The sequence below is a fragment of the Rhodanobacter sp. BL-MT-08 genome, assembly GCF_054161255.1.
On the sequence record NZ_CP167872.1, the window covers coordinates 3,354,828 to 3,412,498 of the forward strand.

The following is a 57,671-nucleotide window of genomic DNA, read 5'->3' on the forward strand; positions in this document are numbered from 1 at the left end:
AGCCCGATGCGAAGGGCGATCGAATCTACAACGGCGCTGTCGACAATGCCACCGGAACAGCCGCGCTGATCGAACTGGGCCGTGCCTTCGCCAAGGCACCGCGGCCGGAGCGGTCGATGGTGTTTCTCAACGTCACCGCCGAAGAGAAAGGCCTGCTGGGCTCGGAGTACTATGCGGCCCAGCCGCTGTATCCGCTTGCCACCACGGTCGGCGTGATCAATATGGACGCGCTCGATCCGCACGGCCCGACGCGCAATTTCACCATCTCGGGCAGTGCCAAACTCGGCCTGCTCGACGATCTGATCGCCGATGCCAAGACCTACGGCATGGCATACAGCCCGGACCCGAAGCCGGAAGCGGGACACTTCTTCCGTTCCGATCACTTCTCGTTTGCCAAGCGCGGCGTGCCGGCGATCTCGTTCGGCTCGGGTAACGACTGGGTGGACGGCGGCTTGGCCGCGGGCAAGGCCGCCGAGGACGATTACACCGCCAAGCGCTATCACCAGCCCGGCGACGAGTGGCAGGCCGACTGGCCGTTCACCGGCATGGCGCGCGACCTGCAGGTGCTCTACGTGCTGGGCAGCCAGCTGGCCAACTCCGACGAGTGGCCGGACTGGAGCAAGGATTCCGAATTCCGCGCCACCCGCGACAAGACCGACGCCGACCGCAAGTAGCCGCCAACATTAGCCAAGTCCAAAAGCCACTCCCTGACCGGAGTGGCTTTTTTCTCACGTGTTTTCGCAACCAGCTAAGCCGTATCCCCTGGCGTCGAATGCGCGCCGCCGGAGCGCAGCGACGCAAACCACACGCCGCAGGCGGGCAGATGCAGCTGCCGGTTTCGTAGTTCGCCGCGTGCAAGACCGTAACCAGGCATCGCCACCGCTTCAGTCGCCAGCGGCAGATCGAGCTCAACCGGCTTATCGGCGAGATTGAATACCGCCAACACCGTCTTGCCCTCAAAGCTGCGGGTGAAGGCCAGCACCGGTTCAGCCGTCTCGATAAAACGAATATCGCCCCAGCGCAGCGCAGGCTGCGACTGCCGCCAGTGCATGAAGGCGCGAAAACCGTGGAGTACCGAATGCGGATCGCCCTCCTGCCGGATCACGGCCAATTCGCGGTGGTCCTGCGGCACCGGCAGCCACGGCGTGCTGCGACTGAAGCCGGCGTGCTCGCCCTCGCTCCAGGGCATGGGCGTGCGGCAGCCATCGCGACCTTTGAACTGCGGCCAGAAGGCAATGCCGTAAGGATCCTGCAGCGATTCGAACGGCAACTCGGCCTCGGTCAGACCCAGCTCTTCGCCCTGATACACGCAGACCGAACCACGCAACGAACAAACCATCGCGGTAAGCAGATTGGCCAGCGGCACCGCCGGCCTGCCTTTGCCCCATCGCGACAACACGCGCTCCACGTCGTGATTGGAAATGGCCCAGCACGGCCAGCCTTCGGCCATCTGCGCCTCAAGCCGCTCGACCGTATCGCGGATATAGGTGGCGCTGAAATCGTCGGTCAGCAATTCGAAGCTGTAACCCATATGCAGGCGGCCGGGCTCGGTGTATTCCGCCATGGTCGCCAGCGAGTCCTCCGAGGAAATTTCGCCCAGTGCAGCCACATCCGTATAGCCGTCCATCAGCGCGCGCAGTTCGCCGAGAAAGGCCAGATTTTCCGGCTGCGTGTTGTTGTAATAGTGGTACTGAAACGCGTACGGGTTGTCCGGGCTGAAGCCCCGACCGATGCGCCGGTCCTTAGGCTTTGGCGGGTTGTCGCGCAGCTGCCGATCGTGGAAGCAGAAGTTGATCGCATCCAGGCGCACGCCGTCCACGCCCTTGTCCAGCCAGAACTTCACGCTGTCCAATATCGCTTCGCGCACCTGCGGGTTGTGGAAGTTCAGATCCGGCTGCGCCGCCAGAAAGTTGTGCAGGTAATACTGGCCGCGCCGCGGCTCCCATTGCCAGGCCGAGCCGCCGAACAGCGACAGCCAGTTGTTCGGCGGGCTGCCGTCGTCGCGTGCGTCGGCCCACACGTACCAGTCCGCCATTGCGTTGTCGCGGCTCTCGCGGCTTTCCCGAAACCACGCATGCTCGACCGAGGTGTGGCTGAGCACCTGATCGATCATCACCTTCAGCCCAAGCGCGTGTGCTTTCGCCAGCAGCTGATCGAAATCCGCCAGCGTGCCGAACAAGGGATCGACGTCGCGGTAGTCGGCAATGTCGTAGCCGAAGTCGGCCATCGGCGATTTGAAGAACGGCGAAATCCAGATGGCGTCCACGCCGAGGCTGGCCACATAGTCGAGCCGCTCGATGATGCCCGGGAGATCACCCACGCCATCGCCGTCGGTATCCAGAAAACTGCGCGGGTAGATCTGATAGATGACGGCACCACGCCACCAGCTTGCGTCGGACATTGAACCAAACCCCATGACATGAACCGGCCGTGCCGTGCAGGCGCCCGTCGGTGAATGGCAGCAGCTTAGCGGCAGCTCCGTGGCATGACGCAGGGTTCTGCATACGTATTCATTCGTGCTGCGGCTGCGTCACGGCAGGCGATCGACACGGTAGCAAGACGTCGATCGAATCTCATCGGACGCACCAAAAGCTGCGTATTCGCAGGGCTTTGCGCTGGCGTAGCGCTTCAATGCCTGTCGAAGCAACTGTTCATGCTGCGGTGCGATTGGCTTCCTGATGCCGCCGTCATGAATACGTATGCAGAACCTGGTGACTGCTGGAACGTCGGCCCTACCATGCCGGCACGCCGCTGGGGATCACTGACCAGCGCAGCCTGCCACCACCGCCAACAAGGCGTGGGGCAGCAAGCGTCCAAGCACCAACACATTTTCGTGGGGAGACGAGAACATGCTACTGAAACGCAACGTAATGGCTGTGGCGCTGATTTCGGCCGGGCTGTTCATCACTGCGACGGCGTACGCCGGGCCGGGCGACGGCGCGGTCAATCCAGGCACAGCGCCCGGCACGTCTACTGCGCCAACGTCGCCAGCAGCGACGCCGCAGGACGACACGACCGACACCAAGGCCAGTGCGACCAAGAAGGCCAAAGACGACAGCGACGCGGCCAGTCCAAGCGAAAAGAAGAAGCTCGCCAAGAGCCTGTCGGCGATCACCGTGACCGGCTTCAGCAGCAGTATCGAAAAGTCGATCGACTACCAGCGCTACGCCGACAACATCCAGAACGTGGTGACCGCCGCAGATATCGGCGGCCTGCCCGACCAATCGATTGCCGACGCACTGACCCGCCTGCCCGGCGTCGCCGCCGAGCGTATCTCCGGACAGGATTCGCAGATCAACGTGCGCGGCCTCGACGGCAACTTTGTGCTGACCACCTTGAACGGTCGCGTGCAGCCGTCGACCAGCGGCAGCAATTACACGGACTTCGATCAGTACCCGTCCGAGTTGATCAATATGGCGACGGTTTACAAGTCGTCGCAGGCGTCGCTGATCGAAGGCGGCGTTGGCGCCACCATCGACATGGGCACGGCCAATCCGCTGGAAAATCCCAAGGAGCAATCGCTCAATATCGATGCCCGCGGAAGCTACGACGGCCAGGCGCACGACGTTACCGGCGCCAACGCGCTCGGTTATCGCTTCAGCGCCGCGTGGCAAGGCAAGTTTCTCGACGACACGCTCGGCGTCGGGCTCGGCATGGCGCAGCTGTATCAACCCCATGTGTCGGAGCAGTTTGTCGGCGAGTCCTATGCGTCTTCGCCACAGGCCGTCGGCACGGCCGGCCAGCAGGCCTACGTGCCTGACGGTATCCAGCTGCAGCAGAATGGCGGCGAAGAAAAGCGTACCGGCTATCTGGCGACCGTAGTGTGGAAACCCATCGATCAGCTGCAGATCAGCGGTGACAGCTTCTTTTCCAAGTTCAACAACAGCTCGTTCGGTTACGGCTTCCGCTCGCAGGACTTCGATTACGGCAACACGGTGATCACCAACCCGATCATTGCATCGAACGGTGCACTGATCGGCGGCACCGTCAGCAGCAATGCCGCCGGTGCGCAGGGCAACCAGTTCTCCAATGAAACCACGCTGGACAACTACACCAAGATCACCAACGTGTTCTCGGGCGGCCTCAACGCCAAGTGGAACGATGGCCCGTGGCACGTCGAGATGGACGCCTCGCTGTCGCACGCGTCCAGCAACCAGGTCAATATCGACGCCACCGCCGACCCTTACAACAACCTGGGAACCGCGAGCCCGACGCTGGCCACCCAGTCGGTCACCTACGCGCTGCACGGCGGTCAGGTGGGCACGGCCAGCTTCGCCAACCCGGGCATGTATACCAACCTCAACGACATGGCGCTGTCGCGTTACGGCGTGTATCCGTACGTGTACCACGACCGCGAAAAAGCGTTCCGCACCAGCGTGAAATACGACTTCCTCGACAACCCGATCATTTCCGCACTCGAAGCGGGCGTGTATGTCGACAACCACACCTATCAAGCCGATCGCAGCACGTTCGTGTACGGCTCGGAGTGGAACATCGCCAACGTGCCGGGCACGCCGTACAAACAACCGCCGCTGATGCTCAACGGCAACGACGCCACCACCACATGCTGGCAAGGCAAGTTCGCCGCGTTCCCGTGCTTCCTGAAACTCAACGGTCCTGGCGTGCTGGCCGCCAACGGCATCACGCAGACCCTGCCGGTGAAGGACTGGAACAACAGCTTCACGGAAATCCAGAGCGGCTCCGTCAACGAAAAATCACGCGACCTGTTCGTGATGGCCGATATCGATGCCCAGCTGTTCGATCACCAGCTGACCGGCAACGTAGGCGTTCGAGTAGCGCGCTTCTCACAGTACAGCCACGGCATCCAGCCGGTGGCAGTCGCCGGTACCGGCGATGCGATCACCGACGGCTATGGCGTGGTCAATCGCGATTACCACTACGTCGACGTCGGCCAGACCTACACCGACTACCTGCCCTCATTGAACCTGGCCTACCACCTTACCGACAGCGATCAGATGCGTTTCTCGGCGGCCAAGGTGCTGTCGCATCCGCCCATTGAAATGATGCTGGCGGGCGCTGGCTCGTACCTGTCGAACAACAACACCACGTACAACATCTATGGTGGTACCAGCCCGTATCTGAACCCGCTGCGCGCCAAGCAGTACGACCTCACCTACGAGCACTACTTCGACGATTCCACCGGCGTCTTTACCGCTGATGCGTTCTTCAAGCACATCGACTCGTTCGCACAGAGCATCACCTACAACAACTTCAACTTCGCCTCCATCGGCATCGCCGTACCGACGAATCCTGCCACCGGCCAGCCGTATATCAACGGCGACTATCAGTCGTCCTACAACGCACCGGGCGGGGATCTGCGCGGCGTGGAGCTGGATTATCAGAAGACGCATATCCTGCCGGGCGTGCTCTCCGGCCTCGGCGTGCAGCTGAATTATGCGTACACGCAGAACCAGAACCGCGCCATTTCCACCTTGGGCGGTCCGCCTCAGCAGCAGAGCCTGCCGGGCTATTCGCGCAAGGTGGCCAGTGCCGCCGTGTTCTACGATCTGGGACCCTTTTCGGCGCGCGTCTCCGGCAACTACCGCTCGTCGTTCGTCTCCAACTCGCAGATCGCGGTGACCAATCAGGTGGTGTACTTCGCACCGGAAACCGTTTTCGATTTCCAGGCCTCGTACCAGGTCAACAAGGACTTCAGCCTGGTCTATCAGATGCTCAACCTGACCAATCAGCCGACGCGTACCTACTTCGGCAATCCGCAGGAAACCGGCACGATCCAGTACTTTGGGCGCACGTCGTACTTCGGCTTCAACCTCACGTTCTAACGTCAGGCGCGCCGGCCATCGCCCTCACGATGGTCGACTATGGTTTCTCCGCCGATCCCGAGGCATGACTTCGGGGTCGGCTTTTTCTTTCTCGCGGCAAACGACCCGCGACATTTTTCGGGATACGGTATGTCGATAACACGCTCCTTTTTGAACCGCGCCATCGCCTTCGGACTGCTGGGCTCACTGCTGAGCCTGCCCGTCGGCGCGCAGGCACCGTCCGCCGCGCCGCGTGCGTCGGACTCGGCCACGGCGCCTTCGGGCGTCTACTACGAAATTTTTGTGCGCGCCTTTGCCGACAGCAACGGCGACGGCATCGGCGATCTCAACGGCATCACGGCCAAACTCGATTATCTGAAGTCGCTCGGCGTCAGCGGGCTGTGGCTGACGCCGATCAACCCGTCGCCGAGCTATCACGGCTACGACATTACCGACTACTACGGCATCAACGCGCAGTTCGGTACGGCGGCGGATTTTCAGAAGCTGCTCGACGAGGCGCACAAGCGCGGCATGGCGGTGATCATCGACCTGGTGATCAACCACACCAGCGATCAGCATCCGTGGTTCCAGTCCGCTGCCGATCCGAAGAGTGCCAAACACGACTGGTACAGCTGGTCGAACGCACACACCGATCTGAAAGCTATCAGCGCCACGGACACACCGGCGTGGCACGCGCTGGGAAATCAGCATTATCTGGGCACGTTCACCCGCTCCATGCCCGACCTCAACTACGACACGCCGGCCGTGCGTCAGGAGATGATCAAACTTGGACGCTACTGGCTGGCCAAAGGCGTCGACGGTTTCCGGCTGGATGCCGCGCAGCACATCTACTTCGATCTGAAATCGCAGAAAAATGACCCGAACATTCTGGCCAGGAACATCGCGTGGTGGTCGGACTTTCGGCGAGGTATCGACAGCGTCAAACCCGCTGCCTACGTGGTCGGCGAAGTGACGCGCGATGGTCCGGAACAGATCGCGCCGTACTTCAAGCCGCTCAGTGCCGCCTTCGATTTTCCGCTGGCCACGCAGCTGATCAAGAGCGCCAAAGACGAACGCGCGGGCGATCTCGGCGCGCTGCTCGATCGCACCGAAGCCGCGTATCGCAAGGTCACCGGCAAGTCCGGCGTCGACGCGCCGTTTCTGTCCAACCACGATCAGGATCGGGTGATGAGCCAGCTTGATGGCAACGCGCAGCACATGCGCGTCGCCGGGGCGATGCTGCTGACCCTGCCCGGCCATCCCTTCATCTACTACGGTGAAGAGCTCGGCATGCGCGGGCAGAAGCCCGACGAGAACATCCGCGAGCCGATGCGCTGGCATCGCGACGATAATGGCGCTGATGAAACGCACTGGAAAGCCTTCAGCGCCGGCGACGGCCCCGACGTTTCAGTCGACGCCGAACAGGCCGATGACCATTCGCTGCTGCACTACTACACCACGTTGATCGGCTGGCGCCGCCAGATCAGCGCGCTGCGCGACGGCACGCTAAGCGCGTGGTCGCAGGCCAATCCGCAAATCGCCGCCTGGCAGCTCAACGATGCGCAAAGCCGCGTGCTCGTCGTGCACAACCTCTCGGGCACAGCGCAGACGATTGATGTATCGAACGCCGAAGGGCACCGCTTCGATGCGCTGCAGGAGCAGAGCGAGCCGGGCATCACCCTCGCTGGGGGAAAACTGCAGCTGCCGCCGTACAGCAGCGCGATCGTGCGCTGAGTTCGTTCATGCAGCGATGCAAGGACTTTTCCCAAGCCGGAAGAGGTCTTTACGGCAAATCTCTTGTGCCTATGACGCATGCCGCCACTCGCAAAGTCGCACCGCAAAAAGCGTAAATCCTGGTGCCGAACAACTAGGTAAACGTCGTAGGCACCGGAGCAGCGCCTATTCACCATACAGATGGGGAGTTGGAAACGTCACCCGCTCGGCAAAAGTTTCGCGCGCGCCAGCCGCGGGCTCACCATCGGCACCGTAAGCATGGTGCTGGCCACCGCCATCAGCAGCAGCGCTGTGAAGGTGGCGCTGGTGATCAGATGGCGATCGAGCAGGATATTGACGAAGATGATCATGATCAGCGCCTTGGTCTGCAGCAGCCAGCCGATGATCCACGCCTCGCTCTTCGGCCAGCCCAGCCAGCGGCCCGCCAGATGGATGCCAGTGAGTTTGCCGGCGACCGCCGCGACCAGCAGCACGGCCGCAGCGATAAATACCGCGCCGCCGCCGACGGTCCAGTTGGTGCGCAGCCCGGTCGAGAGAAAAAACACCGGCATCACCACCAGCAGCACGTGCTTTCGCAGCAGATCCATGTGTTCCTGATTGAACCACTCGCGATCGATGACCGCGCCGGAGAGAAACGCGCCAACCATGAAGTGCAGGCCCGCGCGATCGGCAGCAAAGCCGCAGGCGGCCAGCCAGATCAGGCCGACGTACCAGCGATCAGACTCGGGTATTCGCTGCATCAGCTGGCGAAACAGCCACGCGGCCGGCGCGAACAGCAGCAAAAACAGCAGCTGCAGCCCGACCCGATGCCAGTCGAGCAGGATCAGCGCCAGCACGCCCCAGATCGCCAGATCGTCAAGACTCGCGTAGCGCAGCACGCGCTGGCCCAGCGGCGCGCGCATGATCTGCAGCTTCTCCATCAACAGCAGCAGGATCGGCAGCGCCGTGACCGCGCAGGCCATGCCAACGCCGAGTAGGAACTGCCACGGCGCCGCGGCCTCGCCCATCCACCCCTCACGCCACGCCAGCAGCCCCGCGGCCGCCAGGCTGCCGAAAATCAGCGGTACGCCCAGCGCCAGGCCCGCCGTGATGCCGCACTCGCGCCGCTGCACCCAAACCTGCTTCAGATCCAGCTCGATGCCGGCAATCCACACAAACACCATCACCGCCCACCAGGCGATGCCGTTGAGCGCCTGGATCACCGGCGGGCTGAACACGGTGGTGTAGTAATCGGGAAACGCCGCGCCAAGAATGCCCGGGCCCAGCACGATGCCCGTAACGATCTGCACCACGACCAGCGGTGCGTAGTAATCGGTGCGGCCCAGCCGCCAGATCAGGTACGGCACGCTGAAGATGATCGTCATGGCGATCAGGAAAATATCGGTGCTGGTCATTCGCTCTTCCGGCTTGCCGTGGCTGGCGCGCTATCGCGGTGATCGTAGCGGATTTTCCTGCGTTATCTGGTGGCATGCGCACATGCCAACACGGGCGCGCGCAACGAGACATCACAATGGTCTACTCACACGAGGCCCGTTAAGGTAGACACATCACGCCGACTCTCAGCAATTTATCGGCGCCGATCAACGCCCCAACCGACTGACTGAGACGCGAAGAAAATTCTCACCCATGGCCGGCCTCACAGGCCCGCCAACAAGCCTATAGAGATGCCATGTCGATCCATGTTGCCCTGACCCATATCACGCATTACCGCTACGACCGGCTGGTAAAGCTCGGCCCGCAGGTGGTGCGTTTGCGCCCTGCGCCGCACAGCCGCACGCCGATCCTCAGTTACTCGCTGAAGGTCGAGCCGGCCGGCCATTTCGTCAATTGGCAGCAGGATCCGCAAGCCAACTGGCTGGCGCGGCTGGTGTTCCCCGAGCCCACGCGCGAGCTGCGCATCGAGGTCGACCTGGTCGCCGAGCTGTCGGTGATCAACCCGTTCGACTTTTTTCTCGAGCCGTATGCCGAAACCATTCCCTTCGAATACGACGCGGAACAGGCCGAGGAGCTGGCACCGTATCTGAAGAAGCTGCCGATGACGCCGCTGTTCGAGCGCTACCTGGCCAAGATTCCGCGCGAACCGCTGCGCAGCGTCGATTTTCTGGTGCTGATCAACCAGCTGGTGCAGGGCGACGTCAGCTACCTGATCCGCATGGAGCCCGGCGTGCAGACGCCGGAAGAAACCCTGGCCAACGGCTCGGGCTCGTGCCGCGATTCGGCCTGGCTGCTGGTGCAGCTGCTGCGCCATCTCGGGCTTGCCGCGCGTTTCGTCTCCGGCTATCTGATCCAGCTGGTGCCGGACGTCAAATCGCTGGACGGCCCGTCCGGCACCACGGTCGACTTCACCGATCTGCACGCGTGGTGCGAGGTCTATCTGCCGGGCGCGGGCTGGATCGGGCTGGACCCAACTTCGGGCCTGTTCGCCGGCGAAGGGCATATTCCGCTGGCCGCGACCCCTGAGCCCTCCTCGGCCGCGCCGATCAGCGGCGGCGTCGATGAGAGCGAGGTCGAGTTCGAACACGTCATGCGGATCGAGCGCGTGTGGGAAGCGCCGCGCGTCACCAAACCGTATACCGAGGAACAGTGGCAGACGATCGAAGCGCTCGGCCATCGCATCGACGAGGATCTGGACAAGCTCGACGTGCGCCTGACCATGGGCGGCGAACCGACCTTCGTGGCGATGGACGACCCCGACGGCGCCGAATGGAACATCGCCGCGCTGGGCCCGACCAAGCGCAAGCTGGCCGGCGAACTGTTCCACAAGCTGCGCGACAAGTACGCGCCGCACGGCCTGGTGCATTTCGGCCAGGGCAAGTGGTATCCGGGCGAGCAGCTGCCGCGCTGGTCGCTCAACTGCTTCTGGCGCCGCGACGGCGAGCCGCTGTGGAGCGACCCGTCGCTGCACGCCGATGAGCGCAAGCCGGGCAAGGCCGATGCCGCACTGGCCGAACGCTTTCTGCACGGCGTGGCAAAAACGCTGGGTGTGCAGGCCGGCCACGTATTTCCCGCCTACGAAGACGCGTTCTACTACCTGTGGCGCGAGCGCCAGCTGCCGGTCAACGTCGATCCGCACGATGCCAAGCTGGACGATGCGCTGGAGCGCAAGCGGCTGGCCAAGGTGTTCGGCCAGGGCCTGGATAAAGTTGTGGGCCACGTGCTGCCCGTGTCGCGCAACAGCGATGGCACGTGGAAAAGCGGCCAGTGGTATCTGCGCAGCGAGCATTGCTATCTGGTGCCCGGCGATTCGCCGCTCGGTTATCGCCTGCCGCTGGAGTCGCAGCCGTGGGTACGCAAGGTCGATTTCCCCTTCGTTATTCCACCCGATCCGTCGCGCCCGGTGATGCAGCTGCCCAGCGCCGACGCGCTGAAAAAACAGCTGCTGCCGATCGACGGCGGTGTGGCGCTGAACGGACATGTCACCACGACCGAAGACGCCCCGCCGGCGCCCGGCGAGTCGGCCGACAACATCGCCCGCCGCGCGCTGTGCGCCGAAGCGCGCGACGGCATCCTGTACCTGTTCATGCCGCCGACCGACGAAGTGGACGACTACATCGCGCTCGTCGCTGCGATCGAAGCGACGGCGTCCGCTTTGAAAACCCCGGTCATTCTGGAAGGCTACGAGCCGCCGCGCGATCCGCGCATCAACCAGTTCCGCGTCACGCCGGACCCGGGCGTGATCGAGGTGAACATCCATCCCGCCACCGGCTGGGACGATCTGGTTGAACGCACCACCCACCTGTACGACACCGCGCGCGAAACGCGCTTGATCACCGAGAAGTACATGGTCGACGGTCGCCACACCGGCACCGGCGGCGGCAACCACTTCACCCTGGGCGCGGCGCAGACGCTGGACTCGCCCTTCCTGCGCCGGCCGGATCTGCTGCGCAGCCTGATTTCGTACTGGAACAACCATCCGTCGCTGTCGTTCCTGTTTTCCGGCCTGTTCATCGGCCCGACCAGCCAGGCGCCGCGCATCGACGAGGCGCGCAACGACTCGATCTACGAGCTGGAAATCGCCTTCCGCCAGATGCCCTCGCCCGGCGGCGATATCGAACCGTGGGTGGTCGATCGACTGCTGCGCAATCTGCTGATCGACGTCACCGGCAATACGCACCGCGCCGAGTTCTGCATCGACAAGCTGTACTCGCCCGACAGCGCCACCGGCCGGCTCGGCCTGCTGGAAATGCGCGCCTTCGAAATGCCGCCGCACGCGCGCATGTCGCTCGCCCAGCAGCTGCTGATCCGCGCGCTGATCGCGCGCTTCTGGAAGGAACCGTACGCGCCGCCGCGACTGATGCGCTGGGGCACCGAGTTGCACGACCGCTTCATGCTGCCGCATTTCGTGAAGCAAGACCTGGCCGACGTGCTCGAGGAAACGCGCAACGCCGGTTATCCCATCGACCTGGCGTGGTTCGAGCCACACTTCGAATTCCGCTTCCCCAAGGTCGGCGATTTCGCCAGCCTCGGCGTGGACGTCGAACTGCGTCACGCGCTGGAACCGTGGCACGTGCTCGGCGAGGAAGGCTCGGCCGGCGGCAACGTGCGCTACGTCGATGCCTCGGTCGAACGCATGCAGGTCAAGGTGCGCGGCATGGCAGGCGATCGCTACGCCATTACCTGCAACGGCCGCACCCTGCCGCTGGCGCCCACCGGCGACATTGGCGAATTCGTTGCCGGCGTGCGCTACAAGGCGTGGCAGCCGCCAAGCAGCCTGCATCCCACCATCCCCGCTCACGCACCGCTGGTGTTCGACCTGGTCGATACGTGGATGGATCGCAGCATGGGCGGCTGTCAGTACCACGTCTCCCATCCCGGCGGCCGCGGTTACGAGGATTTCCCCGTCAACGCCTACGCCGCCGAAAGCCGCCGCCTCAGCCGCTTCTTCCGCATCGGCCACACGCCAGGCACCGTCGGCGCACAGCCGGTGGAGCGCAATCCGAATTTCCCGTTTACGCTGGATCTGCGGCGGTAGTTTTGCTGGCGACAACGTTCGTCAATAACGCTGCGGTGACGTTGTTGAAATATTGAATCTTTCGTCACCGCGGCGCGTACCTGATACACGAGCGAAAGGTCCAGACCATCAATGGCTGGGCGGTTCAGGCGGCTTGTTGGCAGGTGTTGTTCCAAGGAAGCCGCCGCTTTCCCCGGCGGCTGTGGTGTTTGGCGCTGCCGTGTGGCAATTCGGCGGGAGCTTTTCAGAGGCGACGCGTGCGTCCCCACAATCCGCCTTGTTCGCCGACCTGCCGGGCGCTGAGGCAGAATTCGGTGGCTCACTTGCAGTTGCCAGCGTCTGAATATCAATCAGGGATTTCGCAGCAACCGGTGCTGATGGCGAAGAGCCGTGACAGCGCGTCGACGCAATCGCCAACACGGCGATCGAAGTACGCAGAGGTTCGGGGCTGCTCGGGCCGCCGGCACAATCGAGTTGTACCCCAGCGGCAAGTTTAACCATAGCGTGGAACGTCGCTCGATCAATCGCATGCGCGATCGCATTCTGCCGGTCAGGAGCCCATGACGAATCGAAGCGGGTCGCCTTGTACGTCACGCCACCCGTGCTGTGCTTCATGAGGTTTGCGTCGCCTTGTAGCGGCGCTTGCACATAGCCATCGGGGCCAGCGTTCCGCTGGTCCGCCGGCTGAGCATTCCAATCGTCCGAACGTGGAGGAGCATTGCTTACTTCCGTTACCGCTGGTGTGGCGACCACGTCCGTCTTCGCGGAAACAGAAGGCACGTTTGTGACTTTCATGGCTGGCACGACCGGCGCCATGACGATCGCCGAGTGCTTCTGCATGGTCGTGGGCAACGTCGACGTCGACGCGTGCGCGCGTGAGTCGGCATCCAAACGAATCTTGATGAAGCGAACCTGCAAAGCAGTGACAGGCGTTTGGCCGCGCGCTGCGCCATCCGTTTCGCGCGTTGGCGACACACACAGGCCAAACAGCAATCCAAGATGGATCGCGATGGAACAGGCCAGCGCCATAACCCCCAGCCATCGACCGCGACGTTGTGACTGTAGGCTTCGCCGACTCTCTACCATTCCAAACGCCGCGTCGCGCGGCGAGGGCCACGACGAGAACGCATCGTCCCGACTCCCGCCCGACCTGCGTAAATCGGACATCGGCAACGTGGCATCCTCCATGAAACCCTGAGGTTTGTTTGAGGTAACGACCGTGGTTTAGTTCCATTCGACTCAGACGCATCCCCGGTCTGAATCAGCCGCGACCCCGTCAACGAACTTGATTTTTCACCGCGCTGGATCGCCGCAAGACCTGCGGCACCGTACATGGATCGCCGTCGACCAGCGCGTTGATTTGAGCGGCAGTGCTTTCAACCCTCGAACGACGATGGCCACGTCGCTTATGCTTCATGCCATGACACCCATCACTCTCGGACTGCTTTTTATCGCCGGCCTCTGGGCCGGCACCCAGAATGCGCTGGCGGGCGGCGGGTCGTTCATCACGATTCCCGCGTTGATGCTTGCGGGTCTCGATGCCAGGTCCGCGAATATCACCTCGTCGGTAGCGCTCTATCCGGGACAGGTGGTCACGGGGTTGGCCGGTCGGCGGCTGATCGAGGATGCCGAAACCCTGTCGTTCAAGATGATGTGCGTGCTGGGGGCCAGCGGTGGCCTGATCGGTGCGCTGCTGCTGCTGTGGACGCCAAGCGACCTGTTCAAATCCATGCTGCCGTGGCTGATCCTGTTCGCCACCTGCCTGTTTGCGTGGTCCGCCTTCGGCCGCCGCACGACGGAAAAACGCAAGCCGATACCCACCGCTGCCGCCGTTTTTCTGCAGAGTGCGATATCGATCTACGGCGGCTATTTCGGCGGCGGCATCGGCTTTATGACGGTGGCCTCGCTCGGACTGATGGGTCTCTCGGCGCGACCGGCATCGGCGACGAAAAACGCGCTGGCCGCGGTGATCAACACGACCTCGCTGCTGGTCTTCCTGTTTTCCCCGTCGCTGATATGGATACCGGCCCTGCTTTTGGGCACCGGTGCCATTCTGGGAGGGCTGGTGGGCGCGTGGGTGCTGCGCCGCGTGCCGGAAAAGGCGCTGCGGATTCTTATTGTGATCATCGGCGTCGTGCTGACCGTGGCTTTGTTTGTCACCCGGTAGCGGCACTCGATAAGCCGCAAGCGGAAATCGGGGCGATGACGAGGGGGCGATGTTGGGATTCGCTGGCGCTCATCCCAACCTACGAGGAGTGGCGGCTGCTCGGCGTTCGTTGAATTTGGGGTGCCACAGTGGTTTGTGTTTCTTTAGACTGGAGCCTACGTTTCCTTCACGGCTCCGATGAATACCGACGCTTACCAGCCGCATCGCGATCGCTATGACGAGATGCTCGATGCCAACGGTGCATCGAGGCCGCACTGGCGGCCGCTGTTGACGCACTTGCGCGAGACGTCGCCGGCGCAGATGCGCCAGCGGCAGGAGTTTGTGCGCAGTCAGGTGCTGGAAAACGGCGTGACGTACAACATGTACGCGTCGACCCAGGGCGCGGCGCGACCGTGGGATCTGGATCCGCTGCCGCTGCTGCTGCCGGCCAGCGAATGGTCGGGGCTTGCCACCGCCGTGGCGCAGCGGGCACGCCTGCTCGATGCAGTGCTGGCCGATCTGTACGGCCCACAGGCGCTGCTGGCCGAGGGGCTGATTCCGCCGGCGACGGTATACGGCCATCCCGATTTTCTGTGGCCGTGCCGAGGACTGCAGCCGCCGGGCGGTCGCTTTCTGCATCTGTACGCGGTGGATCTGGCGCGTTCGGCCGATGGCCAGTGGTGGGTGATCGGCGATCGGGCGCAGGCGCCGTCGGGCGCGGGCTACGCGCTGGAAAACCGGCTGATCGTGTCGCGCGCGTTTCCTGAGCTGTTTCGCGATCTGAAGGTGCAGCACCTGGCCGAGTTTTTCCGCACGCTGCGCTATAACCTGACCCAGCACGCGCCGCACGACGCCGGCGAAACGCCGCTGACCGTGCTGCTAACGCCCGGCCCGTACAACGAAACGTATTTCGAACACGCCTACCTCGCGCGCTACCTCGGCTTTCCGCTGGTGGAAGGCCAGGATCTCACCGTGCGCGGCGAGACGGTGTATCTGAAGACCCTGACCGGCCTGCAGCGCGTGCACGCGATTCTGCGCCGGCTCGACGACGACTACTGCGACCCGCTGGAGCTGCGCGGCGACTCCGCCCTTGGAGTGCCCGGCCTGCTGCAGGTGGCGCGTGCGGGACGCGTGCTGATCGCCAATGGACTGGGCAGCGGCCTGGTGGAATCGGGTGCGATCGCCGCGTTTCTGCCGCGCGTGTGCGAACGCCTACTGGGCGAATCGCTGGCAATGCCGGCGGTGGCGAGCTGGTGGTGCGGCGAACCGGCCGCGCTGGAGTACGTGATCGCGCACCTGGACGAACTGGTGATCAAGCCGGCCTATCCGTCCACCACGCATCGACCGATGCTCGGCCGCGATATGCGCGGCAAGGCGCGCGCTGCGCTGATTCTGCGCCTGCGCAAACAGCCGCGTGCGTGGGTGGCGCAGGAGATGGTGCGGCTATCGCAGGTGCCGGTGATTTCGCACGAGCATCATCTGGCGGCGCGGCCGGTCGGCCTGCGCATGTACGCCACGGCGAATACCGAAGGCGGTTACACGGTGATGCCGGGCGGACTGGCTCGGGTAGCCGGCACGCCGGTGGCGCAGATGATCAGCATGCAGCGCGGCGGCGGCAGCAAGGACACCTGGGTACTTTCCGACGTGCCGGTAAGCCGCTTCAGCCTGCTGGCCAACACCATCACCGCAAAAGAGCTGGTACGCAGCCCGTCCAATCTTTCGTCGCGACTGGTGGAAAATCTTTTCTGGTTCGGCCGCTACACCAGCCGCTGCGACGACAGCGCGCGATTGCTGCGCATCACGCTCACGCGCTATGCCGACACCAGCGCCATGCCGGCGCGCGAATCGGCGCTGATGCTGTGCAAGGGACTAAACCTGTTTGCGCCGGTGGAGAAAGACGAGCCCGAGCCCACACCGGACGACGCGATATGGACGGCCATTTGCGACGCCAAGCGCGCGGAGAGCCTGACCGCCAACCTGCGTCACCTGGCCTGGACCGGCACCCAGATTCGCGAGCATCTGTCGCTGGACAACTGGCTGATGCTCAACCAGCTGCCGCTTCCGCCGACGGCAGAGGCGCGCAAGAAAGCGGGCCTCATCGCCGCGCTGGAGTATCTGGACAGCAGCCTGATTCTCGGCGTAGGCCTGTCGGGTTTCGCGATGGATGGCATGACGCGCGACAACGGCTGGCGTTTTCTGATGATCGGCCGTCACCTGGAGCGGCTGGCCTTTATGGCGTCGGCCAGCGCCTGCTTTCTGCATCACGGCGTCGATCAGGGCTGGCACAGCCTGGACTGGCTGCTCGAGGTGGCCGACAGCTCCATTACCTATCGCAGCCGCTATCGCGCGCAGCCCGAGCTGCTGCCGGTGCTCGACCTGGTGGTGTTCGACGATACCAACCCGCACGGCGTGGTATTCCAGCTGCGCCAGCTGCTGGTGCATCTGGGCGAGCTGTCGGCCGACCTTGGCGGCAATCATCACGCGCTGGCGGACGAGCTGCTGTCGGTGTTGAACGAATACACCGGCTTCGACTTGGCCACGCTGGAACAACCCGACGAGTCGGTTTTGCTGGCGCTGGCGACCCTGCTCGGCAACACCGCCCGCGCGGCGCGCGCGCTTTCCGATGTGCTGGCCGCCCGCCACTTCACCCATGTCGGCGAGCGCAGCCGGCAGACGCTGGCCGCCTGAGGGCGCAGCCCTGCTATCGTTCACGCATGGCACGTTACCGCGTTACCCACGACACGCATTACCAGTACGACGCGCCGGTGGCCTTGTCGCGTCAGCTGCTGCATCTGACGCCGCGCGAGCTGCCGCGCCAGCAGTGCCTGGATCATCGGCGCCAGATCATCCCCGAGCCGAGCTTTCAGCGCGAACACGACGACGCCTTCGGCAATGCCGCGGCGATGCTTGCGTTCGAGGCGCCGCACGATGAGCTGTGGGTGCGCACCGAAAGCGTGGTCGAGGTGTTTCCGCCGGACCCGGCCAGCTTCGCCGATACGCCGGCGTGGGAAACCGTGCGCAACCGCCTGCAGTATCACGCCGGCAAATCGCCCTCGCCGATCACGCTGGCCGCGCTGCAGTACCGCTTCGGCTCGCCGTACGGGCGGATCAAGCGCCGCTTCGCCAACTATGCGGCGGACTGTTTTCCGCCCGGTCGCTCGCTGCTGGACGGCGTGGTTGCGTTGAACGGGAAAATTCATCGCGACTTCGCCTTCGACCCGGAAGCCACTACAGTCGCCACGCCCGTAGCGGACGTGCTGACGCGCCGGCGCGGCGTGTGCCAGGACTTCGCCCACGTGATGGTGTCGTGCCTGCGCTCGATCGGCCTGGCCGCGCGCTACGTCAGCGGCTACATCCTCACCACGCCGCCGCCCGGCCAGGAGCGACTGGTCGGCGCCGACGCGTCGCACGCCTGGGTCTCGGTATGGTGCCCGGGCGAAGACGACGATCGCTGGATCGACGCCGACCCTACCAACAACCTGCTGCCCGGCAGCCAGCACGTGACGCTGGCCTGGGGCCGCGACTTCGGCGACGTGTCGCCGCTGCGCGGCGTGATTCTCGGCGGCGGAGAGCAGGAGCTGAAGGTGAGCGTCACCATGCTGCCGCTGGACGAGCTGCCGCTGGATAACGCCACCAGCAATGCGCTGACACAGTGGCAATCGCAGTCGTGACGGCAGGCGCTTCACGGGCTTTTCGCAGGCGTGCGCAGCCTCTCTCGCTCACCGACCGCGAGGCTATTGGCCGTACTTATCGATGTTGAACAAGTCCTGATGGAGCCCATGCTGCGATTCACTTCCAGCATGCGCGCGCATCGACACAATGGGGAATGAAAGGCTTGCGAAGGCGCGGCCAAAGGGGTTATCAAAGGTCATGAAAACGTTCCACTGCAATAGCTGCAATCAGCAGGTATTTTTCGAAAACGTGCTGTGCGAGCGCTGCGGCCACATGCTGGGCTACGTCTACGATCTGGACGACGTCACCGCCTTCGAGCCGGACAACAACGGCTTCTGGCGTAGCCTGGATGCACGCAGCAACGGCCGCAGCTACAAGCAGTGCCAGAACTACATCGCCGAGCACGTGTGCAACCGGATGATCCCCGTGGATGATCCCGAGTCGCTGTGCAAATCGTGCCGGCTCACGCTGACCATTCCCACGCTGTCGTCCGATGAAAATCGCGAGTACTGGTACAAGCTCGAGCGCGCCAAACGTCGCCTGCTGTACACGCTGACGCACCTCGATCTGCCGATCGAATCTCGCGAGGAAAATCCGGAAACCGGGCTCGGCTTTGAATTCCTGGAAAACCAGCAGGGCGAGCCACCGGTGCATACCGGCCATTCCGATGGGCTGATCACGCTCAATATCGCCGAAGCGGACGACGGCTACCGCGAAAAAGTCCGCACCCGCCTGCACGAACCGTATCGCACCCTGCTCGGCCATTTTCGCCACGAGATCGGCCACTACTACTTCATGCGCCTGATGCAGGAGGGCCCGCTGATGGACGAGTGCCGTGCGGTATTCGGCGACGAGCGCGTGGACTATGGCGAGGAGATCGAGCGTCACTACAAGGAGGGCCCGCCGGCGAACTGGGAGTCGTCCTACATCAGCGCCTACGCCACCATGCATCCGTTCGAAGACTGGGCGGAAACCTGGGCGCATTACATGCACATGATCGACACGCTGGAAACCGCCAGCGCCTGCGGCCTGATGCTGGCACCATCGAACCCCAGCGAACCGTCGCTGCAGGTTGAACCGGTCGACACTGTGACACGCTCCTTCAGCGAGATGATCGAACGCTGGTTCCCGCTGACCTACGTGCTCAACAGCCTCAACCGCAGCATGGGTACCCCGGACGGTTACCCGTTTGCGCTGGCGCCGCCGGTAATCGACAAGCTGCGCTTCATCCACAAGGTGATACGCACGCAGGGCAATGTGCCGGCGACGGTGCAGCCCAGCGTCGAAGCCAACGCGGCGTAATGCACCTTCCAACGTGCCGCGTCGATAAAGGCGCGGCACGCTGAGTCATAAGGCCGCATCGTTGCATCGGTGCATTGGCACTGCTGCATGCTTCGACGCCTGGACCACTCGGGGAGTCGCGCATGTCACACGTCATCTGGATCACCGGCGCCACGGGCGCCATCGGTAGCGCGCTGGCACGACGGCTGGATGCGCGCGGCTGCAAGCTGGTGCTGACAGCACGCGACGCCGACCGTCTCGCCGCGCTGGCGGAAACGTTGAGCGGCGAAGCGCTGTTGCTCCCCGGCGATCTGGTCGAACCGGGCACGGCAGCCGCCCTGCTGAAGCAGGCCGAGGAGACGTTGGGACCGGTGACCGGCTTCAGCCACTGCGTGGGATCGACCCTGATCCGCCCGCTGCACCTCACCTCGGAAACCGATCTGAACGCGATCTTCCAGCTCAACTACTTCAGCGCGTTTCATGCGCTGAAGGCCTTCGTGGCTGCGGCGCTGAAGCACAAGCAGGCGTCTAGCGCGGTGCTGGTCGGCACGCTGGTGGCGCAGGCCGGCTTTCCCAATCACGAGGCGATCGCCAGCGCCAAGGCGGCCGTGGCCGCGCTGGCCATGAGCGCCGCGTCGAGCTACGCCGAAAAAGGCATCCGGGTGAACTGCGTGCATCCCGGGCTCACGCGCTCGGCGCTGTCGGCCCGGCTCACCGGCACGCCGGAGGCGATCGAGCGCAACGCCAAGATGAATCCGATGAACATCATTGGCGAAGGCGAGGACAGCGCGGCGATGATCGACTTTCTGCTGAGCGACGACGCGCGCTGGATCACCGCGCAGCAGCTCAGCGTGGACGGCGGTCAGGCGGTAATCCATCCGCTGCCGAAGAGCTGACGAGAGCAGCGACCGACGTCAGTAACCGCGTATTTTTGCGGGGGTCCGTAGGCAGCAATACAAGCACGCGCATGGATAGGCGCGGCAAGATGTGCCGTGTCGTGTCGTCGAGCCTCCGTGTGCCTCACGTTTTGCGCATGAATACGTATGCATAGCGCTCTCCGGCCACGGCGGCGGCCCTACCATGGCCGCTTCGAGCACAGGGATAGACGATGGCGGTCGATCGGAAAAATAGCGGCACATTGGATCACTTCTGCAGGACGCCGATGCGCCGCCGCTCCGGCGCCTTGCTTACATCGCTGCTTGCCGCCGCGTTGATGGTCGGACCGCGTGCGCAGGCCGGCACCACCGCGGCGCCGTCAGCTTCGCCGTCGACAGCTTGCGGCAACTGCCTGCTTATCCCGCTCAATCAGGGTGAGTTGACGATCACGGTGGTGGAAGCCAACACCGTGCGTGTGCGGTTTCGCGCAAGCCGAACCATCGGGAACGTGAGGCCGACAGGCAGCACCGACGCACTGGTGCTGGATCCGGCCTGGCAACCCGCCAAGATTCCAAATGTGCAGCGGCTGGAGACGACCTCCACGCTGGAGCTCGACGCGCCCGACGTCCACGTGATCTGGGACAAGCCCCATCTCGAGCTGCGCATCGAGAATGCCGACCATCGCCTGCTGCTGCGCCAGCACGACCTCGCCTCGCTGGCTCAGGGCAAGCTGCAGCTCACTCACGATGCGGCCGATGCGATGTACGGCATCGGCAGCTATAACGCGACGGAAAGCGCATCGGCAGGGCTGCTGCGACAGGGCCATCAGCTCGCCACCGCCGGCGCGCAGGGGCATGCCGGCGCACCCTTCGTCTGGAGCACGGCCGGTTACGGACTGCTGGTGAATAGCCAGGGCGTCGGCTTCACGCTTGTCGATGGTCGTTTGGACGTCCAGACGCCCATCGGCAATATCGATTATTTCATCCTTCTGGGCCGGCCGGCCGAGCTCTTCGGGACGATCGCACAGCTCAGCGGCCACACGCCGCTGTTTCCGAAATGGGCGATGGGCTTTACCAACAGCCAATGGAACATCGACCAGAAGGAGCTGCTGTCGATCGTCGACACATATCGCGCCAAGCACATCCCGATCGACAACGTCACCCTCGACTTCGATTGGAAAGCCTGGGGCGACGACGGCTACGGCGAATTCCGCTGGAACCCGGTGAAATTTCCTGACGGACCCAACGGCCAGCTGAAGTCGCTGCTGGATCAGCGCGGCATGCATCTCACCGGCATCATGAAACCGCGCGTGCACGTCGATACGGTCGAGGGGCGTTACGCCACCGCGCACGACCTGTGGCTGGCCAGCACGCCGGTGAGCGACGACTATTTCTCGCACAAGCCGGTGCGCGTCATCGACTTCGACAAGCCCGCCGCGCGCGCCTGGTTTTTCAACGACGCGCTAAAGCACTCCTTCGATACCGGCATCGTCGGCTGGTGGAACGACGAGGCCGACGACAGCGGCAGCGACAGCCAGTTTCTCAACATGCAGCGTGCGCTCTACGACGGCCAGCGCGCGTATTCGCAGCAGCGCGTGTGGTCAGTTAACCGCAATTTCTGGCTGGGCTCGCAGCGCTACGCCTACGGCCTGTGGTCGGGCGATATCGCCACCGGCTTTGCCAGCATGGCCGGCCAGCGCGCGCGCATGCTCAGTGCGATCGACGTGGGCGCGATGCAGTGGGGCATGGACGGCGGCGGCTTCACCCACGGCCATCCGTCGAACGAGAACTATGCGCGCTGGGTCGAGTTCGGCGCATTCACGCCGATCTTTCGCGTGCACGGTGACTTCAACGAAAAGCGCCAGCCCTGGCTGTACGGCAGCGACGCCGAGGCGGCAGCCACCGACGCGATTCGCCTGCGCTACGCGCTGATCCCGTATATCTACAGCTACGAATACGCGCGCCACGTCGACGGCCTCGGCCTGGTGCGTCCGCTGGCCTTCGACTGGCCGCACGACCCGCAGGTGCGTAACGACGTCGACGCCTGGCTATTCGGCGACAGCCTGCTGGTATCGCCCGTGGTGGTCCAGGGCCAGACGTTCAAGGACATCTACTTGCCGGCCGGCACCTGGATCGACTGGTTCAGCGGCCAGGTCTACCGCGGCGGCCAGCGTGTGCGCCTGGCGATCGACAGCGCGCACTGGCACGACATCCCGCTGTTCATCCGCCAGGGCGCGATCATCCCGATGCAGCCGGTGATGGATTACGTCGGCCAGCATCCGGTCACCCAGCTCGACGTGGACATGTTTCCGGACGAGCGGCGCACCACGTTCGACTATTACGACGACGACGGCAGCACCTACGCCTACGAACACGGCGCGTCATTCCGCCAGTCGCTGGCCCTGCAGCGACAAGGCAGCAAGGTACACATCGAGATCGGCGCCGAGGTCGGCAGCTACACGCCGGCGCTGGCGTTCTATCTGCTGAAGATCCACGGCGGCTCGGCCAGCACCGTGAACCGCGGAAAGCGCCGCGCTGCCCTCGTTCGAGAGTCTTGGCGCGCTCGTCAAAGCAGGCGGTGAAGGTTGGTCGCGCGGCGAGGATCGCTACGGCGCGGTGACGTATGTGCGGGTGAAGGCGGCCGTGGCGCAGGACGTTGTGCTGTCGCTGGCGCGCTGAGGCGATGATCCTGAAGCTGCCGCCTCGACGCAGAAGTCGATGAATACGTATGCAGCCGCTGGTTGCTGCATTGCGACGCTGATTACCATGGCGCCCTGCGTCCCGCCATCACGGCGAGGCACGGCGACATCACGCGGCGGGGAGCCATCGATGACATCACGCACCAGCCACCGGCTGCACGCCTTGGCAGCATGCTGAGCCTGCTGCTCACGGCGGCGCTGGCAGCTGGCGCTGCCACCCCGACTCCGCAGTGGCAGGACGGCCTCGACTGGCACGGCGTGCATGTAGCGATGACGCGCGGCGCGCAGGGCAGTTACACGCTGGCGTGGCCATACGGCCAGCGCGCGATCGCCGCGCAGGCGATGCGGGTCGACACGGCAAGCACGCTGTTCGACGGCCTGTTCGCGATGGCGCAGAACGATCTCGCCCAGGATTCGGTCAGCGCGATCCGCGACGACGCCTTCGATCACGGCCAGCCGATTCCCTGCCAGTGTTTCGAGACCGGGCTGAAGTGGCCCTACGTGTGGACGCGCGACCTGTCGTACGCGGTCGATCTGGGCCTGTGGCGTTTCGATCCCGCTCGCTCGCGCAACGGCCTGCAGTTCAAGCTGTCCAAGGTGCGGTTGCCAGCAGGCGCGGCCGCCAGCCAAAGTATGGTGATGCAGGACACCGGCTCCGGCGGCAGCTGGCCGATCAGCACCGATCGCGTGGTGTGGTTTCTCGGCGCGCGCCACCTGCTGGATGACCCGGCGTTCGCGGCGCAGGTGTACCCGGCGCTGCGCCACACGCTGGCGCAGGATCGCACCTATGCATTCGATGCGCGCTTCGGGCTTTATCGCGGCGAGACTTCGTTCCTGGACTGGCGCGAACAGAGTTATCCGGCGTGGACGCAGAATAACGTGGTCGCCATTGCTCAGTCGTTCGCGCTGTCGACCAATGTGCTGCATTACGGCGCCTTGCAGATGGCGGCCGCGCTGGGTTCATCGCATGGTGATAGCGCCGCCGCCGCGGACTATCGCGCGCAGGCGGCGGCGCTGAAATCGGCGATCAATGCGCGCTTCTGGCGCGACGATCGCCATTTGTACATGAGCTATATCGGCGGCGACGGCACGCCCTACGACAGCTACGATCTGCTCGGCATCGCGCTGGCCATCACCAGCGGCGTGGCCGAGGGCGATCGCGCGCGGCAGGCGCTGGCCAACTACCCGACCTGGCCGGCCGGCAGTCCGGTGATCTGGCCCGAACGTGTCGATCAGCCGATCTATCACAATCGCGCGATCTGGCCCTTCGTCAGCGCCTACGCATTGCGCGCGGCGCGGCGCGTCGACGATGCCAAACGCATCGCGCACGAGCTGCAGTCGATCATGCGCGGCGCTGCGTTGTACGGCTCCAATATGGAAAACTACGAGCTGCTGACCCAGGGCCAGCACCTCGACGACGGCTCGCTCAGCGGGCCGGTGGTCAATTCGCCAAGGCAGCTGTGGTCAGTGGCGGCGTATCTGGCTGCCGTTACCGAAGGCGTGTTCGGACTCAATGACTATGGCCGCGTCGAACCGAAGCTGCCGACCTCGCTGGTGCCAATGCTGTTCGGCGCGCGACGCACCATCACGCTGACGCTGCCAAAGCAGAGCATCACGCTGCAGCTGCCTTCCACGCTGGGCGACGGCAATCTGCTGGTGGCCGATCACGCCAGCGCGTCGGGTGCTACGACGCTCGTCACGCTGAAAGCGATTCGCGTCGCCGACGACCCCTTGCGTACCGATGCGCCGCTGTACGCGCCGGTGGCGCCGGATGCGCCGATCGTAACTAGCGTGAACGATAGCTGGCACGTGCGGGTCGACGGCAAGGCGACAATTTATCTCAACGGCCAGCGGCTGCGCGCAATTGATAAAACGACGACTATTCCGAAACAGTCCGGCCTGCAGTGCATGAGCGCCACGCGCGTTGATGCGGATGGCCTCGAATCCCTGCAAAGCCCGGCGACATGCGTTGGCAATGTCGCAAAAATTGGCGGCGCGTGGCCGCGCCAATGGACGGCTGCGGCGAGCGGGCGCTATCGCGTGTGGCTGAGCTACGCCAACGATCACGGGCCGATAAATACAGGCATCACCGCGGCGGTAAAGATGCTGGTCGTGCAGTGCGGTGACGGCGAGGCACAGCGCGTGCCGCTGGTGATGCCGCACAGCCTCGGCGAGCAGGCCTCCACCTATGGCGAGTTCACCGTCAAAGCCGGCAATCATTGCAGCTTCAACCTCGACGACGGTTTCAACATGAGCTATCTCGCTCACTTCGCCCACTACACCGGCGGCGCCGGCGGTGACAGCGGGCCGTTGAACGACGCCAATATCCACGACCTGCAGATCGCCCTGCTCGCACCCGGAAACACTTCACCATGAATGCCAAACCCACGCTGTCGTTCTGGCAGATCTGGAACATGTGCTTCGGCTTTCTCGGCATCCAGTTCGGCTTTGCGCTGCAGAACGCCAACGTCAGCCGCATCTTTCAAACGCTCGGCGCGAACGTCGACGACATCCCGGTGCTGTGGATTGCCGCGCCGCTGACCGGCCTGATCGTGCAGCCGATCATCGGCTACTGCTCCGACCGCACCTGGAACCGCTTCGGTCGCCGCCGCCCGTATTTTTTCGCCGGCGCGGTGCTGGCCACGCTGGCCTTGCTGGCGATGCCGAACGCGCCCGTACTGTGGGTGGCTGCCGGCCTGCTGTGGATCATGGACGCCTCGTTCAATATTTCGATGGAGCCGTTCCGCGCCTTTGTCGGCGATCAGCTGCCGCCCTCGCAGCGCGCGCTGGGCTACTCGATGCAGAGCGTCTTTATCGGCGTGGGCGCGGTGGTGGCCTCGTTCCTGCCGTACCTGCTGACACGTTGGGGCGTGGCCAATACCGCCGCGCCGGGCGAGCTGCCGCATACGGTGAAGTTCGCTTTCTATATCGGCGGCGCCGTACTGCTGGGCGCCATGCTGTGGACGGTGCTGCGCACGCGCGAATACCCGCCCGAGCTGCTGCAGTCCTTCGACGAGCCGGCGCTGGTCGAGGAGCCGACGAATACCGCCGGCGCCTGGAAACCCGGCGCGCTGTTTCTAGCGCTGGGCGCGCTGATGCTGTTCTTGATCGGCCACTTCGCGCTGGCTAAGGAGCTCTACCTGTTGGCCGGCGGACTGATTCTGTTCGGCCTGCTGTTTGTCTGGCTCACGCTGACTCGCAGCGCGGGGCCGCTGCGTCAGATCATGGGCGATTTGCACGGTATGCCGCAGCCGATGCGCCGACTCAACTGGGTGCAGTTCTTCTCGTGGTTTGCGATGTTCGCGATGTGGATCAACACCACCTCGGCCGTATCGCAAACGTTCTACGGCAGCAGCGACACCACCTCCGTGGCCTACAACGAAGGCGCCAACTGGGCCGGCGTGCTGATGGGCACCTATAACGGCGTCGGCGTGCTGGCAGCCGTGCTCATTCCCCTGCTGGTGCGGATGCTCGGCATGCGCGTGAGCCATCTGATCAACCTGTGGCTGGGCGGCGCAGGGCTGATCTCGTTCGTATTCATTCGCGATCCGCACTGGCTGCTGGTCTCGATGGTCGGCGTCGGCTTTGCCTGGGCCTCGATTCTTTCGCTGCCTTACGCACTTTTATCGGACAACCTGCCCGCCGCGAAAATGGGCGTCTATATGGGCATCTTCAATTTCTTTATCGTCATTCCCCAACTGCTCGCGGCCAGCGTGCTGGGCGTGGTGCTGAAGCTGTTCTTTCACGGCCAGCCAATCTGGGCGCTGGCGCTGGGCGGCGCCAGCCTGATCGTCGCCGGCTTTTGTACGCTGCGCGTGCGCGAGCCTCTCGCGACGAAGCTCACAGCACGGTGAGTGACCGCGTAGCCGATGCGAGTAGTGCTATCGGGCGCCGCCGGTTTAGCGCGCCGCGCGCCCCGTTTTCGGAGGCGTAGCGCTTTTCTGGCTGGAACGCCGCACCATCAGCTTGGCCGGTAGCACGACGCTCTCGGCGGGCTGCCCACGGATCAGGCTGAGCAGCCTATCGACCAGCACCTCGCCGGCGTGGCGCGTGTCCTGCACCACGGTGGTCAGCGGTGGATTGACGTAGCTGGCCATGGCGATGTCGTCGAAGCCGACGATCGCGACATCCTGCGGCACGCGCAGGCCGTGATCGGACAGCGCGCGCATCGCACCGATGGCGATCAGATCGCTGGCGGCGAATATCGCGTCGAACCGCTGCTTGCGCGCGAGCAGCGTCTGCATCGCCGCATAGCCGGAGTGTTCGGTGCTTTCTGCATCCACCTGCAGCTCGGCCCGTGCGGCGAGGCATGCTTGCGCCAGCACCTCGGCGTAGCCGCGATAGCGTTCGAAAAATTCCGGGTAGTGGCTGGAGGCTTCGCCAAGAAACGCAATGCGCTGGCAGCCCTGGTCGAGCAGATGCTGCGTGGCCGCTGTGCCGCCTTCGAAATTGTCGCAGCCGATCGACAGCCCGGGCTGATCGGGCAGCACCGCACCCCAGCGCACGAAGCAGGTGCCGTGCGCCACCAGCTTGTCGAGCTTGTCGCGATAGGCAATGTAATCGCCGTAGCCCAGCAGGATGATGCCGTCGGCCTTTTTGCTCTCGGCGAAGTCGGCGTGCCAGTCGTGCGACAGCTGCTGAAACGAGATCAGCAGGTCGTAGCCCTGCTTGGCGCAGGCGCGCGTGATCGAGCCGAGCAGCGACAGGAAAAACGGATTGATGTGCGACTCGTCGGTGGTCGGGTCTTCGAACAGCAGCAGCGCCAGCGTGCCGGAGTGCATGCGGCGCAGGTTGGAGGCGTTCTTGTCGACCTTGTAGTTGAGCTGCTCCACCGCCGCCTGGATGCGCCGGCGCGTCTCCTCGTTCACCAACGGGCTGCCGCGCAGCGCGCGCGATACCGTGGACTGGGAAACCCCGGCCAGATGCGCAATATCGAATGAGGTGGACTTGCCCTTCATGCGTGCTGCCGGCTAAACCTCTGTGGTGCGGCACGGTCGTGCCGAGGCACGCCAAGTCCTTGCGGCCATGCCCGCCAATTGTTGCGTGTAGGTCATCGGATCGCCCGCCGCAACGCAGCACGAAACGGCAAAAGCGGGATATTCGGCGGAAGTACAAATTCGGCCACGCGATGATCGCGGCAGCTATTCCTGTGCGTTGATCACGGCAAGGAAATCCCGGCCGTAGCGCTTGAGCTTGGCTTCGCCGACGCCGCTGATCGTAGCCAGCTCCTCTTCGTTCGCCGGCAGCGCGCGCAGCATCGCCAGCAGCGTGGCGTCGTGGAATACGACGTACGGCGGCACGCCGTGCTGCTTGGCCAGCTGCGTACGCACGGCGCGCAGCGCGTCCCACATCGACTGCTCGTACGCCTCGATACCCAGGCTGCCGCCTGTGACCAGCTTGCTGTCGCGCCGACGGCTGCCGCCGCGCGCTGGCCGCACGTCCTCGCGCAATTTCACCGTCTGGCCGCCGCTGAGCACGGCGCGGCTGGCGGGCGTCAGACGCAACGTGCCGTAACCCTCGGCATCCGCCTCGAGCAGGCCGGCCGCCAGCAGCTGGCGAAACACCGAGCGCCACTGCTTCTCGTCCATCGATGCGCCGATGCCGAAGGTGCTGAGCTGATGATGATTGGAGCTGAGCACCTTCGGCGTTTCCTCACCGCGCAGAATGTCGATGACGTGGCCGGAGCCGAAACGCTGGCCACTGCGATACACCGCTGACAGCGCTTTCTGCGCCGGCACCGTGGCGTCCCAGGTTTTCGGCGGTTCGATGCAGTTGTCGCAGTGCCCGCATGGGCCCGGATACACCTCGCCGAACGCGCCCAGCAGCAGCTGCCGACGGCAGTCGGTGGCCTCGGCATACGCAAGCAGCGACTCCAGCTTCTGCCGCTCCACCCGCTTGCGGTCGTCCGCCGATTCGGACTGCGCAATCATCTGGCTCATCGTCACCACGTCGGACAGGCCATAGATCATCCACGCCTCCGCCGGCAGGCCGTCGCGACCCGCGCGGCCAGTTTCCTGGTAGTAGCCCTCCATGCTGCGCGGCAGATCCAGATGCGCCACAAAGCGCACGTCCGGCTTGTCGATGCCCATGCCGAACGCGACCGTGGCCACCATCACCACGCCGTCCTCGCGCAGAAAGCGTTTCTGGTTCGCGCTGCGTTTGGCCGCGTCCAGTCCCGCGTGATACGGCAGCGCCTCCACGCCCGACTCGGCCAGCCACTCGGCGGTTTCGTCCACCTTGCGGCGGCTGAGGCAGTACACGATGCCCGACTCACCGCGATGGCCTTCCAGAAACTCCGCCAGCTGCCGCTTCGCGTTGTGCCGCAGGCCGACCCGATAGCCGATATTCGGCCGGTCGAAACTCGCCACAAACTGCCGCGCCTGCTGCAGCGACAACCGCTCGACGATTTCCTCGCGCGTGCGCGGGTCGGCCGTGGCCGTCAGCGCGACGCGGGGAACGTCCGCAAAGCGCTCGTGCAGCACCGCGAGCTCGCGATACTCCGGCCGAAAATCATGCCCCCACTGCGACACGCAGTGCGCTTCGTCGATCGCGAACAGCGCCACCTCGGTGCGTTCCAGCAGGTTGAGAAAGCGCCCGGTGAGCAGCCGCTCCGGCGCCACGTAAAGCAGATTCAGCTCGCCCGCCAGCAGCTGCCGCTCCACCTCGCGCTGCTCATCGGCCGCAATGCTGGAATTGAGATACGCCGCCGCAACGCCCGCTTCGCGCAGCGCATCGACCTGATCCTGCATCAGCGCAATCAAAGGCGACACCACGATGCCCGTGCCCTGCCGCACCATTGCCGGGATCTGGTAGCACAGCGACTTGCCGCCACCGGTCGGCATCAGCACCAGCGCATCGCCACCCTCCACCACATGGTCGACGATGGCCTGCTGCTGGCCGCGGAAATTCGGGTAACCGAAAACAGTTTGAAGAATGTCGAGAGCGTTGCTTGGCATTCGCCCATGCTAACAAATGGGGGTCGGGGGCTGGGCTGATTGGGATGTGGGGTTGTATCGCGACGCGTTCATTCCGTTCGCCCTGAGCGTAACGAAGTGGAGTCGAAGGGGGCTTTGTGTAGCGATTTGTGAAAGCTCAAAAGCCAGAGCTTTCGTCCTCCTTCGGAGGGCGAGTAACTTTTCTCTGATTGGCCAGAGAAAAGTCACCAAAAGAGAGGCCACCCCACTTGGCGCTTGTCGGGCTACGCCCGCCAAGTCCGTGAGCCGCGGCCGGGCTTTTCGACAGGGCTCCTGCCCTGACGAAAAGGAATCGACATCCATGTCGATTCCCCTGCGGGCCTATCGACCACGCCTCACCGCCGCATAGGGGTTTGGAAAAGCAGAGCAGCTTTCCTGAAGATTCAAACAATAGGTTAACGAGCTAGTTGAATCGCATTGCAAGCGGCTGGCCCAGATGGGCGAACCAAATTTATCGCGATCGGAGCCAATTCAACACATCCTCAATATCGCTTTGCTCGGTTTCCATAAGCAACCGCGCGATCTTGTGGTTACCCGTGGCAACCGCCGTTGCCGCCAAAGCAGCAGTGCAAATCGACTCGTTCCAATCTGGCTGGGCTGCTGCGCCTGCCAGCAAAGGCAGTTGAGCGATGGCGTTGTGATATGCGCCAGATAGCGAGCTTGGAACAACAACATGAGCGGACTCGCGGGCGACTTCGATGCTTGCCGGCAGAAGAAAAAAGCTCATAGACGCGCGCAATGGATCGACAGTTAGCGCACTAACAATGTGAGGCACCGATGCAAAGGATGCCGAATAGACATCACCTTGGTGGCAGAGCGAACTCCACAACGTAAACCATGGTTCTTCTCGATATGAGGACTCGCCTGGAAAACTGGAAAGTTGCCGCAGCAACCCGGGAATATCAGTTGCAGCACCATAGGCATGGCGGAGTTCAGACCACAATGAACTTTCAAGCCCCAACATTCTCTATCCGACTCCGGATGCTTCGATTATCGGTCGCGTACTGCCGGCTTTAAATAAGTGCTCAGTCGACGCTGAGCATGCCAGTAGTCTCGGGGTTAAATCCTTTCGGAAATATGGTGTCACCATCGTATTCCGCGCCTAAAAAATTGCACTGATTGACAATGGCGCCGGTAAGGTCGGCTCCTTGCAGTGTCGCGGAGCCTCCAAGATTATCAATTCCCAGATTGGCACGTCGAAGATTCGCACCTACAAGGCGTGCGCCCATTAAATTGGCTCCACGGAGGTCGGCATCCTCGGAGTTGCAGCCTGCTAGATCGGAGTCCTGCAGCATTGCCCAATAGAGGCAAGACCTAGCAAAGCTGCGGCCGCGCAGCGTTGATATGCATGAAGCGCAAAGACTACTCAGGTCGCCCTCCTCCAGGTCGACTGTACCGGCCGGAAAGTAGATCGTAGCAATGTGATTGCCCTCATCATCTTGAATGGTCTTGCGACGCTTTGACATGGGCTCTACTGCTTGATTAGGCCGAGATTGAGGCTGGCCGCCAGATGTTCAGACGCACCGTGCCTTGCGTCAAGCAGGAAGAGATTCAACGAAAAATTTCCCGTAATGCGTTAGACGCATGCTCAGTAGGCAAAGGGCTGCATTCGAGCACAAGTGCGCAGGATGCGCGTTGCTTGTAGATCGGGGCCCCTGTGCGGCGGTGAGGTGGGTCGATAGGCCCGTGAGGGGGATCGGCATGGATGCCGATTCCTTTTCGTCAGGACAGGCGAGGGCATGGATGCCCGAGGTAGAGCAACGCAGGAGCAGTTGCCGAATGCCCGGCAAGCGCCAAGCGGGGTGTCGTTTTCTCTTGGGTACTTCTCTTTTGGACAAGCAAAAGAGAAGTGCCTCGGCCGTCGGTGGCGGACGAAAGCCTGCGGTCCCACAGGGACTCCCTGCGGTCGCAGCGAGAGAGCGTGGAATGACTTCGCAAGAGTTGCCGACAGAAACTCAGCGCCCCGCGAGCACCCAACCCCTCACCTCAATCCTCTCCCCCGACGGGGAGAGGAGGCATCCACGCGAGGAGGCAAAATCTAACCCATTCCCCACAACTCCCGATCCAAATCTCCATCCAACCCAAACACCGCCAGCGCCACGCGCCCGTTAACCACCTCAACTCCCTCCGATCGCAGCAATCGACTCTGCTCGCGAAAGCCGAGACTGCCCACCGGCATCGCAATATGCCCGCTGGATCGCAGCACCCGATACCAGGGCAACACCATACCGTCAGGGACTTCGCCAAGCAGCCGCCCGACCAGACGCGCCCTGCCCGGCAAGCCAGCGCGCGCCGCAATGGCGCCGTAGCTCGCCACGCGTCCGTAGGGGATTGCCACGATCGCCGCGAAGACGCGCGCGTGCTTTTCATCGATGGTCGAATTCACCAGCAACTACCTCACCAAAGAGACATCACGCGACACGTTACGCCGTGCGCGGGCCGCCGCCAACGCCGCGTTAACGCATGGGCGTGGCACAGTAGAGCGCCCAACGTAAGCGAAGGTAGCTGCACCATGCGCCACTTCGAAGCCGTGCGCTCACACATCGGCAGCCAGCACGCGCTGCGCCACAACGATCCGTACCTGATCAGCTTCGATCTGGAGCTGTCGAAGGATCGCCACCAGGGCATTTATCTCGCCGAACTGGAGGATGAAGCCGAGCGGCGTTACCTGCGCATCTCCACGCCGATCGGCCCGCTCGCCGGCACCGATCCCAGCCGCTGCCTGCGCTTCAACTGGCAGCAGCGCACGGGTTTTTTGGCGGTGGCCGATCTCGACGGCGCGCCGTATCTGCACCTGTGCGAAAACCGGCCGTACGAATTTCTCGACGGCGATGAGCTTCAACGATTGATTGCCGAACTCGGCACTCTGGGCGATCAGCTGGAGCAGATCATCAGCACGCCCGAGGACGCGCTGTAGTCGCGTCTACCGCAACATCATGACGGCTTTGACGAAGCCGTAGGCGAGCAATGCCGTGACCGGCAGGGTGAGTATCCACGCCCAGACCATGCGCTCGACCACCGACCAGCGGATGGCGCTGAAGCGCTTGGCCGCGCCCACGCCCATGATCGATGCCGACACGTTGTGCGTGGTCGATACCGGAATGCCGAACATCGAGGCGGTGAGGATCACCGCCGCCGAGCTAGTTTCCGCAGCAAATCCGTTGATCGGATGCAGCTTCACCATCTTGTGGCCCAGCGTCTTGATGATGCGCCAGCCGCCGCCGGCGGTGCCCGCAGCCATGGTCAGCGCGCAGACCACCTTCACCCAGATCGGAATGGCGAAACCGCCGGCGGTGTTTTCGGCAATACGCAAAAAGCCCAGCCACTGCGGCAGCTGATCGAACTGATGCGCGGCGGTGCCGCCGGCCAGCGCCAGCGCGATGATGCCCATGCTTTTCTGCGCGTCGTTCATGCCGTGCGCCACGCCCATCGCGGTGGCCGACACGATTTGCGCCTTGCCGAAAAAGCTGTTGACGAAGGGCGTGCGGCCGAACCGCTGTAGCCAGTTATGCCGGTTCGCGAACCAGGCCAGCAGCGCGTACAGCGCACCCATCAGGGCGAACGCCACGATAAAGCCGGCCAGCGGCGACAGCACCATCGGAATGATCACCTTGGGGATCACGCCATGGCCGGTAATCAGGTTGCCCTGCGCCCAGATCACCGAGCCGATGTCGTTGTCCGACGCGGCCAAAGCCGCACCGACCAGGGCGCCGACCAGCGCATGGCTGGAGCTGGACGGCAGACCGAGCCACCAGGTGATCAGATTCCAAACGATGGCCGACAGCAGCGCGCAGATCACCAGCTGCGGACCGACGTCGACCACGCCGGCATTGATCAGGCCCGAAGCGATGGTGGCCGCCACCGCCGTGCCGAGCATCGCGCCGAGCAGATTGGTCACCGCCGCCAGCAATACCGCCTGACCCGGCGACAGCACCTTGGTGGCGACGACGGTGGCGATGGAGTTGGCGGTGTCGTGAAAGCCGTTGATGTACGTAAAGCCCAGTGCGATCAGCACCTCGGCCACGACCAGGCCGAGACTCATGCCCTATCTCCGACGGTCGCGCACTGGCCGTCTAATGCCGAGGTCATGCCCGGACCACACGCGCTAAGAAAACTCAAAATCACCGCGGCGCCCTCAGGAATTCTTGAGCACGATCGAGTAGACGATATTGCCGACGTCGCGGCACTTGTCGATTGCCTTTTCGATCAACTCGAACAAATCCTTGGCCAGCATGGCGCGCATGGCATCCCCACCTTCGACGTACAGCGTGCGATAGGGGTCAAGCAGCATGCGATCGCCCTCGGACTCCAGCGCCTGCAGGCGATCCTGCAGCTTCTTCACCGGATCGATGCGCAGGCCGCGGCGCAGCTCGCCGATCATCTCTTCGACCACCTCGCTGGAGCGCTCGAGGATCAGCGCGCGCTGGGCGAAGTTCACCCCGGCCAGGCGATCGGACACGATTTCGTAGCGTTCGGCGAACTTCTCGATGGTCTTGGGGATCTTGTACAGCGCCGAATTGAGCGCGGCGATGTCCTCGCGGTCGAGCGCGGTGACGAACGTATTGACCAGGCCCTCGCTGATCTGTCCGGCCAGCGCCTTTTCACGAGCGCGGGTCGCGGTGAATGCGGCCATGACCGAGCCCTGGCCCGGTTTGCTGAGCAGCTCGTGCAGGGCCTTGGCGCTTTCGCAGACGGTGGCTGCGCTCTGTTCGAGCAGGCCATAAAACTTGTCGCCTTTACCGAAAATCGTCTGCAGTGAAAACATGCGGGCCGTGCCTGAAGGTTCGAGATGACAACAATGTTACAGGACGCCCGCCGCGCGCCGCACCCGCGTGCACGTGAACTGGAGCCCGCCAGCCCTTACACTGGGGCCATCTCCCGCCCGGTAACCTCTACGCGATGCTGATTGAAATTGCGCTCGTCTTCGTGCTGGCGCTGTGCAACGGATTCTTCGCGTTGTCGGAAATGGCGCTGGTGGCCTCGCGCAAGAGCCGCCTGAAGCAGATGGCGAAAACCAGCCGCCGCGCGGCGCTGGCCCTGCGACATGCCGAATCTCCCGAACATTTCCTCTCGACAGTTCAGATAGGCATCACTCTTGTGATGCTGATCACCGGCTCGGTCGCCGGCGATGCATTGGGCGCCCACATTGCAGACGTGCTGCGAGGAACGCAACTCGCTTGGCTTGCGCGCTATGCGCCGGGCATCGGCACCGTGCTGGGCTTCGTACTTATCTCCTACATCCAGATCGTGTTCGGTGAGTTGGTACCCAAGCGACTGGCGCTCTCCTCACCGGAACGTTTCTCGACTTATGCTGCAATTCCGATGCTGGTGTTATCCAGACTCACGGCGCCGTTCGTGTGGCTGCTGAACGCATCGAGCAATGCACTGCTGCGACTCATGCGCATCAACCAGCACGGCCGCGGCGTGGTGTCGGAAGAAGAAATCCGCATGCTGGTGGCGGAGAGCGCCGAGCAGGGCGTGCTCGATCCGGACGAACACAATATGGTCAACCGCGTGCTGCGCCTGGGCGACCGCACGGTCGACAGCGTGATGACCCCGCGCATGCGCATCGCCTGGCTGGACATCGCCGCGCCGCGCGAGGAAAACGTCGAGGTGCTGCGTCAGACGCCGTACTCGCGCTACCCGGTCTATCGCGGCGACGAGAGCGACGTGGTCGGCGTGGTCGAGGTCAAGCGCCTGCTGCACAGCTTTGCCGACGGCCAGCTGGAGCTGTTCCAGCATCTGTCCAAGCCGCTGTTCGTGCCGGCGACGGCGCGCGCGCTCGATCTGCTAGAGGAATTTCGCGATGCGGAAACGCCGCTGGCTCTTGTGGTGGACGAGTATGGCGATATCGAAGGCGTGGTGACGGTCAACGATCTGCTCGCGGCCGTGGTCGGCGTCAGCCAGATCGCGCACGGCGACAACACCGAAACAGGTCCCATCGTGCAGCGCGCCGACGGCAGCTGGCTGATCGACGGCAGCCTGTCGACCGACGACCTGCGCGAACTGCTGCGTCTGGATCACCTGCCCGGCGAAGACGAACACGATTTTCGCACCGTGGCCGGCATGGTGATGACCGCGCTCGGCCGTATTCCGCAGACCGGCGAAGTGTTCGAGTGGCGCGGTATTCGCTTCGAGGTGGTCGATCTGGACGGCGCGCGCATCGACAAGCTGCTGGTAACGCGCGTGTCGACGCATGACGCGGACGACCCTACGGGCTAGCGCTGCCGCGCACTTATGCGCGCAGCGTTTGGACGTCTTTCAGTCCGTTTGCTAGGGCTCGTCGCGCTCGTGTGTTGGATCACCGCCCGGAGCACGCTTGACGCCAGCCAGTCGCGCCATGCGCTGCGTATCGGCCAGAATGCCATGCAGCAGGCGCAGTTCGCGCTCGTCCAGCTGGATGCGCTGATAGATCTTGCGCAAGCGCAGCATCACCGTGGTGGGCGCGCGGCCCTTGTGGAAGTCGATATCGTCCAGCGTCTGCAGCAGGTGCGTGTAGAACTGCTCCATCTGCGCCGCGTCGGCGGGCGGCTCGTCCTGCACCGGCGCGAACGTCGGCACGTCGCCCAGCATGGCCACGCGCACTTCGTAGGCCATCACCTGCACGGCCTGCGACAGGTTGAGCGAGCTGAAGTCGTCGACGCTGGGGATGCGCACCATCGCATGGCAGCGCGCCAGCTCGTCGTTCTCCAGGCCGGTGCGTTCGTTGCCGAATACCAGGGCCACGTCCTCCCCGCGCGCGGCCGCCGCCAGCGCCTGGGCGGCCGCCTCGCGCGGCGAAATCTCCGGCAGGTTGATGCCGCGCCGGCGCGCCGACAGGCCAAGCACCAGCCGACTGCCGGCCAGGCTTTCCACCAATCCATCGTGGATACCGGCCTGGCCGAGCACATCGTCCGCACCGGCCGCCAGCGCATTCGCCTCGGCATCGGGAAAGCGCGCCGGGCGCACCAGCTCCAGCCGGGTAAAGCCCATGGTGCGGATGGCCCGCGCCGCGCTGCCGATATTGCCCGGGTGCGAGGTACGCACCAGCACGTAGCGGATGCGGGCGGCGAGGTCGATCGATGCAGACATGGCGCGGTGCCGAATGTGGATCAGCCCGCAAGGATAACGGATGCAGGGTCCGCCGATGCCACCGCCACCCGCCGAAAAGGCTCGAACCGCCCGCCTCTGCTAGACTTGCGCGTCGCGATTCCGCTCTTTTGCAAAGTCCAAGGCCATGCCAAGACCCCACGTCACGATCGCGGCGCGCGCCGCGCGTTCCGCAGGTAACATCATCCTGCGCTATATGAACCGCATCGACGGCCTCAATATCGTCGAGAAGCAGCAGCTGGATTTCGTTTCCGAAGTCGACAAGCTGGCCGAAGCGGAGATCCTCAAGGAGCTGCGCCGCGCCTACCCGGATCATTCGATCCTGGCCGAGGAAAGCGGCGCCACCGGCAAGGGACCGCTGCAGTGGGTGATCGACCCGCTCGATGGCACCCACAACTACCTGCGCGGCATCCCGCACTTCAGCGTCTCCATCGCGCTGCTGGAAAGAGGCGTGCCGATTCACGCGGTGGTGTTCGATCCGCTGCGCGACGAGCTCTACACAGCCAGCAAGGGCGACGGCGCTTACCTCAACGACCGCCGCATGCGGGTGTCCAAGCGCGAAAACCTGGGCGGCGCGATGATCGGCACGGGCTTTCCGTTCCGTCAGCGCGAGCATCTGACCGCGCAGATGGACATTACCCGCGCCATGCTCGGCCAGGCCGAGGACATTCGCCGCTCCGGCTCGGCCGCGCTCGATCTGGCCTATGTGGCGGCGGGACGCTACGACGGCTATTTCGAGATCGGCCTGAAGCCGTGGGACCTGGCCGCTGGCGTGCTGCTGGTGCACGAGGCGGGCGGGCGCTACTGCGACTTCGCCGGCCGCGACGGCATCCCGGCCAGCGGCAATATCGTGGCGGGCAATCTCAACGTGGCCAAGGCGATGGTCGATGCGATCGGCCAGCAGGCCACGCCGGCGCTGCTGAAGGCCTGAAGATACGCTTCAGCCGGATATCTTCGGCTGCAAACGCGGCTCAACGAAAACTGCCGCAGCCACCCGACGCCTGAGCGCGGGTGGCCTGAAGTCCAACATCAATGCGTTGCGTTGGCCGGTGCAGGCGCGACGGGTGTGGCTGCCGGCGCCGGCTGATTCGCGGCGGGAGCGGCGGGTGCTTCCGGCGGTGGCGGCAGGTTGATCTCCGTGCTGTTCTGCTGGGCCTCCAGAGCGCGTATCTGCTGCTTCACCGCATCGAGCTGGCTGCTCGTGTTACGCAAATCATTGCTCAGCGAGACCGCCTGCTGTTCGGCCTGCTGCTGCTGCGCCGCGACCTGCTGCGACTGCTGCTGCTGATGCGCTGCGTCCTGCTGCAGGTTCTGCAGGCGCTGCTGGTTCAACGTGACCATCTGCTCGGCGTACTTGTTGCCCGCCTGCAGGCGCAGGGCATCGATATCCACCTCGGCCAGCTTTTCGGTCTGTGTTGCGAAGGCGCGATAGGCTTCGTCGGCATTCTTCATCGAATCGGTGCGGATCACGCGCCAAAACACCTTGTCGTGGAACAGCGCGACGAAGTAGGTGAGCTTTTCCGGCTGAAACAGCTCACTGGCGCCGTACTTGCCGTTATAGGTGGTACGGATTTCTGTCAGCTGGTGCGTGTCGACCAGGTGCTGCAGGTATTTCACCGAGCTGCCGGACGCGTCGGATGCGTCAGCGTCCGCCGCAGGGGACGTGGCCGATGAGGGCGCTGCTGGCGGGGCGTTAGCCGCCACGGAGAAGGCCGAAAAACCGGCCAGAGCCAGAGCGATCATCCCGTTCCGGACGCGTCGTGTAGCCGCGCTGCTGTTCATTGCGTTCGTCCCCTGCGTTCCCGGCGATTGTACGTTGGATGGTCGACCAATAACGCCATCGCACGATGCGCCGGCCAATTTCCTGTTCGCCGAGTCTAAAGGCGCCGCACCGCGGGTCAAGGGGTTATCGGCCCGCGGAAGCGTTTCGCGCTTGAACGCTCCTCAGTACACCAGCTGGGCGCCGGTGTTGCAGTTGACCGAGCGCAGGTTCACCTGGGCTGTGCCGATGTTGACACCCAACGTCTGCAGCAGCGGCCCGACCAGCGCGGTGTCCAGCACAGAAAGCACCGGCGCCAGTGCCGCTGATAGCGTGGCCAGCAACGGATCCACGGGTAGCGGAACCGCTGCATTCAACAAAGTAAGCGTGGTTTTCAACGATGTCGAACCGAGCAGGCTGCCAATCAGGGTGCCAAGAACGGCGGACGATGTGCCTGCCGTCTGGGTCATGTCCGGCTGTTGGGAAAGGGGAACCGTCGGGTCCACGCTAAAGATCAGAGGCGTGGCTGGATTCGTGGCGATCTGCACATTGGCCGACGCCGACAATTGGGCAATTTTGATGTCCAACGCGAGAACGTCAACCAGCGGCGCCACGGTTCCGGCCGAGATAAGCGTTGGCCAGGACTCGCTGACATTGTTGATGGCGCCCGCCGGCAGCGTGCCAAGAAACGCGTTCAATACGCCGGGAGCCGTGTTGATGGTGACGCTATCGGAGTTTTTGCCCCCACTGCCCGGCACATTGCATTCGAGGTCAGTAATCGTGGCGTCGGTGGGCGCCACTTCGAGATAAAGCGGAAGGCCCAGCAGCTGCTGACCGGTTATCGGCGTACTCAGCGCGGAGATGTTCAAGGCCAGCCGAATTTGCGCGGTGTGTGCCACGGTGCCAACGCCACCCACGCCAATCTGCGGCGGCTCGATAACGCTCATGGACAGACTGACCGTCCCGACCCCCGGCACGTTGACGCTCGTCGCAGGAAGCGCGACGCCGTTGGCGCTGTCGGCTGCCAGCAGCACGGCATTGAGTATGTCCAGCGCATTGACGCTGGTATTCAACGCAACGTTGGGATCCTGCGTATTCGCGTCGACGTTGAGGATGTTGCCCAGGTTGATCGGAATATTGCCCAGCTGAGCTTCGACAAGGGCAACCTGCTGGTTGACGAAGACCATGTCGATGCCCGAACCGCTGGCATTCTGATTGAGCGCAGTCACATACGCCGTCAGAAAATCGGTGAGGCTGACCTGGCTCGTAAGAACGCCGTTGACCGTGCCCACATCGACAGGCAAAGCCTTGACCAGGCCCAGCAGGGAAATGTTGGCGTTGGCAATACCGTTGTAGCTCAGCAACTGCAGCCCCAGCGACGAGCCAAGCGCCTGGCTGAGTACTTGACCCAGCGTGCTGCTCGGATCGATGGCGGTAAGCAAGCTGGAGCCCACGGAAAACGATGCGATCGGCGGACCGCGGCTCACCGCGACGGCGGTGGCGCCGATGCCGCTGAAATGAGCAAAGCCGAAAAACGGAGCCACCGGCAGGCTGGCCTGCACGCGCACGGCATTCAGCGGCGAGGTGGGCGTGACGCTCACAAAATGCTGATCGCCCGGTTCGGTGCTGTCCCAATGGCCGCAGTCGATCGTTGTCGTGCCGGCAAAACCGTTATCGACCGTCGCATTGCCCAGCGCGGCCGCGTTGCTGGTGTTGTCGGCCGAGCAGGTCGCCAGCTGCTGGGCGCCGGCCAGCGCGGCAAGATCGGCCACCTTCTGCGTTTCGCGCTTGGCCCAATAGAGATAACCGATTTCGACCAGCCCAAGCATGGCAACCAGGCCAGCCAGCATGAGCATCATGGTGACCGCCATCGAGCCGCGCTGGCGCGCGCTGGCGCCGCGCGCGACGATCACCGTCACCGCGCCGCCATCGCGGTGTGCCTGCGGTGCTCTCGTGCTGGACGTGTGGGCGCTCATGATGATGCGTCACTGGCCGCCGGCGCTGCCGTTGCTGTCTTTGCCCACCGCCGTCTTGTAGAACTCCGGAATATCGTGGCTGAAGCTCTTCAGATATCGGTCGTAGCTGACGCTGGCCTCCGCGCCGAGCATCGGCAGGTGCTTGCCGGCCTGCCCGCCGTCGACCTGCATCTGCAGCAGACTGCGCGTGGTTTCCCCAATGGCTGTAGCGTGCATGCGCTGGCCGGCTAGCGGCGCCACGCCAGCCGAAACGGCATTCGTTCGCGCGGACGGTGCCGCCATCGCTGGCGAGCCGCCGGCGGCTGATGACCGGGTCCGGCCGGCTGCGGACGGCGCGCCGACGACTTGCGATGGCGCTGACGCCGTTGCGCCGGCTGCCTGCGGTGCCGTGGCGCCCGGCGCCATCATCCCGCCGGTCACCGGCGTCTGCTGCGCCGCGGCCATCGCAGGCAGAAAAAGCGTTAGCGTCGAGAGGGAAAGCGCACGGCGCAATAGGGAGGGAGTTTTCATGGTTGAGCCTCGCTGCTCTTGGATGATGTACCAAACCGCTCCAGCATCGATTGGGGCACGCCATCGCCCGCTCCCGCCGAAGACTGACTCGCGGGCGAGTCGATGCCCGGTGCCGCACCGGCCATCGACGGATGACGCGAGAGCGATGCCACCACGGTCGGATGCGTCGGCGATGGCCTGGACTGCAGTTGCGCTGCCAGCTCGCGCACCCGCTGTCGCGCGGCCTCCGGCAGGTTGGCTTGCTGCATGGCGGCATCGGCCTGGGTGTAGTCGTTGTCGAGCAGCATCCACAGCACCAGGTTGGAAACTGCCTTGACGTTGCCCGGTGCCAGTTCGGCCGCCTTGGCCAGCGGCTCATGGGCGCCGGCCACCTGGCCGGCGCGCAGACGCTGGTAACCCAGATCGCCCAGATAATCGACGTTGACCGGATCCAGTTGCACCGCTCTGGCCAGCGCATCTTCGGCCACGGCGTCCTCGCGTTGCTCTGCGGCGACGATGCCAAGGCCGTGCCACGCGGCCGCAGCTTGGCTGGTATGCAGCAAATCGTGATAAAGCGCTTTCGCCGCGTCCGCCTGCCCGGTTTTGCGCAGGGCTTCCGCCTGCAGGAGCCGCAGCTCCGGCGGGTTGCCGTAGCGCTGACGATAGGCATCGATATTGGCCAGCGACGCGTAATACGCACCCTGCTGCTGCATCTGCCGGATCAGATCCAGATACATCGGCTTGCTGGTCCTGTCGCTCGGCGGCGCCGGTGCGGCCGCCAGTTCCGGCTGCACATGATTGAGGTAACCACCGCGGCTGGCGCAGGCCCCGAGCAGCATCGGCGCCGCCAGCATGGCGAGCAAACCGGTCAGCCGTACCCATGGCTGAAAGACGGGCCGCGCAGGCCGGGCGCATCGCGACAGCGAAGATTTCACGATCTAATGTCCTTTCAGCTTTGCCATGGTGCCGATCAGCGAAACGATGGCCGGCCCCGCAAGCACTGCCATCAGCGCGGGCAGCAGGGTCAGCATCATCACCAACGTCATTTTCACCGAGAGCTTTCCGGTTTTTTCCTTCATGCGAAGCTTGCGCTGCTCGCGCAGCCGTTCGGCAAATTCGCGCAAGGGTTCCTGCACGGCACCGCCGTGCTGATGCACCTGCAGGATCATCTGCACCAGGCTTTTCAGATCTGCGTTATCGAATGATTCGGCCAGACGGCGTAGCGACTGCGCACGCGGCCGGCCGTGCGCGTAGGAAACATTGGCCTCGCGAATTTCGCTACCCAGCAGCGGGATCACTGCTCGAAAGCGTTCGGCAATCGTCTGCAGACTTTGGTCCATGCTGAAGCCGATGCCCTGCAGGAGTCGCAGCAGGTCGATCAGCAGCGGCAGCTCGTTGTCGACACGCTTGCGCAGACGCGCAGCCCAGGAACTCAGGAAAATCTTCGGCAGCAGCAACCCGGTGGCCAGCCCGGCCAGCAGCTCGACAAAGCCTCGCCCGCCGGAAGGACGCAGCAGGACCAGCACGACGACGGGAAACAGCAGCGCCAGCACCAGGCGCAGACCCAGAAAAAGTGCGCGACCGGACGTGGTGTTGTGGCTGATCTGATCGAGCAGGAGCAGGTCTTCTTTCGCCAAGAGCGCCCTGCCGAGATGACCGTCCTCGAAATGCGTGCCGATCGACTCAAGCCAACGGCGGCACGCCCGCAAGATGCCCGCCAGGGTGCCCTTTTCTTCGTCAGTTTGCGGACCCCGACGCAGGACGCGAGCCAGCGCTTCGTTGATGACTTGCTCGTGCTGGTCGCTGTGGCGAACGCGTTGCAGCAGACCCCAAGCCACCAGCGCCAGGGCCAGGGCCAGCACGAAGGCCGACGATGCGAGCAAGAGTTCAGCCATCACGGCGCAAGCTCCCCTGAGGTGAGGCAAAGCCCATCACAGCGATTTCGCCAGTCGATACAGCAGAAAGCCACCGAACAGTTCCATGACCAGGGCGATCAGCAGAATTTTTCGGCCCAGCGCCTCGGTAAACATCGGATGAAAAAAAGCCGGGTTCAACAGCGACAGGATGATGGCCACCACCACCGGCAGAAGACCGAGCACCCAGGCCGACATGCGCGTCTCCGAGGTGATCGCACGCAACTCGTGCTGGGCCTGATCCAGATCGCGCATGAAATCGCTCATGCGCTGCAGGATGTGGTCGGCTCGCCCGCCGATGCGCACCGCAGTACCCAGTACGACCTGCAGCAGCTGCAATGCTTCGAGCCGATAAGGCTGCGACGCCAGCTGCAGCGCCTGATCGAGCTCCATGCCGCTGCGGACTGAAACCATGGTGCGTTCAAGCACGCTGTGCAGCGGCATGGGAACGGTGCCCGATGCCGTTTGAAAGGCCATCGGCAGACTGTTGCCGGTCGTGGCAAGGCGCACGACGGCGTCGAGAAAATCGGGCAGCTGGCGGATCATCTGCCGGCGCAGCTTTTCGATTCGCGAACGCAACCAGAGCCAAACCAGCAGCGCATACGCCACCAGCAGCACTGGCAGCGCCCACAGCGTGCCAATGCGCCAGGCACCCAGCCATGCGAGCCCAAGACCAAGCATGCTCAACTGCAGGGGCAGGCGCCACCCGATCGGCAGGCCGGCGCGCAAAAAAAGCCCATCGGTGACCAGAGCCTGGGAGCGATGCGCTGCCGGCTTGCCCACGGCGACAACCGACGGCGGCAGCGCGACATGCGCCTGGCTGGCCAGACTGCGTTCGATGAATGCCGCGCTCCGACGACGCTGTTGCCGTGCGGCGCTGCCCCACCACAGTTCGATCGCGCCGGCCATGAGCAACGAGACCATGCTGAGCAGCACGAGGGTGAGCATCATCCGTGCGCCTCCATGGCGGTACGCTGGAGAAATTCCCGGAACGGCTCCAGCTTGTGCGTATGCGGATGGAAGCCCAGCGCGGGCCAGCGGTTGCGCTCACTGCCGCTGGTGTCGATGAACGTCTCGTGGTGGAACATCTCCTGCGTGGTGATGATCTTGTCGGTCAGGCCGATCACCTCCGTCACCGACGAGATCACGCGATGGCCGTTGCTCAGCCGCGATATCTGGATGACGAAGTCGATCGCGCTGGCGATCTGCCGGCGCAGGCTGTCCTCGCTGCCCTGGAAGCCGGCGAACCCGCACAGCATCTCCAAACGGCTCAGCGCATCGCGGGGGGAGTTGGCATGGATGGTGGACATCGACCCGTCGTGGCCGGTGTTCATGGCCTGAAGCATTTCCAGCACTTCGGCGCCGCGCACCTCACCGACCACGATGCGATCGGGGCGCATGCGCAGGCTGTTGCGCAGCAGGTCGCGGGTCGTCACCATACCGCTGCCGTCAAAGCCTCCGATCCGGCTTTCCAGCCGCACCACATGCGGATGGTTGAGCGACAGCTCGGCGGTGTCTTCGATGGTGACCACGCGCTCGTTCAACGGGATATAGCTGGCTAGCGCGTTGAGCAGCGAGGTCTTGCCCGAGCTGGTGCCACCGGAAATGAGAATATTGCAGCGGCTCTCCACCGCCGCCTGCAGCAGCGCGCGCAGGTTGTGATCGAACGCGCCACGGGCCATCAGATCGTCGGGCGTGAACGGATCCTGGCGAAACTTGCGGATCGAGACGCTCGGCCCGCTCACCGCCAGCGGCTCGATGATGGCATTGAGGCGGCCACCGTTGGCCATGCGCGCATCGACCATGGGATTGGCTTCGTCGAGCCGCCGCCCCAGCGGCGCGAGGATGCGACGCACGATGCGCAATACGTGGCGATTGTCGCTGAAGCGCACCGGCTCGCGCTTGAGCACGCCGTGGCGCGATACGTATACGTCCTGATAGCCGTTGACCAGGATGTCCTCGACCTCGGGATCGGACAGCAGATCATCCAGCGGACCGTATCCGGTCAACTCCTTGAGCAGCGCCGACGCCACTTTCTGCACTTCGCTTTCGTTGATCGGAATGCGCCATTCCTGCACGAAGGCGCTGGTTTCGATGCCGACATACTTGCTCGCCGTCGCCTGCGACCAGGTGGCGATGTCGAGGCGCTGGTCCTCGATGCGGTTCAATAAATATTCGTGCGCGGCTGATACCGTGTCGTGAAACTGCTGGGTGTGTTCGAAGGGGATCAGATCGATGTCCATATCAACCGCCTTTCCTGTCGACCAACTGCTTCCACCACGGCCGCACCGATGGCGACGCTCCGTCGATTTGCAGCTTGTCGAGCAGACCGCTCAGCGCACGCACATAGGGATCACGTGGTGAGCTTTCATGCAGCAATTGACCCTGATTGGCGCTCTCGCGCAGCACGCGGGAACGATCGGGCAGAAGGGCCGCCAGCGGCAGGCTGAAACGCTTGGCGATCTGGGCGGCGGTGACGCCGTCACCCGGATCATGGCGATTGATTACCAGCGACAATCGCTGGTCGCGCATGCCTTTGTTGTCGAGCTGTCGCAAGGCAGCATCCAGCGACACCATCGCGCCGATGCTCTGGTCGGCGATCAGCCAGATTTCATCGGCCTCCCGCAGCAAGGGCAACGGTATTTCCGAGACGGGTAAGCCGCCCAGATCGGTCAGCAGCAGCTCGAAGTGCTGGCGCAAGCGGTCGAGCAGCACAGGCAGATCTGCCGTGTCGGCCGGCCTTTCCAGCGTGCCCGGCGCCTGCGACAGTACCGACAGCCGACTGTCGTGACTGCTGAAAGCCGTACCGATCAGGGTGGCATCGATGCGACGGGCGCTTTTCAACGCGTTTTCGTAATGAAATTCATTGGGTACGCTGAGATAGAGCGTGGCATCGCCCGCCGGGCGGCCAAGATCAAGCAACAGCACCTGCGCCCCACCAGCGTCTGACGCTTTCGTCGCCGATTTGCCCGGGCTCGCCAGCGAGCCGAGATGAGCGGCAAGCGTGCTGGTGCCGACGCCTGCGCGAACGCCGAGCAGCAACACCAGCCGGCCGCGCGAACGCGGCACCGGCGTCAGCGCGACGGCAGGCGTTCTTGCCTCGCCTTGTACCCGCGCCAGCAGTTCGCTGATGTCTTCGTCTTTTGCATCGACGTCGAGAAACTCGGTCACGCCGGCGCGCAAGGCGGCCAGCACAACGCCCGCCTTGTCGGTACCGAGGGAACCCACCGCCAGCAGCGATACCCCCGGCGTGCCGTCGATCAGCCGACGCGCCAGCATGGACGAGTGTTCGGCCTGCATCAGCGAATAATCCAGCAGGACCAGCGGCGAGCCAGTCAGACGCACCGGCTCGCGCGTGCCGCTGATATCGCGCGCATCGACCCAGTGCACGTTTGCCACATGGCGCAGTCGGGTCGCCACGTATCTGGCGCGTTTCTCGTCGGGCGAGTAGAACGGAAGATCCACGCCGGACTCCGGTTTGGTGATCGAGTAGAGCGTCGGTCGGGTCTGCATGATCGTTACTCCGAATCTCAGCGCGAAAACCCGGGCAGCTGATCCGAGCCGGCCGGATTGAGCAGGAACGATCCCCAGACCGGCAGATTGGGGTTCGCTTCGCGTTGCCCGGGCAGCGGCAGCGTGGTGCCGCGGGCAAACGGCTTGATCAAATGCGGCGTCACGATGATCACGAGCTCCTTGTCCTGCCGGCTGTAGGTCAGATCGCGAAAAAAAGCGCCGATGATCGGCAGATCGCCGAGCAGCGGGATCTTGTTGACCGTGCTCATCACCGACTGGCTCACCAGTCCACCGATGACAAAGGTTTCGCCGTCACCGAGTTCCACGGTGGTGTCCTCCCGACGGGTGGTGAGCGCCGGCACCGATACGTTGTTGAGAATCACCGCATTGGAGTAATCCAGGTCGCTGGCCTCCGGCGCCACCTTCAGCGCAATGCGATCGGCCGAGAGCACCGTTGGCGTCACCGTCAAACCGATACCGAACGACTTGTAGACGATGGTGGTGGTTCCCAGCCCCTGCGGCTCCGGAATCGGCAGCTCACCGCCGGCCAGAAAACTCGCGCTCTGGCCGGACAGCGCGACCAGGCTGGGCTCGGCCAGCACGCGGGCCAGCCCATCACTCTTGAGCAGGTTGAGACTTGCATTCCATTTGCCGGTAGTGGAGCCGGCCACGAGGTTGAATGCCGATGTCAGCGCGCTACCGCTGGTGCCTGAGGTATTGGCCGCGGCGGTTGGGCTGGTTATGCCGTAGCTGAAGCCGCCGTTGGTATTGGTGAAATTCAGGCCGAGCTGATTCAGCGCCGTGCGGTCGAACTCAACCACTTTCACATCGACCTGCACCACGCCACCCGTGGCGACAGTGGAGGCGTCGAGCACGTTGCCCTTGCTGCCCACGACGGCCGCTGCCGCTTCGCGTGTCTGCTCGTGATCGAGCATCGTTGGCTCGCTGCCCTGCACCAGCGCGCTGTCGTCCTGGACCGACAGGTCTGCACCGCCTTCCGGCATCCGGGCCTGCAGCGCGCTGCGCACGTTGACCACCAGTCGCTCGGGTGACGCCGCACCACGATGCCAGAGAAGCAGCGTCGTCTGCCCCGGTTTCTTGCCCACCAGCAACGCCCCGGAACGACCCTTGAGCATCACCACATCGGCAACCGCCGGATCGGCGATGGCGATGCGTTCGAGATCCTTGGCCAGCCGCAGCGGACGCTGCTCGTGCGCCTGCAAATCGAGCGTCGCGGCCGCTGCCGTCACGACCAGCGCGGGCAGCGCCGTGAGCGACAGGGCGAGAACGCAGGCCATGCTGCGCTGGCGGAGCACCGAAGCGGGCCACGCGGGCAAGGTCATGTATGAGCTCCGTTTCATCATGGGTTGGTCCGGGCGGGTCGGGCGCTGTCGTCCGACGCGCCGCGAATGATCTGGATACCGGGGGAAAGGTTTGAACTGCTCCTGCGGACCGGGCTTTTTGCCAACGGGTCGTGGCCAGCCAGGCCCGAACCGTCGATGCCGGCATACGCCTGGTTTTCCGGCTGCTGCAGCTGCTGCCGCTGCTCAGCTGTCAGGTCGGCACGGGCAGTCAGCACCGGTCGCGGCTGCGGGAAAAGCGCGTCATCGGGCTGGCCCTCGTCGGTAGGCCGGCGCACGCCTAGCGACAGCTTGCCGTTCTGCACGCCCAGCAGGAGCTGACTGGCCTCGCCTACCGGCACCGCGAGCACAGCGGTATGCGGCACGTCCTTCGGCGAGCTAGGAGGCTGGGTCGTTGCAGAAACCTGGCGGGCGCCCCCTTCTCCCGCCGACTTCGGCTTGCCGTCATCGGCGGCAGACGACGACGCGGCGCCTGCCGCCGATGACGGCAGATCGTCACTGCCGTAGGCCAGCACGCGCAGGCGCGACAGCAGCAGTCGCGTCTGCGATGTATCGATCGAAGTCCCGTGCGCGGAAGGCTGATAAGTCATCGTCGGCGGTGCCTTCAGGCTGACGAACACATCGACATAGTCGCCCGGCACGATGCGATTGCCCGCGCCGGCCTGCTCATCCACCGGCACTGCCACCGCGCGCTCGCCGGGCTTCAGGGCCATCGACAGTCCACGAGCGAGCACTCTGGAGGTCACCGCCATGCCGGCCGAAATATCGATCAAAGGCACACCACCTACCACGGCATCCACATCGCCGTAGCCATCGGCGGGGCGCTGAGTCCAGTTCACCAGCTTCAGCGAGGAGGAGGCCAGCGGCGTACCGGCCGGCAGCGTCGTTGCCGCGACAACCACCGGCACCATGGCCGGCTCCTGCCCAAAGCCAAGGGCGTGCGTCGCCGACGCATCGGCGACCACTGGCGTTGACGCGCGTCGGCCGATGCTGAACGCCAGAATGGCCAGCACGACGGCCACTGCCACCAGTAACAAAGCCGCTATGCGGGTGAATTTCGGCATTCGATGAATCTCCGGATCGGCGGGCGGTCGTCAGGGGCCCGTGCTGTCGAGCTGGACGATGGCGGAGCTGCTGATGGAATCCAGCAGCCCTTTGTAAACAGCTTGCGTGCCCGGGATAAAAGGGTGTGCCGCGTAGTTGAAAGAGGTGACGACCTGCACGCAGCTCAGACTTGCGTTGGAGGGGCAGGCGATGGTCGACACCGCAATCGGCGCATCGCTGCAGTCGGGGGTATCGCCAGAAAAATTCAGCAGCCACTGCATGGATTGTTCGGCCACGGCGCAAGCCGTCGCCTGACGAGCCGCGCTGCTCGCGCTGTACTGCAAGGCCGCGCGCGCGCCGTTGTCGGCAGCCAGCGTCAGGGACTGTTTGGCCGCAAAAATCAGCACGCCGGAAATCGTCAGCAGCAGCAGCGGCAACAGCCCGAAAACAAAGACCAGCGCGTATTCGATCGCCATCACGCCGCGTTGCCTGTAGCGTGTTGCCGCAACACACCCGCGACCCTTCGTGCCGACGGAAGCATTTGCGGCGTAGACAGCGGAAACCGAGCGAATCGCGATGTTCATCAGCGTCACCAGTGCGTCAAACCCGTAAATTTCATCGTCAGCAGTGCGCCGATGGCCATGTAGGCGGCATAGGGCAAACCTTTGCGTCCGTTCCTGGCCGCAAGCACGCTCCGCCAGAAATGCGACTGGCCAACCTGCGCCTGCATCGCCGCCAGTCCGGAGCCGGCATGACGCATGAGATAGCGGGACAGCAGGATCGCAACCGCGTGTAGCCCCCCCAGCATGCTGGCGATGATCCATATCGGCAGCAATGCCTTGCCACCCAGCAGGAAACCCAGCGTGGCAAAAAACTTCACATCACCTGCCCCCATCCAGCGCATGACGTAAAAAGGCAGCAGCACCAAAAAGCCGGTCAACAATCCCGCTACCGCCATCCATGGCGCAGGGCCGTTTTTATTCAGCCATGACCAGATTATCCACCCCGACCCGGTTACCAGCGCAGCAATCAACCATGCGTTTCTAACCCGATGCTCGATAAAGTCGCTGGCTATGGTTAAAAAGCACAGAAACATAGCCGCGGCTTGCAAGGGGGATGGCATCTGGAAGCCCTAGGGGTAACGAGCAATCAACCAAGCCTATAGATAGATGAAAAGCTACGCGGAATAAGAGAATTTAAATCTCATCCGAAATAAGAGCCTTCCAAAAACCCAAAGAACGAATTTATTTCGCTGTCGCCGCTGCGGTCACAGCGCTCGTCATATTGGTAAACAACGTTGTGTAAAGTGTCTCCAGCTGTGGAAGAAATATGCCGGCCAAGGCCGTTGCCACCAGCGCAGCAAGAATGCCGTATTCAAGCGCCGTAATGCCGTCTTCTTCGCGAAGAAATTTGCTGATTGATGCATTCATTTCAATACCTCCGGAGCAACATGCTCCTTCTGCGACCAAGAGAATGAACGGTTAAAATCCGTTACCGTTCGACAGACCCGCGGTGATTGCCGCAGGATGACCCACCCCGTATAAAAATCCATCAAACTGATCGTCGACGCGATAATCAACCCAGCCGAATCTGGACCTGTCAAAACCTGCAGATCGGTAATGACCTCATTTATCCGATAACTTGTTTACTTTACAAATAAGCCTGCATTAAGCATGCCCAGTGTTGTTATCCACTGAGTAAATCTGCTCATTTTGTGATTTGTATCGGCACTTTCTGCCTTCACGAGCTTTCGACATTCACTTTCTGCCAATTTCCTGAATGACGATGCACAAAAACGGCACTGGTGACGGCGATTTCTATATGCCGTTTTTTGGCACTTCTGGCCGCGTGCGGTGCCGGAGATCTGCGCACAACGTTTCGAGAACAGGCTTTGTCCAGAAATAAAGACAGCCTGTCGCCAGACGGCCGGGTTGAGCATTTCCGAAACGAAAAAGCCGCTATCCCAATAGACCGAACGCCTCAGGGCCTGCAGGCGCATTTGGACTTCCCGGAGCAAAAAAAGGCGCCATCAAGGCGCCCGGGACATCGAGTGTGCGAAGCTGACTGAGCAGCTCGGCGTCAGGAGCCCCTATTCATTTGGTCGCCATCGGCGGCCTGCCGAAGAAAATCCCGCAGGAACGGCACGGTGATCCTCCGCCGTGCCGCCAGCGATGCTTGATCGAGCCGGTCCAGCAGCTCAAGCAGTGCACCAAGATCACGCGCATAGCGAGAGAACAACCAGTCCAGCACGCTGTCATCGAGCTGGATACCGCGCGCCGTTGCCTGAGCCTTCAATACGGCGCGGCGCTCGTCGTCGTCCAGCGGCTTGAGTGCGAAATGCGTGCACGCGCCGAGGCGCGAGCGCAGATCAGGCAGCGTCAGATTCAGCTGCGATGGCGTGGCGTCGGCAGCGAACAGCAATGCGCTGCCTTCGGCCCTGGCGCGATTGTAGAGGTCGAACAGCGCATGCTCGGCGTGTCGGTCGCCGGCGATCGCGCCCAAGTCGTCGAGCGCCAGCAGCTCGCTACCGACGACGCCGCGCAGCGCGGCCGCCTTGTCGCCCAGCGCCGACAGCGGGAGGTATTGCACTACCCGGCCTGCAGCGTGTGCAGCCTGACACGCCGCCACTAGCAGATGACTGCGCCCGCTGCCCGCGGCGCCGTGCAGATAGACCCACGGCGCAGCAGCTTCCATCGCCAACGCCTGCACGGCGGCAACCGCGGCCGCATTGGCACCAGCATGGAAATGCTCGAACCGCTGGCGGCGCGGCCAGCGCAGTGCGAGCGGCAGCTGCGACGTCATGACTGGACTGGAGGAACCTGACCGGGTTTCAGCGGTAGCGCCGCTTCGCTCTCGACAGTGCTGCCATCAGCGTTGTGCACGACGATATCGACTTCGGCGATGACCGGATCGTCTTCGCCCTCCTCGGTGTACAGCTCGCTCTGGCGATAGCGCTCCACCAGATAGCGCAGCAGCACCATGATCACCGACGCGGCGGGCAAGGCCAGCAGCACGCCAAGAAACCCAAACAGCTCGCCGCCAGCCAGCACCGCAAAGATCACCGCCACCGGATGCAGGCCGATCTTGTCGCCGACCAGCTTCGGCACCAGCACATAGCCTTCCAGCAGCTGGCCCACTACGAACACGCCACAGACGATCAGCAAGTGCGTCACATCGCCGTACTGCACCAGCACGGCGATGACCGCGCCGCCGAAGCCGACAATAAAACCGAGGTACGGCACAAAGCTCAGCAGACCCGCCACGATGCCGATCAGCAGGCCAACCGATATGCCCACCAGCGACAGCGCCCCGCCGTAAAAGATACCCAGCGCCAGCATGACCAGCAGCTGCCCGCGCACGAAAGCGCCCAGCACCTTGTCCGATTCATGCGCAAGATAGGCGATGGTCGGCTGGATCGACCGCGGCAGCATGCGGTCAATCGCGGCGACCATGCGGTCCCAGTCGCGCAGCAGATAAAACGCAACCACCGGAATCAGCACCAGATTGGTCAGCCACAGCACGATGCCCAGACCCGAACGCGACACCTTGCCCAGCACTTCGGTCGCAATGCTGCCGATCGAGCCGATGTGCGCCTTGATGTCGGCCATCAGCTGGTCGCTCTGGAACATCTTGGGATCCAGATGCAGCTTGGTCTGCACCCACGGCCACGCGGTGTTCTGCGCCCAATCTGCGTAGTGCGGCCAGTTGGAAATGAGGTTTTCGACCTGCCGCGATATCAGCGGAATCAGCAGCAGCAGCACCACTACAAAGACGACGACCAGTACGAGGAACACGATGCTCGCCGCCAGCGCGCGGCTGAGGCCCAGCCGCTCCAGCCGATCGGCTAGCGGATCGCCCAGGTACGCCAGCATGCCGGCAACAGCAAAAGGCATCAGCACTGGCGACAACAGCCAGAGCAAATAAACGATGACGGCGATGATGGCGAGCATCTGCCAGCGGCGGGAGATGGTGTCGTGCGTCGCGGGTGTGTTCATGGGAAGCGCCTAGAACCGGATCAAAGGATGCCGATGGATGGGTCTGGAAACAGAAAAAATCGATCGTCGCCAAATAGGCGCGCGTCAAAAAATGGTCGCAATAAGTTCAGTAACCAACGAATGCCCCGAACTCCCACCCCAAAATCGCGACCGATCCGGTCTTTCAGTGCAGCCAGCTCAGCGTCGCGTCAGCGCCGTCGTGCGCCGTTTTCGACAGCAGCAGGCGGCCGCCCGCGGCGAGGTTGGCAGCCAGCGCGCTCAGCGGTACCGACGCCTTGACGTCGAGCAGCACGCCGTCGTTCTGAGCGCCGATCGTACTGACGCTGCTCACCGACGGATCGGCACGCAGCGCAGACAGCAGGCTGGCGTAATCCATCGCCGATTTGAGGCCATCGACCCAGACCTTGCCCTCGCTGACGCCGGAGCCGATCACATTGAGCTGCTTGCCGAGGCGATCGACCATGCCGTTGCCGGCATCGCCAAGCACGGCGTCTTCGGTGGCGCCCTTGTTGCTCCAGGTCTGCGGCTGGCCGCCGGAAATCAGAGTCCACGAGGCGCCGCCATTGTGCAGCTTGCCCACCAGCACCAGGCCGGTGTGGTACTGCTGATTGATCGCGGCCAGCGTCGCGGCATCGGCGGCAGCTGCCTTGCCGGCATCTGGCGGGTTGCTGGCATCGGGATAAGTGACATTGGTGCCGCGCGCGCTGGCTGACGAGGCCAGGCTGCCCAGCGAAGACTGATCGAACAGCTTGCCGTCCGCCCCCTCGACCAGCAGCAGTACCGGCGGCTTGACGCCAGCGCTGGGCACGCCGAGCATCGCTATCAGCCGGCGGATCGTGCCCGGCTCGAAATCCACCTGCAGGCTGATCCCGTTGGCGGAGCGCTGGTACTGATATTTGCGCACCAGCGACGACGCATCCTTGGTGGCGTCGGCATAGCCGGCGTTGCCGCGCAAATCCTGGCCACCGGCGACCCGCGCAAGCACCTGCCCCAGCGCGGTGGTGAAGGCGATATCGCGCTGGGCATTGCTGGTGTCATTGACCGGCACAATGACCGAATAAGGCGAGCCCTGCGCCTGCAAGCGCAGCGGCGACAGCGCGGCAAGACCGAACAGCAGGGTGACGAGGAGCAGGCGTGACAGGCGCATGGGCTTGGATATCTTCGAACGGGGAAATCCCGGGGGAAGTCTGCCCAATCGCGCCGCCAGCGTCCATCGGAAGCTTGCCCGACTGCCAGCCACCACCCGGTGCCGGCCTCACATAATGCTAAACTGCGCGGCTCAATCCACGCCGGTTTCTGCCATGTCTGACGCCCTCACCTACCGCGCCGCCGGCGTGGATATCGACGCCGGCAATGCCGTGGTCGAACGCATCAAGCCCCTGGTCAAGCGCACCTTCCGCCCGGAAGTGATGGGCGGACTGGGCGGATTCGGCGGGCTGTTCGATCTCTCGGGCAAATACAAGGAACCCGTACTGGTCTCCGGCACGGATGGCGTGGGCACCAAGCTGAAGCTGGCGCAGATCCTGGGGCGGCACGGCACCATCGGCATCGACCTAGTCGGTATGTGCGTCAACGACGTGCTGGTGCAGGGCGCCGAGCCACTGTTTTTCCTCGATTACTTCGCCACCGGCAAGCTCGATGTGGAAACCACCGTGGCCGTGGTCGGCGGCATCGCCAAGGGCTGCGAACTGGCCGGCTGCGCGCTGATCGGCGGCGAAACCGCGGAAATGCCCGACATGTACCCACCGGGCGAGTATGACCTGGCCGGCTTCACCGTGGGCGCGGTGGAAAAATCGCAGATGCTCAGCGGTGAGGGGATCGTCGCCGGCGACGTGATTCTCGGCGTGGCGTCCAGCGGTCCGCATTCGAACGGCTATTCGCTGGTTCGCAAGATTCTCGACCGCGCCGCCAATCCGCTCGATCTGGACGTGGGTGGAACCAAACTGGCCGATGCGCTGATGGCGCCGACGATTATCTACGTAAAGCCAATCCTTGATCTGCTCAAGCAAGGCACGGTTCACGGCATGGCCCACATCACCGGCGGCGGACTGAAGGAGAACATCATCCGCGTGGTGCCCGAAGGTCTGGGCATTGCGCTGGACTCCAGCACCATCGTGCTGCCGCCGGTCTTCGACTGGCTGATGCGCGAAGGCAGCGTGGCGCGCGAGGAAATGTGGCGCACCTTCAACTGCGGCGTAGGCTTTACGGTCATTCTGCCGCGCGATGCGGTCACCGCCGCCAGCGCGCTGCTGCAGAAGCATGGCCTGGCCAGCTCGATCATCGGCGAAGTGGAACCGGCGCGCGGCGACGAGCGCGTGCGCATCGGCTGAGCGCGCGATCGATGTCCACGCGGAAACAGCCGCTGCGCGTTGCCGTGCTCGCCTCCGGCCGCGGCAGCAATCTTGCGGCGCTGCTGCTGGCGCGCGAGTGCGGCGACCTGCCGATCGAGTTTGTGCTGGTCGCCAGCGACAAGGCGAAAGCGGGTGCGCTGGCACTCGCCGAATCGGCTGACATTCCGACGCTGGTGCTTGATCCGCGCCAGTTCGCCGACCGCCGCGCCTTCGATCTGGAGCTGTTTAGCCATCTGGCTGATAGCGGCGCCCAGCTGCTGGTGATGGCCGGCTTTATGCGGATCATCGACGGCGACGCGCTGACGCCGTGGATCGGCCGGATGATCAATATTCATCCCTCGCTGCTGCCCAAATACCGCGGCCTGCATACGCACCGACGCGCGCTTGAAGCCGGCGACAGCGAACACGGCGCCAGCGTGCACTACGTGACCGCCGAACTGGACGGTGGCCCGGTAATTGCCCAGGTGCGCATGGCCATCGAAGCCGATGACGACGAACAGCGGCTGGCCCAACGTCTGCTGCCGCTGGAGCATCGGCTGCTGGTCGCAGTGGTGGCGGATATCGCCGCCGGCAGGCTCATGCTGGAAAACGACACTGTGCAATGGAAGGGACAAGCCCTCGCCCGGCCGCTGCACTGGATCGACGACGGGCTGGCCAGCGCCTGATCGTCGCACCTGCGCTCTGCACGGCACGTTCAGCATGGCTGCGCAAAACTTGCGGGATGAAAATTTCCTATCGTTTCCCCGCCCTCGCCGCCGGTCTTGCGCTGGCTTTCTCCACCAGCGCTGCGATTGCCGCTGCCCCGCAGCCGTTTACCGCGCATTATCAGGTGCTCAGCGACGGCCAGCCGATCGGCGACGCCACGGTCAAGCTCAGCGCCGCGGGCAACGGCGAATACCTGTACAGCAACACAAGCAAGGGCACCGGCGGCATGGCCGCCATGATCAGCGCCAGCTCGGAGGAGACCACGCGCTTTCGCTGGCAGAACGACGTGCCCGCGACGCTCAGCTATGACTACAAGCTGCAAAGCTCCTTCAAGAGCAAGCAGCGACACATGACCATTGACCCGGCATCGGGCAAGGTGACCGTGGACGAGGGCAAGGGTCCGGGCAGCTACGCTGCGGTACCCGGCATGGCCGATCGCAACAGCCTGCCGCTGGCGATCGGTCTGGCGCTGGCCAGCGGCAAACAGACCGTGACTGTGCCGGTCGGCGTGCGCCAGGGTGTCGAACAGCAGCAGTACAAGGTCACCGGTGCCGACCTTGTTGAGGTGCCGGCCGGCAAGTTCAAGGCGGAAAAAGTCGCGCGCAGTGATGCCGACAGCAAGCGCTTCGACGCTTGGTACGTACCGAAAAAATATCCGGTGCCGGTGAAGATCACGCAAGCCGATGGCGGCGATCTCACTTTGCAGCTGACCAGCTTCAGCCGGCCATAAATCGGCAATGATCGACCCCATAAAGAAGGCCGCTGATGCGGCCTTCTTTATGGGGTATCAGACGAATGTATCAGTTCGGCAATCGGCGGATCTTGGCGCCCAGCACGCCAAGCTTTTCTTCGATGTTCTCGTAGCCGCGATCGATGTGATACACCCGATCGACCACGGTGTCGCCCGTCGCCACGAGACCGGCGAGCACGAGGCAGGCCGACGCGCGCAGGTCGGTGGCCATGATCGGCGCGCCGCTCATTTCCTTGACGCCCTTGACGACGGCGGTGTTGCCTTCGAGATGGATGTCCGCACCCAGCCGCTGCAGCTCATGCGCGTGCATGAAGCGGTTCTCGAACACGGTTTCCGTGACCACGCCAGTGCCTTCGGCCACGCAGTTGAGCGCGGTGAACTGGGCCTGCATGTCGGTCGGGAAAGCCGGGTACGGTGCGGTGCTGATGTCGACCGCCTTCGGCCGGCGGCCCTGCATGTCGAGCTCGATCCAGTCCGGGCCGGTGGAAATGTGCGCGCCGGCTTCTTCGAGCTTTTGCAGAACGGCGTCCAGGGTGTCCGCACGCGCGTGACGGGCGCGCACCTTGCCGCCGGTCATCGCCGCGCCGACCAGAAACGTGCCGGTCTCGAT

Annotated in this window: 47 protein-coding genes (2 of these 47 cut by a window edge); 18 read left to right on the plus strand and 29 right to left on the minus strand. The window is 63.8% G+C overall.

All coding sequences use genetic code 11. The features are described from left to right. Positions 1 to 674, plus strand: partial view of a M28 family metallopeptidase gene (locus tag ACDK93_RS15070; protein WP_458072486.1) — the 3' end only. 934 nt of this gene lie to the left of the window's left edge; 674 of the gene's 1,608 nt are visible here — the last part of the coding sequence; the start codon falls outside the window, past its left edge; the stop codon is at positions 672 to 674. Between the two features lie 74 nt (positions 675 to 748). Here ACDK93_RS15070 and ACDK93_RS15075 read toward each other — a convergent pair whose 3' ends face one another. Next, positions 749 to 2,401 carry an alpha-glucosidase family protein gene (locus ACDK93_RS15075; protein ID WP_458069680.1) on the minus strand — a complete coding sequence of 551 codons (1,653 nt, stop codon included), beginning with the start codon at positions 2,399 to 2,401 and terminating at the stop codon, positions 749 to 751. 448 nt (positions 2,402 to 2,849) lie between these two features. On the opposite strand from ACDK93_RS15075, the gene ACDK93_RS15080 reads away from it, so the two are divergent. Together ACDK93_RS15080 and ACDK93_RS15085 are read left to right on the plus strand one after the other, a co-directional pair. Continuing rightward, complete coding sequence (locus ACDK93_RS15080) at positions 2,850 to 5,804, plus strand: TonB-dependent receptor (protein ID WP_458069681.1); 2,955 nt, start codon at positions 2,850 to 2,852, stop codon at positions 5,802 to 5,804. A 129-nt stretch (positions 5,805 to 5,933) separates the two neighbouring features. After that, positions 5,934 to 7,517 carry an alpha-amylase family glycosyl hydrolase gene (locus tag ACDK93_RS15085; protein ID WP_458069683.1) on the plus strand — a complete coding sequence of 528 codons (1,584 nt, stop codon included), beginning with the start codon at positions 5,934 to 5,936 and terminating at the stop codon, positions 7,515 to 7,517. A gap of 197 nt (positions 7,518 to 7,714) precedes the next feature. Here the strand turns inward: ACDK93_RS15085 and ACDK93_RS15090 are convergent, their stop codons facing one another. Continuing rightward, positions 7,715 to 8,911, minus strand: a complete 1,197-nt coding sequence (locus tag ACDK93_RS15090; protein ID WP_458069685.1) for a cation:proton antiporter — start codon at positions 8,909 to 8,911, stop codon at positions 7,715 to 7,717. A gap of 275 nt (positions 8,912 to 9,186) precedes the next feature. Here ACDK93_RS15090 and ACDK93_RS15095 point away from each other — a divergent pair, with 275 nt between their 5' ends. Then, on the plus strand, positions 9,187 to 12,489 hold the full coding sequence (locus ACDK93_RS15095; protein WP_458069687.1) for a transglutaminase family protein: 3,303 nt from the start codon (positions 9,187 to 9,189) through the stop codon (positions 12,487 to 12,489). 108 nt (positions 12,490 to 12,597) lie between these two features. Here the strand turns inward: ACDK93_RS15095 and ACDK93_RS15100 are convergent, their stop codons facing one another. Beyond that, complete coding sequence (locus ACDK93_RS15100; RefSeq protein ID WP_458069688.1) at positions 12,598 to 13,497, minus strand: hypothetical protein; 900 nt, start codon at positions 13,495 to 13,497, stop codon at positions 12,598 to 12,600. Between the two features lie 256 nt (positions 13,498 to 13,753). Here ACDK93_RS15100 and ACDK93_RS15105 point away from each other — a divergent pair, with 256 nt between their 5' ends. The 8 genes from ACDK93_RS15105 (at position 13,754) to ACDK93_RS15140 (ending at position 26,995) form a co-directional block, all read left to right on the plus strand. Beyond that, on the plus strand, positions 13,754 to 14,635 hold the full coding sequence (locus ACDK93_RS15105; RefSeq protein WP_458069690.1) for a sulfite exporter TauE/SafE family protein: 882 nt from the start codon (positions 13,754 to 13,756) through the stop codon (positions 14,633 to 14,635). A 177-nt stretch (positions 14,636 to 14,812) separates the two neighbouring features. Continuing rightward, on the plus strand, positions 14,813 to 17,302 hold the full coding sequence (locus ACDK93_RS15110) for a circularly permuted type 2 ATP-grasp protein (RefSeq protein ID WP_458069692.1): 2,490 nt from the start codon (positions 14,813 to 14,815) through the stop codon (positions 17,300 to 17,302). Positions 17,303 to 17,328: 26 nt separating this feature from the next. Beyond that, a complete protein-coding gene (locus ACDK93_RS15115; RefSeq protein ID WP_458069693.1) occupies positions 17,329 to 18,285 on the plus strand; it encodes a transglutaminase family protein in 957 nt (318 codons plus the stop codon). A 199-nt stretch (positions 18,286 to 18,484) separates the two neighbouring features. Continuing rightward, complete coding sequence (locus tag ACDK93_RS15120; protein WP_458069695.1) at positions 18,485 to 19,588, plus strand: zinc-binding metallopeptidase family protein; 1,104 nt, start codon at positions 18,485 to 18,487, stop codon at positions 19,586 to 19,588. Between the two features lie 122 nt (positions 19,589 to 19,710). After that, on the plus strand, positions 19,711 to 20,463 hold the full coding sequence (locus tag ACDK93_RS15125) for an SDR family NAD(P)-dependent oxidoreductase (RefSeq protein WP_458069696.1): 753 nt from the start codon (positions 19,711 to 19,713) through the stop codon (positions 20,461 to 20,463). Positions 20,464 to 20,729: 266 nt separating this feature from the next. Continuing rightward, positions 20,730 to 23,024: a TIM-barrel domain-containing protein gene (locus tag ACDK93_RS15130; RefSeq protein WP_458069698.1), complete on the plus strand. Its 2,295-nt coding sequence runs from the start codon at positions 20,730 to 20,732 to the stop codon at positions 23,022 to 23,024. A gap of 288 nt (positions 23,025 to 23,312) precedes the next feature. Continuing rightward, complete coding sequence (locus ACDK93_RS15135) at positions 23,313 to 25,517, plus strand: MGH1-like glycoside hydrolase domain-containing protein (RefSeq protein ID WP_458069699.1); 2,205 nt, start codon at positions 23,313 to 23,315, stop codon at positions 25,515 to 25,517. After that, complete coding sequence (locus tag ACDK93_RS15140) at positions 25,514 to 26,995, plus strand: MFS transporter (RefSeq protein ID WP_458069700.1); 1,482 nt, start codon at positions 25,514 to 25,516, stop codon at positions 26,993 to 26,995. Before ACDK93_RS15135 ends, ACDK93_RS15140 begins: the two co-directional genes overlap by 4 nt. Before the next feature lie 45 nt (positions 26,996 to 27,040). On the opposite strand, the gene ACDK93_RS15145 is transcribed toward ACDK93_RS15140, so the two are convergent. The 5 genes from ACDK93_RS15145 to ACDK93_RS15165 form a co-directional block, all read right to left on the minus strand. Beyond that, positions 27,041 to 28,099, minus strand: coding sequence for a LacI family DNA-binding transcriptional regulator (locus ACDK93_RS15145; RefSeq protein WP_458069701.1), 1,059 nt, complete (start codon positions 28,097 to 28,099; stop codon positions 27,041 to 27,043). A gap of 183 nt (positions 28,100 to 28,282) precedes the next feature. Further along, a complete protein-coding gene (gene recQ / locus ACDK93_RS15150; protein ID WP_458069703.1) occupies positions 28,283 to 30,097 on the minus strand; it encodes a DNA helicase RecQ in 1,815 nt (604 codons plus the stop codon). A gap of 469 nt (positions 30,098 to 30,566) precedes the next feature. Beyond that, a complete protein-coding gene (locus tag ACDK93_RS15155) occupies positions 30,567 to 31,079 on the minus strand; it encodes a hypothetical protein (protein ID WP_458069705.1) in 513 nt (170 codons plus the stop codon). Between the two features lie 61 nt (positions 31,080 to 31,140). Next, positions 31,141 to 31,581 (minus strand): pentapeptide repeat-containing protein, encoded by a 441-nt coding sequence (locus ACDK93_RS15160; RefSeq protein ID WP_458069706.1) that lies wholly within the window; start codon positions 31,579 to 31,581, stop codon positions 31,141 to 31,143. Between the two features lie 572 nt (positions 31,582 to 32,153). Continuing rightward, positions 32,154 to 32,489, minus strand: a complete 336-nt coding sequence (locus tag ACDK93_RS15165) for an MGMT family protein (RefSeq protein ID WP_458072487.1) — start codon at positions 32,487 to 32,489, stop codon at positions 32,154 to 32,156. 138 nt (positions 32,490 to 32,627) lie between these two features. Between ACDK93_RS15165 and ACDK93_RS15170 the strand changes: the two genes are divergently transcribed. Beyond that, positions 32,628 to 33,032, plus strand: coding sequence for a hypothetical protein (locus ACDK93_RS15170; protein WP_458069708.1), 405 nt, complete (start codon positions 32,628 to 32,630; stop codon positions 33,030 to 33,032). A gap of 6 nt (positions 33,033 to 33,038) precedes the next feature. On the opposite strand, the gene ACDK93_RS15175 is transcribed toward ACDK93_RS15170, so the two are convergent. Further along, positions 33,039 to 34,157 carry an anion permease gene (locus ACDK93_RS15175; RefSeq protein WP_458069709.1) on the minus strand — a complete coding sequence of 373 codons (1,119 nt, stop codon included), beginning with the start codon at positions 34,155 to 34,157 and terminating at the stop codon, positions 33,039 to 33,041. A gap of 93 nt (positions 34,158 to 34,250) precedes the next feature. Continuing rightward, a complete protein-coding gene (locus ACDK93_RS15180) occupies positions 34,251 to 34,880 on the minus strand; it encodes a DUF47 domain-containing protein (RefSeq protein WP_458069710.1) in 630 nt (209 codons plus the stop codon). A 134-nt stretch (positions 34,881 to 35,014) separates the two neighbouring features. On the opposite strand from ACDK93_RS15180, the gene ACDK93_RS15185 reads away from it, so the two are divergent. Then, positions 35,015 to 36,337 carry a hemolysin family protein gene (locus tag ACDK93_RS15185; RefSeq protein ID WP_458069712.1) on the plus strand — a complete coding sequence of 441 codons (1,323 nt, stop codon included), beginning with the start codon at positions 35,015 to 35,017 and terminating at the stop codon, positions 36,335 to 36,337. 51 nt (positions 36,338 to 36,388) lie between these two features. Here ACDK93_RS15185 and ACDK93_RS15190 read toward each other — a convergent pair whose 3' ends face one another. Next, entirely contained in the window at positions 36,389 to 37,186 is a 798-nt protein-coding gene (locus ACDK93_RS15190; protein ID WP_458069713.1) for an RNA methyltransferase, read from the minus strand. A 145-nt stretch (positions 37,187 to 37,331) separates the two neighbouring features. Here ACDK93_RS15190 and ACDK93_RS15195 point away from each other — a divergent pair, with 145 nt between their 5' ends. Next, complete coding sequence (locus ACDK93_RS15195; RefSeq protein WP_458069715.1) at positions 37,332 to 38,135, plus strand: inositol monophosphatase family protein; 804 nt, start codon at positions 37,332 to 37,334, stop codon at positions 38,133 to 38,135. A 98-nt stretch (positions 38,136 to 38,233) separates the two neighbouring features. Here ACDK93_RS15195 and ACDK93_RS15200 read toward each other — a convergent pair whose 3' ends face one another. The 17 genes from ACDK93_RS15200 to ACDK93_RS15280 all read right to left on the minus strand — a co-directional run bounded on the left by ACDK93_RS15200 (position 38,234) and on the right by ACDK93_RS15280 (position 54,401). Next, positions 38,234 to 38,947 carry a DUF2968 domain-containing protein gene (locus tag ACDK93_RS15200; protein WP_458069717.1) on the minus strand — a complete coding sequence of 238 codons (714 nt, stop codon included), beginning with the start codon at positions 38,945 to 38,947 and terminating at the stop codon, positions 38,234 to 38,236. Positions 38,948 to 39,148: 201 nt separating this feature from the next. Further along, complete coding sequence (locus ACDK93_RS15205) at positions 39,149 to 40,939, minus strand: TadG family pilus assembly protein (RefSeq protein WP_458069718.1); 1,791 nt, start codon at positions 40,937 to 40,939, stop codon at positions 39,149 to 39,151. Positions 40,940 to 40,948: 9 nt separating this feature from the next. Further along, positions 40,949 to 41,449 carry a DUF3613 domain-containing protein gene (locus ACDK93_RS15210; protein WP_458069720.1) on the minus strand — a complete coding sequence of 167 codons (501 nt, stop codon included), beginning with the start codon at positions 41,447 to 41,449 and terminating at the stop codon, positions 40,949 to 40,951. Further along, positions 41,446 to 42,363 (minus strand): Flp pilus assembly protein TadD, encoded by a 918-nt coding sequence (locus ACDK93_RS15215; protein WP_458069722.1) that lies wholly within the window; start codon positions 42,361 to 42,363, stop codon positions 41,446 to 41,448. The genes ACDK93_RS15210 and ACDK93_RS15215 overlap by 4 nt, the downstream gene beginning before the upstream one ends. Positions 42,364 to 42,366: 3 nt before the next feature. After that, a complete protein-coding gene (locus tag ACDK93_RS15220) occupies positions 42,367 to 43,323 on the minus strand; it encodes a type II secretion system F family protein (RefSeq protein ID WP_458069724.1) in 957 nt (318 codons plus the stop codon). Positions 43,324 to 43,359: 36 nt separating this feature from the next. Next, complete coding sequence (locus tag ACDK93_RS15225) at positions 43,360 to 44,292, minus strand: type II secretion system F family protein (RefSeq protein WP_458069726.1); 933 nt, start codon at positions 44,290 to 44,292, stop codon at positions 43,360 to 43,362. Then, positions 44,289 to 45,584: a CpaF family protein gene (locus ACDK93_RS15230; RefSeq protein ID WP_458069728.1), complete on the minus strand. Its 1,296-nt coding sequence runs from the start codon at positions 45,582 to 45,584 to the stop codon at positions 44,289 to 44,291. The genes ACDK93_RS15225 and ACDK93_RS15230 overlap by 4 nt, the downstream gene beginning before the upstream one ends. 1 nt (position 45,585) lies before the next feature. Continuing rightward, on the minus strand, positions 45,586 to 46,854 hold the full coding sequence (locus ACDK93_RS15235) for an AAA family ATPase (RefSeq protein WP_458069730.1): 1,269 nt from the start codon (positions 46,852 to 46,854) through the stop codon (positions 45,586 to 45,588). Between the two features lie 17 nt (positions 46,855 to 46,871). Beyond that, a complete protein-coding gene (locus ACDK93_RS15240; RefSeq protein ID WP_458069732.1) occupies positions 46,872 to 48,197 on the minus strand; it encodes a type II and III secretion system protein family protein in 1,326 nt (441 codons plus the stop codon). A gap of 17 nt (positions 48,198 to 48,214) precedes the next feature. Further along, entirely contained in the window at positions 48,215 to 49,279 is a 1,065-nt protein-coding gene (gene cpaB, locus ACDK93_RS15245) for a Flp pilus assembly protein CpaB (RefSeq protein ID WP_458069734.1), read from the minus strand. A gap of 30 nt (positions 49,280 to 49,309) precedes the next feature. Next, positions 49,310 to 49,843: a TadE/TadG family type IV pilus assembly protein gene (locus ACDK93_RS15250; RefSeq protein ID WP_458069735.1), complete on the minus strand. Its 534-nt coding sequence runs from the start codon at positions 49,841 to 49,843 to the stop codon at positions 49,310 to 49,312. 5 nt (positions 49,844 to 49,848) lie between these two features. Then, positions 49,849 to 50,382 carry an A24 family peptidase gene (locus ACDK93_RS15255; RefSeq protein WP_458069736.1) on the minus strand — a complete coding sequence of 178 codons (534 nt, stop codon included), beginning with the start codon at positions 50,380 to 50,382 and terminating at the stop codon, positions 49,849 to 49,851. 121 nt (positions 50,383 to 50,503) lie between these two features. Continuing rightward, positions 50,504 to 50,689, minus strand: coding sequence for a Flp family type IVb pilin (locus ACDK93_RS15260; protein ID WP_458069738.1), 186 nt, complete (start codon positions 50,687 to 50,689; stop codon positions 50,504 to 50,506). A gap of 215 nt (positions 50,690 to 50,904) precedes the next feature. Then, entirely contained in the window at positions 50,905 to 51,258 is a 354-nt protein-coding gene (locus ACDK93_RS15265; RefSeq protein WP_458069740.1) for a hypothetical protein, read from the minus strand. Between the two features lie 80 nt (positions 51,259 to 51,338). Next, the gene (gene hda, locus ACDK93_RS15270) at positions 51,339 to 52,061 is read right to left on the minus strand and encodes a DnaA regulatory inactivator Hda (protein ID WP_458069741.1); all 723 of its coding nucleotides are present in this window, start codon (positions 52,059 to 52,061) and stop codon (positions 51,339 to 51,341) included. Further along, positions 52,058 to 53,254 (minus strand): AI-2E family transporter, encoded by a 1,197-nt coding sequence (locus ACDK93_RS15275; RefSeq protein ID WP_458069743.1) that lies wholly within the window; start codon positions 53,252 to 53,254, stop codon positions 52,058 to 52,060. The genes hda and ACDK93_RS15275 overlap by 4 nt, the downstream gene beginning before the upstream one ends. A gap of 163 nt (positions 53,255 to 53,417) precedes the next feature. Then, positions 53,418 to 54,401: a DUF2066 domain-containing protein gene (locus ACDK93_RS15280; RefSeq protein WP_458069744.1), complete on the minus strand. Its 984-nt coding sequence runs from the start codon at positions 54,399 to 54,401 to the stop codon at positions 53,418 to 53,420. Between the two features lie 154 nt (positions 54,402 to 54,555). Between ACDK93_RS15280 and purM the strand changes: the two genes are divergently transcribed. From purM to ACDK93_RS15295, 3 genes are read left to right on the plus strand one after another with little or no spacing between them, the layout of a single operon-like run. Then, positions 54,556 to 55,584 (plus strand): phosphoribosylformylglycinamidine cyclo-ligase, encoded by a 1,029-nt coding sequence (purM, locus tag ACDK93_RS15285; RefSeq protein WP_458069746.1) that lies wholly within the window; start codon positions 54,556 to 54,558, stop codon positions 55,582 to 55,584. 11 nt (positions 55,585 to 55,595) lie between these two features. Further along, on the plus strand, positions 55,596 to 56,270 hold the full coding sequence (gene purN, locus ACDK93_RS15290) for a phosphoribosylglycinamide formyltransferase (protein WP_458069748.1): 675 nt from the start codon (positions 55,596 to 55,598) through the stop codon (positions 56,268 to 56,270). Between the two features lie 56 nt (positions 56,271 to 56,326). After that, positions 56,327 to 57,040, plus strand: a complete 714-nt coding sequence (locus tag ACDK93_RS15295; RefSeq protein WP_458069750.1) for a DUF3108 domain-containing protein — start codon at positions 56,327 to 56,329, stop codon at positions 57,038 to 57,040. 70 nt (positions 57,041 to 57,110) lie between these two features. On the opposite strand, the gene murA is transcribed toward ACDK93_RS15295, so the two are convergent. Further along, positions 57,111 to 57,671, minus strand: the end of a protein-coding gene (gene murA / locus ACDK93_RS15300; RefSeq protein ID WP_458069751.1) for a UDP-N-acetylglucosamine 1-carboxyvinyltransferase. The gene runs 699 nt beyond the window's last position; the window shows 561 of its 1,260 coding nt (coding positions 700-1,260); its start codon lies off the right edge, out of view — the gene reads right to left on this strand; it ends in the stop codon at positions 57,111 to 57,113.

Excerpts from the sequence above, each read along its gene's own strand:
- ACDK93_RS15075 (WP_458069680.1), bottom strand. The coding sequence starts at position 2,401 with ATGTCCGACGCAAGCTGGTGGCGTGGTGCCGTCATCTATCAGATCTAC.
- ACDK93_RS15080 (WP_458069681.1), top strand. The coding sequence starts at position 2,850 with ATGCTACTGAAACGCAACGTAATGGCTGTGGCGCTGATTTCGGCCGGG.
- ACDK93_RS15085 (WP_458069683.1), top strand. The coding sequence starts at position 5,934 with ATGTCGATAACACGCTCCTTTTTGAACCGCGCCATCGCCTTCGGACTG.
- ACDK93_RS15090 (WP_458069685.1), bottom strand. The coding sequence starts at position 8,911 with ATGACCAGCACCGATATTTTCCTGATCGCCATGACGATCATCTTCAGC.
- ACDK93_RS15095 (WP_458069687.1), top strand. The coding sequence starts at position 9,187 with ATGTCGATCCATGTTGCCCTGACCCATATCACGCATTACCGCTACGAC.
- ACDK93_RS15100 (WP_458069688.1), bottom strand. The coding sequence starts at position 13,497 with ATGGCGCTGGCCTGTTCCATCGCGATCCATCTTGGATTGCTGTTTGGC.
- ACDK93_RS15110 (WP_458069692.1), top strand. The coding sequence starts at position 14,813 with ATGAATACCGACGCTTACCAGCCGCATCGCGATCGCTATGACGAGATG.
- ACDK93_RS15115 (WP_458069693.1), top strand. The coding sequence starts at position 17,329 with ATGGCACGTTACCGCGTTACCCACGACACGCATTACCAGTACGACGCG.
- ACDK93_RS15120 (WP_458069695.1), top strand. The coding sequence starts at position 18,485 with ATGAAAACGTTCCACTGCAATAGCTGCAATCAGCAGGTATTTTTCGAA.
- ACDK93_RS15125 (WP_458069696.1), top strand. The coding sequence starts at position 19,711 with ATGTCACACGTCATCTGGATCACCGGCGCCACGGGCGCCATCGGTAGC.
- ACDK93_RS15130 (WP_458069698.1), top strand. The coding sequence starts at position 20,730 with ATGCGCCGCCGCTCCGGCGCCTTGCTTACATCGCTGCTTGCCGCCGCG.
- ACDK93_RS15135 (WP_458069699.1), top strand. The coding sequence starts at position 23,313 with ATGCTGAGCCTGCTGCTCACGGCGGCGCTGGCAGCTGGCGCTGCCACC.
- ACDK93_RS15140 (WP_458069700.1), top strand. The coding sequence starts at position 25,514 with ATGAATGCCAAACCCACGCTGTCGTTCTGGCAGATCTGGAACATGTGC.
- ACDK93_RS15145 (WP_458069701.1), bottom strand. The coding sequence starts at position 28,099 with ATGAAGGGCAAGTCCACCTCATTCGATATTGCGCATCTGGCCGGGGTT.
- recQ (WP_458069703.1), bottom strand. The coding sequence starts at position 30,097 with ATGCCAAGCAACGCTCTCGACATTCTTCAAACTGTTTTCGGTTACCCG.
- ACDK93_RS15155 (WP_458069705.1), bottom strand. The coding sequence starts at position 31,079 with ATGTTGGGGCTTGAAAGTTCATTGTGGTCTGAACTCCGCCATGCCTAT.
- ACDK93_RS15160 (WP_458069706.1), bottom strand. The coding sequence starts at position 31,581 with ATGTCAAAGCGTCGCAAGACCATTCAAGATGATGAGGGCAATCACATT.
- ACDK93_RS15170 (WP_458069708.1), top strand. The coding sequence starts at position 32,628 with ATGCGCCACTTCGAAGCCGTGCGCTCACACATCGGCAGCCAGCACGCG.
- ACDK93_RS15175 (WP_458069709.1), bottom strand. The coding sequence starts at position 34,157 with ATGAGTCTCGGCCTGGTCGTGGCCGAGGTGCTGATCGCACTGGGCTTT.
- ACDK93_RS15180 (WP_458069710.1), bottom strand. The coding sequence starts at position 34,880 with ATGTTTTCACTGCAGACGATTTTCGGTAAAGGCGACAAGTTTTATGGC.
- ACDK93_RS15185 (WP_458069712.1), top strand. The coding sequence starts at position 35,015 with ATGCTGATTGAAATTGCGCTCGTCTTCGTGCTGGCGCTGTGCAACGGA.
- ACDK93_RS15190 (WP_458069713.1), bottom strand. The coding sequence starts at position 37,186 with ATGTCTGCATCGATCGACCTCGCCGCCCGCATCCGCTACGTGCTGGTG.
- ACDK93_RS15195 (WP_458069715.1), top strand. The coding sequence starts at position 37,332 with ATGCCAAGACCCCACGTCACGATCGCGGCGCGCGCCGCGCGTTCCGCA.
- ACDK93_RS15200 (WP_458069717.1), bottom strand. The coding sequence starts at position 38,947 with ATGATCGCTCTGGCTCTGGCCGGTTTTTCGGCCTTCTCCGTGGCGGCT.
- ACDK93_RS15205 (WP_458069718.1), bottom strand. The coding sequence starts at position 40,939 with ATGAGCGCCCACACGTCCAGCACGAGAGCACCGCAGGCACACCGCGAT.
- ACDK93_RS15210 (WP_458069720.1), bottom strand. The coding sequence starts at position 41,449 with ATGAAAACTCCCTCCCTATTGCGCCGTGCGCTTTCCCTCTCGACGCTA.
- ACDK93_RS15220 (WP_458069724.1), bottom strand. The coding sequence starts at position 43,323 with ATGGCTGAACTCTTGCTCGCATCGTCGGCCTTCGTGCTGGCCCTGGCC.
- ACDK93_RS15225 (WP_458069726.1), bottom strand. The coding sequence starts at position 44,292 with ATGATGCTCACCCTCGTGCTGCTCAGCATGGTCTCGTTGCTCATGGCC.
- ACDK93_RS15230 (WP_458069728.1), bottom strand. The coding sequence starts at position 45,584 with ATGGACATCGATCTGATCCCCTTCGAACACACCCAGCAGTTTCACGAC.
- ACDK93_RS15235 (WP_458069730.1), bottom strand. The coding sequence starts at position 46,854 with ATGCAGACCCGACCGACGCTCTACTCGATCACCAAACCGGAGTCCGGC.
- ACDK93_RS15240 (WP_458069732.1), bottom strand. The coding sequence starts at position 48,197 with ATGACCTTGCCCGCGTGGCCCGCTTCGGTGCTCCGCCAGCGCAGCATG.
- cpaB (WP_458069734.1), bottom strand. The coding sequence starts at position 49,279 with ATGCCGAAATTCACCCGCATAGCGGCTTTGTTACTGGTGGCAGTGGCC.
- ACDK93_RS15250 (WP_458069735.1), bottom strand. The coding sequence starts at position 49,843 with ATGAACATCGCGATTCGCTCGGTTTCCGCTGTCTACGCCGCAAATGCT.
- ACDK93_RS15255 (WP_458069736.1), bottom strand. The coding sequence starts at position 50,382 with ATGCCATCCCCCTTGCAAGCCGCGGCTATGTTTCTGTGCTTTTTAACC.
- ACDK93_RS15260 (WP_458069738.1), bottom strand. The coding sequence starts at position 50,689 with ATGAATGCATCAATCAGCAAATTTCTTCGCGAAGAAGACGGCATTACG.
- ACDK93_RS15265 (WP_458069740.1), bottom strand. The coding sequence starts at position 51,258 with ATGCGCCTGCAGGCCCTGAGGCGTTCGGTCTATTGGGATAGCGGCTTT.
- hda (WP_458069741.1), bottom strand. The coding sequence starts at position 52,061 with ATGACGTCGCAGCTGCCGCTCGCACTGCGCTGGCCGCGCCGCCAGCGG.
- ACDK93_RS15275 (WP_458069743.1), bottom strand. The coding sequence starts at position 53,254 with ATGAACACACCCGCGACGCACGACACCATCTCCCGCCGCTGGCAGATG.
- ACDK93_RS15280 (WP_458069744.1), bottom strand. The coding sequence starts at position 54,401 with ATGCGCCTGTCACGCCTGCTCCTCGTCACCCTGCTGTTCGGTCTTGCC.
- purM (WP_458069746.1), top strand. The coding sequence starts at position 54,556 with ATGTCTGACGCCCTCACCTACCGCGCCGCCGGCGTGGATATCGACGCC.
- purN (WP_458069748.1), top strand. The coding sequence starts at position 55,596 with ATGTCCACGCGGAAACAGCCGCTGCGCGTTGCCGTGCTCGCCTCCGGC.
- ACDK93_RS15295 (WP_458069750.1), top strand. The coding sequence starts at position 56,327 with ATGAAAATTTCCTATCGTTTCCCCGCCCTCGCCGCCGGTCTTGCGCTG.